The sequence below is a fragment of the Nitratidesulfovibrio sp. 1201_IL3209 genome, assembly GCF_036763125.1.
Lineage (GTDB): Bacteria > Desulfobacterota > Desulfovibrionia > Desulfovibrionales > Desulfovibrionaceae > Cupidesulfovibrio.
Genome location: NZ_JBAIYT010000003.1, coordinates 1 through 57,039, shown reverse-complemented (window position 1 = coordinate 57,039; position 57,039 = coordinate 1). Strand labels below are relative to the sequence as shown.

General features: G+C 68.6%; 48 protein-coding genes and 1 pseudogene (1 of these 49 only partly in view). 17 read left to right on the top strand and 32 right to left on the bottom strand.

Going from position 1 to position 57,039, the window contains the following annotated elements; all coding sequences use genetic code 11:
- The 3 genes from V6B97_RS03050 to V6B97_RS03040 form a co-directional block, all read left to right on the top strand.
- Nucleotides 1-653: the 3' portion of a sulfite exporter TauE/SafE family protein gene (locus V6B97_RS03050; RefSeq protein ID WP_333505020.1), read on the top strand. It extends 595 nt beyond the left edge of the window; 653 of the gene's 1,248 nt are visible here — the last part of the coding sequence; its start codon lies beyond the left edge, outside the window; its stop codon occupies nt 651-653.
- 1 nt (nt 654) lies between these two features.
- Entirely contained in the window at nt 655-1,374 is a 720-nt protein-coding gene (locus tag V6B97_RS03045) for a hypothetical protein (RefSeq protein WP_333505019.1), read from the top strand.
- A 343-nt stretch (nt 1,375-1,717) separates the two neighbouring features.
- Entirely contained in the window at nt 1,718-2,434 is a 717-nt protein-coding gene (locus V6B97_RS03040) for a superoxide dismutase (RefSeq protein WP_333505018.1), read from the top strand.
- Between the two features lie 395 nt (nt 2,435-2,829).
- Here the strand turns inward: V6B97_RS03040 and V6B97_RS03035 are convergent, their stop codons facing one another.
- The 5 genes from V6B97_RS03035 to V6B97_RS03015 all read right to left on the bottom strand — a co-directional run bounded on the left by V6B97_RS03035 (nt 2,830) and on the right by V6B97_RS03015 (nt 11,564).
- Nucleotides 2,830-5,583: a PEP/pyruvate-binding domain-containing protein gene (locus V6B97_RS03035; protein WP_333505017.1), complete on the bottom strand. Its 2,754-nt coding sequence runs from the start codon at nt 5,581-5,583 to the stop codon at nt 2,830-2,832.
- A gap of 54 nt (nt 5,584-5,637) precedes the next feature.
- Nucleotides 5,638-5,997, bottom strand: coding sequence for a response regulator (locus V6B97_RS03030; protein WP_333505016.1), 360 nt, complete (start codon nt 5,995-5,997; stop codon nt 5,638-5,640).
- Nucleotides 5,998-6,186: 189 nt separating this feature from the next.
- Nucleotides 6,187-7,887: a sensor histidine kinase gene (locus V6B97_RS03025; protein ID WP_333505015.1), complete on the bottom strand. Its 1,701-nt coding sequence runs from the start codon at nt 7,885-7,887 to the stop codon at nt 6,187-6,189.
- Nucleotides 7,888-8,262: 375 nt separating this feature from the next.
- Nucleotides 8,263-10,998: a PEP/pyruvate-binding domain-containing protein gene (locus V6B97_RS03020; RefSeq protein WP_333505014.1), complete on the bottom strand. Its 2,736-nt coding sequence runs from the start codon at nt 10,996-10,998 to the stop codon at nt 8,263-8,265.
- Nucleotides 10,999-11,096: 98 nt separating this feature from the next.
- Nucleotides 11,097-11,564 (bottom strand): response regulator, encoded by a 468-nt coding sequence (locus V6B97_RS03015; protein WP_333505013.1) that lies wholly within the window; start codon nt 11,562-11,564, stop codon nt 11,097-11,099.
- A gap of 256 nt (nt 11,565-11,820) precedes the next feature.
- Here V6B97_RS03015 and V6B97_RS03010 point away from each other — a divergent pair, with 256 nt between their 5' ends.
- The 3 genes from V6B97_RS03010 to V6B97_RS03000 all read left to right on the top strand — a co-directional run bounded on the left by V6B97_RS03010 (nt 11,821) and on the right by V6B97_RS03000 (nt 15,430).
- On the top strand, nt 11,821-12,939 hold the full coding sequence (locus tag V6B97_RS03010; protein ID WP_333505012.1) for a sensor histidine kinase: 1,119 nt from the start codon (nt 11,821-11,823) through the stop codon (nt 12,937-12,939).
- Nucleotides 12,924-14,390, top strand: coding sequence for a sigma-54-dependent transcriptional regulator (locus V6B97_RS03005; protein WP_333505011.1), 1,467 nt, complete (start codon nt 12,924-12,926; stop codon nt 14,388-14,390). Before V6B97_RS03010 ends, V6B97_RS03005 begins: the two co-directional genes overlap by 16 nt.
- 314 nt (nt 14,391-14,704) lie before the next feature.
- Nucleotides 14,705-15,430 carry a GntR family transcriptional regulator gene (locus V6B97_RS03000; protein WP_333505010.1) on the top strand — a complete coding sequence of 242 codons (726 nt, stop codon included), beginning with the start codon at nt 14,705-14,707 and terminating at the stop codon, nt 15,428-15,430.
- 148 nt (nt 15,431-15,578) lie between these two features.
- Here the strand turns inward: V6B97_RS03000 and V6B97_RS02995 are convergent, their stop codons facing one another.
- The 21 genes from V6B97_RS02995 to fliR form a co-directional block, all read right to left on the bottom strand.
- Nucleotides 15,579-16,655: an Ldh family oxidoreductase gene (locus V6B97_RS02995; protein ID WP_333505009.1), complete on the bottom strand. Its 1,077-nt coding sequence runs from the start codon at nt 16,653-16,655 to the stop codon at nt 15,579-15,581.
- Nucleotides 16,656-16,687: 32 nt separating this feature from the next.
- Nucleotides 16,688-18,721, bottom strand: a complete 2,034-nt coding sequence (locus V6B97_RS02990; RefSeq protein WP_333505008.1) for a methyl-accepting chemotaxis protein — start codon at nt 18,719-18,721, stop codon at nt 16,688-16,690.
- A 364-nt stretch (nt 18,722-19,085) separates the two neighbouring features.
- Nucleotides 19,086-20,336, bottom strand: coding sequence for a nickel-dependent lactate racemase (gene larA / locus V6B97_RS02985; protein ID WP_333505007.1), 1,251 nt, complete (start codon nt 20,334-20,336; stop codon nt 19,086-19,088).
- 121 nt (nt 20,337-20,457) lie between these two features.
- Complete coding sequence (locus V6B97_RS02980) at nt 20,458-20,919, bottom strand: tripartite tricarboxylate transporter TctB family protein (protein WP_333505006.1); 462 nt, start codon at nt 20,917-20,919, stop codon at nt 20,458-20,460.
- Nucleotides 20,912-22,456, bottom strand: coding sequence for a tripartite tricarboxylate transporter permease (locus V6B97_RS02975; RefSeq protein WP_333505123.1), 1,545 nt, complete (start codon nt 22,454-22,456; stop codon nt 20,912-20,914). The genes V6B97_RS02980 and V6B97_RS02975 overlap by 8 nt, the downstream gene beginning before the upstream one ends.
- A gap of 64 nt (nt 22,457-22,520) precedes the next feature.
- Nucleotides 22,521-23,483, bottom strand: coding sequence for a tripartite tricarboxylate transporter substrate binding protein (locus V6B97_RS02970; protein ID WP_333505005.1), 963 nt, complete (start codon nt 23,481-23,483; stop codon nt 22,521-22,523).
- A 327-nt stretch (nt 23,484-23,810) separates the two neighbouring features.
- Nucleotides 23,811-24,974, bottom strand: coding sequence for a UxaA family hydrolase (locus V6B97_RS02965; protein ID WP_333505003.1), 1,164 nt, complete (start codon nt 24,972-24,974; stop codon nt 23,811-23,813).
- Between the two features lie 4 nt (nt 24,975-24,978).
- A complete protein-coding gene (locus V6B97_RS02960; protein ID WP_333505004.1) occupies nt 24,979-25,263 on the bottom strand; it encodes a UxaA family hydrolase in 285 nt (94 codons plus the stop codon).
- Between the two features lie 887 nt (nt 25,264-26,150).
- Nucleotides 26,151-27,314 carry a UxaA family hydrolase gene (locus V6B97_RS02955; protein WP_333505003.1) on the bottom strand — a complete coding sequence of 388 codons (1,164 nt, stop codon included), beginning with the start codon at nt 27,312-27,314 and terminating at the stop codon, nt 26,151-26,153.
- A 4-nt stretch (nt 27,315-27,318) separates the two neighbouring features.
- On the bottom strand, nt 27,319-27,603 hold the full coding sequence (locus V6B97_RS02950) for a UxaA family hydrolase (RefSeq protein WP_333505002.1): 285 nt from the start codon (nt 27,601-27,603) through the stop codon (nt 27,319-27,321).
- A 305-nt stretch (nt 27,604-27,908) separates the two neighbouring features.
- Complete coding sequence (locus V6B97_RS02945; RefSeq protein WP_333505001.1) at nt 27,909-28,325, bottom strand: hypothetical protein; 417 nt, start codon at nt 28,323-28,325, stop codon at nt 27,909-27,911.
- Nucleotides 28,326-28,379: 54 nt separating this feature from the next.
- The gene (locus V6B97_RS02940; protein ID WP_333505000.1) at nt 28,380-28,706 is read right to left on the bottom strand and encodes a hypothetical protein; all 327 of its coding nucleotides are present in this window, start codon (nt 28,704-28,706) and stop codon (nt 28,380-28,382) included.
- 180 nt (nt 28,707-28,886) lie between these two features.
- Nucleotides 28,887-29,666: a flagellar basal body-associated FliL family protein gene (locus V6B97_RS02935; RefSeq protein WP_333504999.1), complete on the bottom strand. Its 780-nt coding sequence runs from the start codon at nt 29,664-29,666 to the stop codon at nt 28,887-28,889.
- Between the two features lie 251 nt (nt 29,667-29,917).
- On the bottom strand, nt 29,918-30,298 hold the full coding sequence (locus tag V6B97_RS02930; protein WP_035067496.1) for a chemotaxis response regulator CheY: 381 nt from the start codon (nt 30,296-30,298) through the stop codon (nt 29,918-29,920).
- 31 nt (nt 30,299-30,329) lie between these two features.
- On the bottom strand, nt 30,330-31,127 hold the full coding sequence (locus tag V6B97_RS02925; protein WP_333504998.1) for a FliA/WhiG family RNA polymerase sigma factor: 798 nt from the start codon (nt 31,125-31,127) through the stop codon (nt 30,330-30,332).
- Complete coding sequence (locus tag V6B97_RS02920; protein WP_333504997.1) at nt 31,081-31,896, bottom strand: MinD/ParA family protein; 816 nt, start codon at nt 31,894-31,896, stop codon at nt 31,081-31,083. Before V6B97_RS02920 ends, V6B97_RS02925 begins: the two co-directional genes overlap by 47 nt.
- Nucleotides 31,893-33,182, bottom strand: coding sequence for a flagellar biosynthesis protein FlhF (locus V6B97_RS02915; RefSeq protein ID WP_333504996.1), 1,290 nt, complete (start codon nt 33,180-33,182; stop codon nt 31,893-31,895). The genes V6B97_RS02920 and V6B97_RS02915 overlap by 4 nt, the downstream gene beginning before the upstream one ends.
- Nucleotides 33,182-33,346, bottom strand: coding sequence for a hypothetical protein (locus V6B97_RS02910; RefSeq protein ID WP_333504995.1), 165 nt, complete (start codon nt 33,344-33,346; stop codon nt 33,182-33,184). Before V6B97_RS02910 ends, V6B97_RS02915 begins: the two co-directional genes overlap by 1 nt.
- A gap of 107 nt (nt 33,347-33,453) precedes the next feature.
- Nucleotides 33,454-35,562 (bottom strand): flagellar biosynthesis protein FlhA, encoded by a 2,109-nt coding sequence (flhA, locus tag V6B97_RS02905; protein ID WP_333504994.1) that lies wholly within the window; start codon nt 35,560-35,562, stop codon nt 33,454-33,456.
- 56 nt (nt 35,563-35,618) lie between these two features.
- The gene (flhB, locus tag V6B97_RS02900) at nt 35,619-36,689 is read right to left on the bottom strand and encodes a flagellar biosynthesis protein FlhB (RefSeq protein WP_333504993.1); all 1,071 of its coding nucleotides are present in this window, start codon (nt 36,687-36,689) and stop codon (nt 35,619-35,621) included.
- A gap of 23 nt (nt 36,690-36,712) precedes the next feature.
- The gene (gene fliR, locus V6B97_RS02895; protein ID WP_333504992.1) at nt 36,713-37,507 is read right to left on the bottom strand and encodes a flagellar biosynthetic protein FliR; all 795 of its coding nucleotides are present in this window, start codon (nt 37,505-37,507) and stop codon (nt 36,713-36,715) included.
- A 215-nt stretch (nt 37,508-37,722) separates the two neighbouring features.
- On the opposite strand from fliR, the gene V6B97_RS02890 reads away from it, so the two are divergent.
- From V6B97_RS02890 to V6B97_RS02870, 5 genes are all read left to right on the top strand, one after another.
- Nucleotides 37,723-39,642 (top strand): SulP family inorganic anion transporter, encoded by a 1,920-nt coding sequence (locus V6B97_RS02890; RefSeq protein WP_333504991.1) that lies wholly within the window; start codon nt 37,723-37,725, stop codon nt 39,640-39,642.
- Nucleotides 39,639-40,721, top strand: a complete 1,083-nt coding sequence (locus V6B97_RS02885; RefSeq protein WP_333504990.1) for a hypothetical protein — start codon at nt 39,639-39,641, stop codon at nt 40,719-40,721. Before V6B97_RS02890 ends, V6B97_RS02885 begins: the two co-directional genes overlap by 4 nt.
- A gap of 158 nt (nt 40,722-40,879) precedes the next feature.
- Nucleotides 40,880-41,953: a tRNA dihydrouridine synthase gene (locus V6B97_RS02880; protein WP_333504989.1), complete on the top strand. Its 1,074-nt coding sequence runs from the start codon at nt 40,880-40,882 to the stop codon at nt 41,951-41,953.
- Nucleotides 41,950-42,795 carry a 4-hydroxy-3-methylbut-2-enyl diphosphate reductase gene (gene ispH / locus V6B97_RS02875; RefSeq protein ID WP_333504988.1) on the top strand — a complete coding sequence of 282 codons (846 nt, stop codon included), beginning with the start codon at nt 41,950-41,952 and terminating at the stop codon, nt 42,793-42,795. The genes V6B97_RS02880 and ispH overlap by 4 nt, the downstream gene beginning before the upstream one ends.
- 77 nt (nt 42,796-42,872) lie before the next feature.
- Nucleotides 42,873-43,823, top strand: a complete 951-nt coding sequence (locus V6B97_RS02870; RefSeq protein ID WP_333504987.1) for a chemotaxis protein — start codon at nt 42,873-42,875, stop codon at nt 43,821-43,823.
- Between the two features lie 157 nt (nt 43,824-43,980).
- Here the strand turns inward: V6B97_RS02870 and V6B97_RS02865 are convergent, their stop codons facing one another.
- From V6B97_RS02865 to V6B97_RS02855, 3 genes are all read right to left on the bottom strand, one after another.
- Nucleotides 43,981-44,349, bottom strand: coding sequence for a pyridoxamine 5'-phosphate oxidase family protein (locus tag V6B97_RS02865; RefSeq protein WP_333504986.1), 369 nt, complete (start codon nt 44,347-44,349; stop codon nt 43,981-43,983).
- A 178-nt stretch (nt 44,350-44,527) separates the two neighbouring features.
- The gene (locus tag V6B97_RS02860) at nt 44,528-45,571 is read right to left on the bottom strand and encodes an RluA family pseudouridine synthase (protein ID WP_333504985.1); all 1,044 of its coding nucleotides are present in this window, start codon (nt 45,569-45,571) and stop codon (nt 44,528-44,530) included.
- Between the two features lie 142 nt (nt 45,572-45,713).
- The gene (locus V6B97_RS02855) at nt 45,714-47,378 is read right to left on the bottom strand and encodes a VCBS repeat-containing protein (protein ID WP_333504984.1); all 1,665 of its coding nucleotides are present in this window, start codon (nt 47,376-47,378) and stop codon (nt 45,714-45,716) included.
- A 323-nt stretch (nt 47,379-47,701) separates the two neighbouring features.
- On the opposite strand from V6B97_RS02855, the gene V6B97_RS02850 reads away from it, so the two are divergent.
- A complete protein-coding gene (locus V6B97_RS02850; protein WP_333504983.1) occupies nt 47,702-49,042 on the top strand; it encodes an RsmB/NOP family class I SAM-dependent RNA methyltransferase in 1,341 nt (446 codons plus the stop codon).
- 117 nt (nt 49,043-49,159) lie between these two features.
- On the opposite strand, the gene V6B97_RS02845 is transcribed toward V6B97_RS02850, so the two are convergent.
- Nucleotides 49,160-50,167, bottom strand: coding sequence for a 3'(2'),5'-bisphosphate nucleotidase CysQ family protein (locus tag V6B97_RS02845; RefSeq protein WP_333504982.1), 1,008 nt, complete (start codon nt 50,165-50,167; stop codon nt 49,160-49,162).
- 51 nt (nt 50,168-50,218) lie between these two features.
- Between V6B97_RS02845 and V6B97_RS02840 the strand changes: the two genes are divergently transcribed.
- Nucleotides 50,219-50,917 (top strand): C40 family peptidase, encoded by a 699-nt coding sequence (locus V6B97_RS02840; RefSeq protein ID WP_333504981.1) that lies wholly within the window; start codon nt 50,219-50,221, stop codon nt 50,915-50,917.
- A gap of 89 nt (nt 50,918-51,006) precedes the next feature.
- Here V6B97_RS02840 and V6B97_RS02835 read toward each other — a convergent pair whose 3' ends face one another.
- A complete protein-coding gene (locus V6B97_RS02835) occupies nt 51,007-51,294 on the bottom strand; it encodes an HU family DNA-binding protein (RefSeq protein ID WP_007525258.1) in 288 nt (95 codons plus the stop codon).
- A 267-nt stretch (nt 51,295-51,561) separates the two neighbouring features.
- Here V6B97_RS02835 and V6B97_RS02830 point away from each other — a divergent pair, with 267 nt between their 5' ends.
- The 4 genes and pseudogenes from V6B97_RS02830 to V6B97_RS02815 all read left to right on the top strand — a co-directional run bounded on the left by V6B97_RS02830 (nt 51,562) and on the right by V6B97_RS02815 (nt 56,911).
- On the top strand, nt 51,562-52,278 hold the full coding sequence (locus V6B97_RS02830) for a MerR family transcriptional regulator (RefSeq protein ID WP_333504980.1): 717 nt from the start codon (nt 51,562-51,564) through the stop codon (nt 52,276-52,278).
- A gap of 418 nt (nt 52,279-52,696) precedes the next feature.
- Nucleotides 52,697-55,153, top strand: a complete 2,457-nt coding sequence (locus V6B97_RS02825; RefSeq protein ID WP_333504979.1) for a vitamin B12-dependent ribonucleotide reductase — start codon at nt 52,697-52,699, stop codon at nt 55,151-55,153.
- 10 nt (nt 55,154-55,163) lie between these two features.
- Nucleotides 55,164-55,853, top strand: a pseudogene (gene ftsE, locus V6B97_RS02820) (cell division ATP-binding protein FtsE); the annotation flags it as partial.
- Between the two features lie 161 nt (nt 55,854-56,014).
- Nucleotides 56,015-56,911: a cell division protein FtsX gene (locus tag V6B97_RS02815; RefSeq protein ID WP_333504977.1), complete on the top strand. Its 897-nt coding sequence runs from the start codon at nt 56,015-56,017 to the stop codon at nt 56,909-56,911.
- A gap of 10 nt (nt 56,912-56,921) precedes the next feature.
- On the opposite strand, the gene V6B97_RS17390 is transcribed toward V6B97_RS02815, so the two are convergent.
- The gene (locus tag V6B97_RS17390; RefSeq protein ID WP_442935459.1) at nt 56,922-57,038 is read right to left on the bottom strand and encodes an integrase core domain-containing protein; all 117 of its coding nucleotides are present in this window, start codon (nt 57,036-57,038) and stop codon (nt 56,922-56,924) included.
- Between the last annotated feature and the right edge of the window lies 1 nt (nt 57,039).

Here is a 57,039-nt window from a genome sequence, read left to right as displayed (position 1 = left end):
GCAAGGCCGGCGGCGGCGGCGACGCCCACGGCGGCAGCAGCGGCGCCACGGGCCTGTCCGTCAAGTTGCAGGCCATGAACATGCCGCCCATGATCACCTTCGACGAAGACCTCGTGCCCGGCGGCCGCCGCATTTCCGGCTGGATCGTCGCCGCGGGCGGCATGGTGGTGGGCATCCTGGCCGCCATCATGGGCGTGGGCGGCGGCTTCGTCACCTTCCCCATGTTCGTGTACATCTTCGGCGTGTCGTCCATGACCACCGTGGGCACCGACATCCTGCAGATCATCTTCACCGCCGGTCTCGGCGCCATCGCCCAGTACGCCATCTACGGCTACGTGTTCTACACCCTGGCCATGGGCATGCTCATCGGCTCGCTGCTGGGCATCCAGGTCGGCGCGCTGACCACCAAGGTGGTCAAGGGCATTCACATCCGCGGCTTCTACGCCATCTCGATCATCGCGGGCTTCATCAACCGCGCCGCCACCCTGCCCAAGAAACTGGTGGAACTGGAAGTGATCTCCCTGTCCAAGGACCTGGTGGGCAACATCGAATTCGTGGGCAACATCATCTTCTGGGTGGTGGTGGCCTTCTTCGGCGTCTGGGTGTTCGGCAAGTTCTTCGCCAACATCGGCAAGCTGAGAGCGGAGGCGTAACATGCTTATCCACAGCAAGAGCAGTTTCATGAAGGGCCTTCTGCTGATGGCCTCCTTCTGCGCGGTCTTCTTCATGATCTTCATGCCGCTCTTTCCCGGTGACGGCGGCAAGGCCCTGAACGGCCTGGAATACTCGGACGACCTGTTCAACAAGCTGTCCAAGGGCTCGTCCTACTTCATCCCCGAAACCCAGAAGCGCGTCGAACCGCTGAAGGGCAAGGTCGTCGAAGTGGCCTACCCCTCCAAGAAGGCTGACGACGCCGCCAAGGTGTTCGCCGCCGTGGGCGTGACCGCCACCGCCGAAGGCTCCACCCTGAAGGTGCAGGGCGACCTGGGCGCGCTGCTCGCCGCCGCCGTGGCCGACTCCGACGCCATGTACAAGAACGACGGCAAGGCCGTTTCCGCACGCTACGCGGGCATGGACCACATGACGGTCATGGAGGCCTGGTGGGAAGGGCTGAACCCCATGATCAAGGCGCTGCAGAAGAACAAGATGGTGGAAGAAGCCGGCGTCGTGGACTCCGTGCTGAAGCGCGCCGTGGAAACCGGCTACAACTTCTACGGCATCCCGGCCGCCAAGGTCATGGACAAGCTGGGCGTGATGATCGGCCTGCTGGTCTTCTATGTGCTGTATACCGTGTGGTACGGCTTCGCCATCTTCGAACTGTTCGACGGCATCGGCCTGACCATGAAGAAGTCCAAGATCAAGCAGGAAGCATAGCGCGCGCCGCCCCGGCGCCGCAGGCTTCCGCCTGACGGCATGACCACCACGGCCCCTTCGCCACCCGGCGGAGGGGCCGTTTCTTTTCCGCGTTCGCGCGGGAAAAGATTCTTCGCGGCATCCACCTGTTGCGGGATGGGCGATTCATGGTATGGTGGCCGTACTCGCCCGCATTTCCGGCCCGGCCGGATTCTCCGCTCTTTCCACGCGCGCATGCGGGCTTCGGCATCCGGTCCCCACGGGGCCGCCACGCGCCCCGTTTCGCCGCACCGCCTCCTCCGGCATTTCCCGGTCACCTCCGGAGAGCCCGGCGCGGTCCACCTTCATCCGCAAGGAGAACGCCATGCCGTCCAATTTCACCCGTCGCTGTTTCATGTCCCTGTGCGCCTCGGCCACCCTGGTGGCCGCAGGCACCCGCCTGCTCGGTCCCTCGGTGGCCCACGCCGCCGACGCCCCCGACGCCTTCCCCATGCCGCCGCTGCCCTACCCCGAAAACGGGCTGGAACCCGCCATCAGCGCGCGCACCATCTCGTTCCACTACGGCAAGCATACCGCCGCCTACTACGCCAACATGAACAAGGCCGTGGCAGGCACCCCGCTGGCCTCCATGAAGCTGGAGGAAGTGGTCAAGTCCGTGGCAGGCGACCCGGCCAAGGCCGGGCTGTTCAACAACGCCGCCCAGTCCTGGAACCACACCTTCTACTGGGCGGGCATGAAGCCCGGCGGCGGCGGCACGCCCCCCGCCAAGGTGGCCGACGCCCTGTCCGCCGCCTTCGGCTCCGTGGACGCCTGCGTGGCCCAGCTTTCCGACGCCGCCAAGACCCAGTTCGCCAGCGGCTGGGCCTGGCTGGTCAAGGGCCGCGAAAACGGCAAGGACGTGCTCAAGGTGCTGAAGACCGGCAACGCCGACAACCCCATGACCCAGGGCTATACCCCCATCCTCACCATCGACGTGTGGGAACACGCCTACTATCTGGACTACCAGAACAAGCGCCCCGACTACGTCCAGGCCTTCTTCGACAAGCTGGTGAACTGGGACGAGGTGGCCAAGCGGTTGTAGATGACCGGCTGTTCCAAGATTTTTTAAGAATGAATCGGGGAGGGGACCTTTTGCGGCAGCCGTTAGGTGAGCGCGAAGCGCGAACCTTACGGATGGCGACCGCAAGCGAAAAAAGGTCTCCCTCCCCGAACCCCACCCCCCCAAACTTTTTGTTAGGGGGGATCTTTTTTATACGCGATGCCCCTACGTAGCCATGGCGTAACATAAGCACCCAACTGGAACTCCAAGGCCCTACCCAATTGAAAAGTTTTGGAAGATAGGGGTCCGGGGAAAGAAACCTTTTCACGCGTTGCGGACTCCATCCGTAAGGTTCGCGCTTCGCGCTCACCTAACGGCTGCCGCAAAAGGTTTCTTTCCCCGGTTACTTCTTTCATCAAACTCTTCAGTAGATGAGACTACCCCGCAACAGGCGCAATCCTCGCCATGTCGGCGGCGATGCGGTCGCGGATGGGGCCGAACACGCGTTCGTTGTGGGCCACCATGTCGATCTGGCGGGTGTGGATGAGCAGGTAGCCCACGCCGCGCACCAGGGTGAGGATGCGTTCCTTGGGCAGTCCTTCGAGGGAGGCGAACAGGGCGTCGTCCTTGACGTCGGCGCGGAAGCCGCGCGCTTCCAGCACTTCGCCCACGAAGCGGGCGCGCAGGGTGCGGCGTTCGGAACTGGCGGCGCCGCCCTTGAACTGGAAGGTCACGTAGTTCTCGTGCGGGTTGTCGGCGGCCATGGCTTCCACGGTGCAGAAGTGGTAGCCGAAGCGCGCCTGAAGATTGCAGTAGTCGCGCGAGATCATGAGAAAGTTACGGTTGGCCAGGGTGGTGGCGGCGGTGGGTTCCAGGTCCGGGTTCACGGTGGATTCCATCATGACGGACAGGAACCCGCGCGCGTCGGTGGCGGGCGGCCCGGCCCAGGGCACGGCGGTCATGCCGTCCCACAGGGCCAGCATGGGGGCGGAGGCGATGTCGGCCAGGTCCACCACGGGGCCGGGCACGGGCTTGCGGAAGCCGCCGTCGATGTCCAGCAGCCAGTACTGCAATTTGGTGCCGTTGACCCGCAGCTGCTTGCCCAGGCGCTGGGCACCGGGACCGGTGCCCATGGAACCGATGGGATCGGACGCGCCGAACAACACCTCCACGGACTTTTCGTGGCAGAAGCGGGTGATGTCGTGCAGGGTGCGGCAGTGGGCCGGGGCGAATTGCGGCGATTCCGGGTCCAGCAGGTGCAGCGGCAGGACGAGCCGCGCGGCCGCGGCCAGCGCGGAGTGCACGGGGCTGCCCTCCATGAGGTTGCGGCGCGGGGCGTGGCCCAGAAGTTCCTCGATGCGGCCGGGGTGCACGCGGCGGTTGTCCGCGTCCACGGTGACGATGCCCGCGTGCTCCAGAAGTTCGGCGGCGCGGGGCAGGCCGAACAGGGCGGGCACGCCGTATTCGCGGGCCACGCTGGCCAGATGCCCGGCGGCGCCGCCCGCCTCGGCCACCACGGCCGAGGCGCGGGACAGCAGCGGCGCCCAGCGCGGCAGGGCCCGCTCGATGACCAGCACCCCGCCGTCGGGGAAAGACAACAAATCCATGTCCTTGCGCACCACGTGGGCCAGGCCCGCGCCCGCGCCGGGGCTGACCGGGGTGCCGCCCAGCAGGAGCACCGGCGGACCGGATTCGGCGCAGCCGTAGCCGCCTTGCAGGGGGCCGGGCTCGGCCGCCGCGCCATCGCCAGCGCCGCCCGCGCCGTCCACGCTCTTGCCCGGCGCGCATTCGCCCTCGGGCAGTTCGTCGTGGCGCGCCTCGCGCAGGGGGCGGCTTTGCAGGATGGTCAGCACGCCCTCGGGGCACACCGCCCATTCGATGTCCTGCGGCTCGCCGTAGAACACCTCGAACCCGGCGGCCAGAGAGGCGATTTCCAGGGCGCGGGCGTCGTCGATGCACGGGGCGTCCACCATGTCGGCGGGCATGTCCTCCAGCCGCACGCCCTCGATGGGGTCGCGCACGAAGCGCTGGGGCTTGGCCGCGATCTGCCGCTGCGCCACCTGCATGGGCACCTCGCGCGAGACCACGAACACGTCGGGGCTGAAACTGCCGTCCACCACGGCCTTGGGCAGGCCGGGCACGGCGTTGATGACCACGGTGTTGTCGCGCAGGTCCAGCGGGTTGCGGCTGTAGGCAACGCCCCCCGCCACCGCGTCCACCATGACCAGGCAGCCCACGCACATGGGCACGTCCTCGTCGGGGATGCCGCGCGCCAGGCGGTAGGTCATGGCGGTGACGCCGTACTTGCTGGCCACGATGTCCTTGAAGGTGTCCAGCACGTCCTCGGGCGGCACGTTGAGTTCGGAGCGGTACTGCCCGGCAAAGGAGGCGTCCAGCGAATCCTCGCCCACGGCGCTGGAGCGCACGGCGAAGCGCACCTCCGCACCCGCGCAGGCGCTGGTGCCGGGATGGGGGGAATGCAGCGGCCCGGCCAGGCGTTCCACCTGCGCGGTGATGGCCGCGGCCAGGTCGTCGGGCACGGGCGCGGCCAGGATGAGCTGCTGGATGGACGCGGACAGGGCGAACACCTCGTCCAGGCGGGTGGCGTCGGCGGCCTGGATGCGCCGGTCGATCTCCTCCTGCAGGCCGCCCGCCTCCATGAAGCGCTGGTAGCCGCTGGCCGTGACCACGAAGCCGTCGGGCACGGTGATGCCGAGGCGGCGGCGGATTTCGCCCAGGTTGGCCATCTTGCCGCCGGTCTGGTCGGCCAGGTCCACGCCGGTGGCGGCAATGGGCAGCACCAGCGGCCCGCCGCCCGCGCGCACGTGGGGGGCCACCACGGCCTCGATGCCGGTGCGGATCTCGTCGAACTTCGTTTCCAGTTCGGGCCAGCGGTTGTCGGACAGCGCGTTGAGGTGCCGCACGATCTGGAACACGCTGGCGCACGCGCGGGTGCAGGCCCCGCGCACGTAGGTCATGCCGAAGGGGCGCACCCCGCGCAGGGCCTCCTCCATATCGGCCATGATCTCGAGGGCGCTCTTGTTGGCGGACAGCAGCAGACGGAAGCGCGAGCAGCGCTCGCGGTACAGCGCGCGCAGCCGTTCGGTTTCGGCGTCGGACACGCCGCCGTCCCGCGCAGGTGCGTCCTGCCGCCGGAACAACGTGCCGAGTTTGTGGAAAAAGCCGCCCATGTGCTATCCGCTGTCGTGTCCGTCGTGGTGTCCGCCGCCGTGTCCACGCCCCGTTCAGGCGTGGCGCACGGCCTCGCCCAGCTTGAAGATCAGTTCGTTGATGGCCACGGGCTTCAGCATGTAGTCGAACGCGCCCAGTTCCATGCCCGTCAGCGCCGCGCCCAGGCTGGCATGCCCGGTCAGCAGCACCACCGGCACCTCGGGCCGCAGGGCCTTGATACGCCGCAACGTCTCCAGCCCGTCCATGCCCGGCATCTTCACGTCCAGCACCACGGCGTCGTAGACGCCCTGCTCCACGCGCGCCACCGCGTCCGCGCCGTTGTCCGCCGTGTCCACCTCCATGCCGCGCCGCGCAAGCCGCTTGTGCATGAGGTCCAGGAATTCCGTCTCGTCATCCACGATGAGAATCTTCATGTCGTGGCCCTTTTTCGAAGATTTTCGGGGGAAGGGACCCTTTGAAAAGGGTCCCCTTCCCCCGGCCCCCATCCCCCCAAACTTTTCATTCGGGGTGGGGGAGGGGCCGAGGGCACCGTACCCCTCCATAGCAGGGGTGCAGGGGGCGAAGCTCCCTGCCCGCCGGAGGCGTACAAGAAACAGCTGCCGTTACCGCAAGTTGAGCAGGGTATCCTGCGTGAAGGCGGGCGGCGCGGTGGGCAGGAGCACGGTGAAGGTGGCTCCGTTGCCGGGGGTGCTTTCCGCCACGATGCGGCCGCCGAGTTTTTCCATGATCGAGTAGCAGATGGCCAGGCCGAGGCCGGTGCCTTCGCCTGCCTTCTTGGTGGTGTAGAACGGGTCGAAGATGTGTTCGAGCACGTCGGGGGCGATGCCGCCGCCGGTGTCGGTGACGGCCACGAACACCTCGTGGCCGCTTTCGGTGGCGCCGGTGCGCACGGTGATGGCGCCGCCCTGGCCCACGGCGTCGATGGCGTTGTCCAGCACGTTCAGGATCACCTGCTGCACCTGGGCGGTGTCGGTGGTGATGGCGGGCAGTTCGGCGTCGAAGTCCTTGTGGATGGTGATGGAGCGGTGCAGGGCTTCACTTTCCAGGAACTTCACGGTCTGCTCGGTCAGCACGTTGAGCGGCACGTCTTCCTGCATGGGTTCCATGCGGCGGCCAAAGCCCAGCATGCGGTGGGTGATGCCCTTGGCCCGGTCCACGTGCTGTTCGATCTTGTTGGCGGCTTCCTCGATTTCGGCGTGGTGGGCCATGCGCGCGGCGTCTTCCTCGGACAGCAGGTCGCGGATCCACCCGGCGTTCTCGCGGATGAGCATGAGCGGGTTGTTCACCTCGTGCGCCACGCCGGCGGCCAGCTTGCCGAGGGCGGCCATCTTGCTGGACTGCATGAGCGAGGCGTCGAGCATGGCCTGCCTGCGGTCGGCCTCGATGACCTTGTCCACGATGACCCGGGTGGTGAAGAAGGTGCCCAGGCAGATGACCACGGCCCCGCCCAGCAGGAACAGCACCACGATGAGCTGGGTGTGCACCAGCGGCGAAAGGGGTTCGCGCGGGTCGTCCATGACCACCAGCAGCCAGGGCATGTTCTCGAGCCAGGTCATGCCGGTGACCATGGGGCGGCCTTCGGTGTTGGCGATGGTGTCCACCACCACCCCGCGCTTGGCCCTGTCGGGCATGGTCATGCGCAGGCCGGGCCGGGTCATGATGGCGCCGTTGTTGCGCGAATCGGATTGCAGGGTGCCGTCGGTGCCCAGCAGGAAGGCGTCGCTGTTGGTGCCGGAGTAGGCGCGGTGCAGCATGGCGCTGACCGCGGCGGAATCGATGGTGGCCCGCAATATCCAGGCCCGGCCGTTCTCGCGGCGCATGACCGCGATGATGAAGTGCGGAAAGCGGCGGAACCCGGTGAACACGTCGCTGACGTACTGACCCTTCAGCATCACCTCGTGGAACCACGGCTCGTCGCGGTAGTTGGCCGCCTCCAGCGAGTACGGCCCCACGTAGGCCACGTGTTCGCCCTGGTCGTTGATGACCCCGATGTCCACGTAGGAGCGGGCGTTGGACTGGATGACCCCGAAGATGGTGCCCAGTTGGGCGGGGTCGGACAGTTCGCGGAACGAGTGGGTCCAGGCCAGGCTCTTGATCTGCGAGACGCGTTCGGCCAGGAAGGTGTCCAGCGCGCGGCGCTTGCTTTCGGTCACCGCCTCGATGCCCGAGACCATGCGTTCGTGGTAGGTCTTGGAAAACTGGAGATGGATGAAGAAGCCCAGCGCGAAGAGCGGCACGAGCGAAAAGGCGAGCATGGCGAAGGTGAGCCTGCGCCGCAGCCTGGTGTATCCGCCGATGTCCATCCAGCCTCCGTGGGCGGGCCGCCCCCGCGAAAGGGGCGCCCGGAAAAAGGCCGCCTCGGGCGAGGGGTCTGGGGGCGGGGAAGGGAACCGTCGCCTGACGGCGGGTGATGCCTCGGCCACGGCGCGAAAACGTTGCGCGCGCGGCACATTCGTTTCGGTGGCGGCACGTCGGCACGCCGGGGCGGCAACCCCTCTCCCCCGGCGGCACATTTGTGGAACACGGGCCGCGCGGGGGTCACCCCATGTGCGACAATTACCCGATCATCCAGCATTTTACAATCGCAAGGAGCGTCCGGACCGCGGAACGGGGAAACATCCGTTTCGCGCCCCGCCCGTTTCCGCCCCTCGGCCGGGGCCGCGCCCGGTGACGGCGGATCAGACCGGGGCGGCCGGGTCCACGGCCCGGCGCGGGCGCGCGGCTTCAACAGACGCGGCCTGATCGGCCTCTTCCAGCAGGCGGCGGCAGTCGGCCAGCATGGCCGCGCGCCGCTCGTCCAGTTGCGGGCCGTCGTTCATGATCATGTCCAGCTGGCGGGTGTGGATGGTCATGTACCCGGCCACCAGCAGCATGCGCAGGGCCTGCGCCTCGGGCAGGTTCTCGATGCGGGCCGACAGCGCGTCGCGCCGCACGGTGCAGGCGAAGCCGAATTCCTTCAGCAGCCCGGCCACGAATTCCACCCGGCGCACCCGGCGCTCGATGTTGGCGGCCCCGCCGCGCAACTGGAAGACCACGTAGTTCTCGGGGGTGCGTTCGCCCACCAGCGATTCCACGGCCACGAAATGGAACCCGAAGCGCGAGTGCAGGCTGCAGTAATTGCGCGAAACCATGAAGTAGTTGCGCTCGGTGAAGAACGCGGTCTGGGCCGCCGGGTCCAGATGCGGATTGGCCGTGGCCTCGAACATCACCGAGAGGAAACCCTTGGCGTCCACCGGCGGCGGCCCCTGCCACGGCACGGCGTTCATGCCGCGCCACAGGGCGCGCATGGGCACCGAGGCGATGCGCGCGATGGGCACCAGCGGGCCGTTGACCTCGCCGTCGAAGCCGTCGTCCAGGTTGACCACCCAGAACTGCTTGGGCACGTCGCACTGCAACTGCTTGACCCGCTGCGGCGCGTGGCGCTGCTGCGAGCCGAAGCGGAACATCTCGGCCACGGCCTTTTCGTGGCAGAACCGCCCAAGATCATGGAAGGTGCGGCAGTTGGCCGACTTGAAGTCGGGCGAGTCCGGGTCCAGGGTCAGGGGCAGCATGTGGTGGGCGGCGGCGTCCAGGGCCTGGAGCACCGGGCTGCCGGGCATGAAGTTGCATTCCGGCGGGGCCGATTCGACGAAGGCGTCGACGCGGCCGGGGTAGATCACGCCCACGTCGCCGTGCACGGTGACCACCGCCCCCTGCTCCAGCAGGTCCAGCGGGCTGCCCTGCCGGAACGGCCCGAACACGGCGGGCTTGCCGAATTCGCGGGCCACGGCGGCCAACTGGCTGGAGATGCGGCCCCGCTCGGCCACCACGGCCCCGGCGCGGTCCAGCAGCATGCCCCATTCGGCCAGGTCGCGTTGCACCACCAGCACCGCGCCGTCCGGGAAGGAGCGCACGTCGTCGCGTTCACGCACGATGTGCACCGGCCCGGCCACCACGCCCGGCCCGGCGGTGACCCCGCCGTCCAGCAGGGCCGGGGGCGGACATTCGGTCTGGGCGGCGTCCTCGGCCTCCGATTCCGCGTAGCTTTCCGGCAGGTGCGCGCGCGGCGCGGGCAGCGGCCGGGCATGCAGCAGCGAGACGGAGCCGTCCGGCTCCAGCAGCCAGTCGATCTCCTGGGGCAGGCCGTAGCGCTCCTCCACGGCCAGGGCCAGTTCGGCCACGGCCCGGGCCTCCGTGTCATCCAGAACCGGCAGCACCGGCAGCGCCAGCCCGGCGTCCGCGCCAGTTCCGGAGGCGATGCTGCGCAGCCGCACCGAGCCGCCCGCGCGGCACACGTGGTAGGCGTCCACGTCGTGCGCGCCGTCCTCCACGGCCTCGGACAGGCCGCGCGCGGCGAACACGTGCACCGAGGTGTCGCGGGCGTGCAGGGGGTTGCCGGTGTAGGCGATGCCCCCGGCCACGGGATCTTCCACGGCAAAGCAGCCCACGCACACGCAGGTGCCCGCGTCGCGCAGGCCCCGGTTGCGGCGGTAGGCGATGGCCTGGGGCGAATACTTCAGGGCCAGGGTGGCGCGCAGGGCTTCCAGCACCCGCTGCCGGTCGGGCGGGGCCTCGGGGCCGGAACCTTCTTCGAACAGGGGAATGGACGGCCCCCACAGGGTCATGCCGCCCGCGTCGTCGTCGCCACCTTCCCCCGCGCCAGTGGACCCCTGCGGCCACACCCGGCCGCGCAGCAGCAGGCGCATGTTGCGTCCCCGCGCGCCGGGACGGGCGGCCACGCGGGTCCGCAGGGCGGACAGGGCGTCCATCAGGGCGTCGGCCACCTCGCCGGGCACCTCGGCCGCCAGGATCAGCCCGGCGATGGAGGGCGAAAGGTCCATCAGGTTGTCCGGCCGGATGCCGCCCGATGCCTGCACCCGCCGCCCGATCTCCTCTTGCAGGCCCTGATGGCGGAACAGCCGTTGGCAGGCGGCGGCGGTGACGATGAACCCGTCGGGCACGCTGGATGTACCCCCGCCGCCGCGCGGGGCCAGGGCGTCCCGCAGCCCCCCCAGGCGGGTCAGGGCCGGGTCGGCAAGGTCGGGCTGGGCAAGGTCCGGATGGCCGAATGGCAGGGCAAGGGGGCCGTCCATGGTGGCCGGACGGCCGTAGACGATGGCCGAGACCTCGGCCTGGATGGCGTCGAAGCGGGCGGAAAGCTCGGGGTAGCGGCCGGGGGCCAGTTCATCCAGCTGGCGGATGCACTGGAAGACCTGGGTGGTGATGCGGGTGCACAGCGAGCGCACCGTCTGCATGCCGAAGGGATGGACGCAGCACAGGGCCAGTTCCATCTCGGTCATCACTTCCTGGAGCTTGGCCCAGGCGTTGAGCACCAGCTTGAAGCGGTGATGGCGCGCCGCGAAGGCCTCTTCGGCGGCGGCGCGTTCCTCGTCCCGCCGCTTGCGGCGGAAGGGCAGCCAGCAGAACAGCCCCATGGCGTTTTCCCGGGTCGGAGTATGGTTTGGACGGACCCTGCGGCCGCGCGGCCCTCAGGGGGTGTTTCCAGATCAGGTTTCTTGCCCGGAAACGATCCCTACGCCCCGCCGCGCCCCCGCGCCGCCGCCCTGCGGTCGAGCTGGCCCTGGGTGTAGGCGTCCTCTATCTTGAACAGCAGTTCGTCGAAATCCGTGGGCTTCATCAGGTAGCCGAAGGCGCCCAGGCGCATGCCCTCCACCGCCACCTCCATGTCGGCGTGGCCGGAGAGCATGATCACCTCCACCCCCGGAAATTCGGTGCGGATGCGCTCCAGCGCGCGCATGCCGCCCATGCCGGGCATCTTCACGTCCATGACCACCACGTCGGCCCCCTGGCGGGCCAGGTGTTCCAGCGCTTCTTCGCCGCTGGCCGCCCGCGCGGCCGGAAAGCCGCGCTTGCCCAGGCGCAGGGCCAGCATTTCGGTGCTTTCGGGCTCGTCGTCCACCAGCAGGATGCGCGGCAGGGATCTGCCGGTGCCGGATTGGGCGTCACCGGATGCAGCGTCTGATGTCGGCGTGTCGGTCATGGGGCCTCCCGGCGTCAGGGTGGCGGGTCCTGGCCTCCGTGTATTGTGGAGGGGGCAGGGGGCTGGTCCGCCCTGCCTTCCTACCGCTCTTTGGCATGGGCCACAAGGTGGCTGGACACACGACAGCGGCCCTCTCTCCCCGGCAGACCACGCCCCGGCCCGTCTCGTTGTTCCCGCGCGCGAATTGGGCTAGAACCGCCCCTGACCCACTGACACAACGGACACCACAACCTCACATTCGGCCCACGGATTCGCCATGGTGAACTGGAGACTGCCCAGGGTGGTGCGCTTCCGCCCCAGCCTGCGCGTACGCATCGGCCTGCTGCTGGCCGCGCTGGCGGCCACGTCCATGGCCGCCGCCGCGCTGCCGCTGCTCATGGCCAGCGGGCGGCTGTCGCTGCCCACGCCCTTCGGCACCTGGACGGCGGACCCGGCCACCGACGCCCTGGGGCTGATGCTGCTGGTCCTGTTCCTGGCCGGGCTGCTGGCCGTGGTGGTGTTCCGCCAGGTGCTGGGGCCCATCCGCCGCCTGGCCCTGGAAGGGCTGGAAGACGCCGAAGCCTACGGCAACGAGGTGGAAGTGCTGGACCGCCGCCTGCGCCACCTGCTGGACACCATGCACCGCACCCAGGTGCAGTTGGAGGAAAGCCACGAAACCCTGCGCCAGACCGAAAAGCTGGCCCTGGTGGGCAAGCTGGCGGCCGGGGTGGCCCATTCCATCCGCAACCCGCTGACCTCGGTGAAGCTGCGCCTGTTCGCGCTGGAACGCAGCCTGAAGCTGGGGCCGGACCAGCAGGACCAGCGGGAGGACTTCGAGGTCATCGCCGCCGAAATCCGCCACCTGGACGCCATCGTCACCAACTTTCTGGAATTCTCGCGCCGCCCGCGCCTGCGCATGCAGCCGGTGAGCCCGTCCGACGTGGTGGACATGACCCTGCAACTGCTCAAGCACCGCATAGAGTCGTTCAACGTGGCGGTTTCCGTGCACCGGGCCGAACGCCTGCCCGAGGTGGACGGCGACGCGGAGCAGCTCAAGGAAGCGCTGGTCAACCTCATCCTGAACGCGTGCGAGGCCATGGGCTACGACGGCACGCTGGACATCACGGAAGAAAAGGGCATCATCAATCCGCTGGGCCGGGCCGTGGTCATCCGCATCGCGGACAGCGGCCCCGGCGTGCCCCAGCACATCCGCGAGGAAGTGTTCCAGCCGTTCTTCAGCACCAAGGAAGAAGGCACCGGCCTCGGCCTGCCCATCGCCCGGCGCATCTTCGAGGAGCACGGCGGCTGGCTGCACCTGCACTCGGCGCACGGCAAGGGGGCCACCTTCGTCATCGTGCTGCCCGCCCGCAAGGACGACTCATGGCTAAGATCCTGATCGTCGACGACGAACTGCAACTGCGCCAGAGCTTCCAGCGCCTGCTGGCCGGCGAGGGGCACGACGTGCGCGCCGCATCCACCGGCGAGCAGGGGCTGAAGCTGGTGCGCGAGGAGTTGCCCGACCTCGTGATCATGGACGTGCGCATGCCGGGCATGGACGGCCTGACCGCCCTGCGCGCCATGCGCGAGATAGACGCCCGCCTGCCGGTGGTCATCATGACCGCCTATTCCACCACCGAGACCGCCATCGAGGCCACCAAGATGGGGGCCTTCGACTACATCCTGAAGCCATTCGAGATTCCGGACATCCTGGCGCTCATCGAGCAGGCCGTGGAGGCGGGCCGCCGCATGCGCGCCCGCGTGGACATGATGGCCGACGGCGCGGACGGCGAAGGCGGCGGGCAGGACCCGCTGGGCGAAGCCCTGGTGGGCACCGGCCGGGCCATGCACCAGGTGTACAAGGCCATCGGCCGGGCCGCGCCCACCGACGCCCTGGTGCTGGTGCGGGGCGAATCGGGCACCGGCAAGGAACTGGTGGCCCGCGCCGTGTACCAGCACAGCCTGCGCGGCCAGAAGCCGTTCCTGGTCATCAACTGCGTGGCCATTCCGGACACGTTGCTGGAAAGCGAGTTGTTCGGCTACGAGAAGGGAGCCTTCACCGGGGCCACCAACCGCCGGGTGGGCAAGATAGAGCAGGCCAACGGCGGCACCGTGTTCCTGGACGAAATAGGCGACATGCCGCTGGGCATCCAGGCCAAGCTGCTGCGCCTGTTGCAGGAAAAGCAGATCGAACGGCTGGGCGGCCGCCAGCCCATACCCGTGGACGTGCGCATCATCGCGGCCACCAACACCGACCTGGAAGCCGCCGTGGCCGACGGGCGCTTCCGCGAGGACCTCTACTACCGGCTGAAGGTGGTCACCCTGTGGCTGCCCCCCCTGCGCGAGCGCAGCGAGGACATCCCCCCGCTGGCCCGGTATTTCCTGGCCCGCTTCTCGCGCGAGATGGACATGCCGAACCCCGGCATCACCCCCGAGGCCCTGGCCTATCTGGAAGCGCAACCGTGGCCGGGCAACGTGCGCGAACTGGGCAACACCATCCAGAAGGCGCTGGTGTTCAGCCGGGGCGGGCCGCTGGGCGAGCCGGACCTGAAGCAGGCCCTGGAGGCCAGCCGGGGCATCCGGCCCGGCAGCGAAGGCCCGGCCTGCGACCTTTCGCTGGCCGCCGACCAGACCATGCAGGAGCTTATCCGCCGCACGCTGAGCGAAAGCGACGGCGACAACGTGTTCGACGCGCTGATGGACCACGTGGGGCGGCTGGTGGTGCGCGAAGCGCTGCACCTTACCGGGGGCAACCGCACCCGTGCCGCGCGCCTGCTGGGGCTTTCGCGCCCCACCCTGCTGGCCAAGATAGAAAAGTACGGGCTGCGCATAGAGACGCAGGTTTCCTGAGCCGGAGGAAGATGCGCCGGGGCCGGACGGAACTGGACGGAACTGGGCAGAACTGGGCAGAACTGGTCTGAACTAGGCTGAACCGGGCTGAACTGGGCTGAATTGGGCACGGCCCGCGAGCCGGGGCCGGAAAACGACGCGGCCCGCTCCGCAGGCGGCGGAACGGGCTGGTTGGGCGCACTCTCAGCCTCTTGTGCTGTGCCCGTTTCTCGGATAGTTGCAGGGCACGGGCCAAGACTGATATCTTATATTTATTGCAAGACCCGCCACCCAACCCGGGGGCCGATCGCTCCCGAGACTACAAACAAAGACACATGCCTGTAAAGCCCGCCTTTCACCCTCTCTACCAGCAGGTCAAGGAATCGCTGATCCGCCGCATCGCCATCGGCGAATGGGCGCCGGGCACCTTCCTGCCCAGCGAACCGGCCCTGGCCGAAGAATACGGCGTCAGCCACGGCACCCTGCGCAAGGCGCTGAACGAGCTGACCGCCGAGCGGCGCGTGGTGCGCTATCAGGGCAAGGGCACGGCCGTGGCCACCTTCGACGCGGACGAGGCGTTGTTCCGCTTCTTCCGCATCGTCAGCTGCGAGGACAGGCGCACCCTGCCCATCTCGGAAGTGTACAGCGCAACCCCGGCCAACGCCGACGCCGAAGAGGCGGCGGCCCTGGACATTCCCGTGGGCGCGCCGGTGTTCCGCATCGAACGCGTGCGCTCGCTGGACGGCGTGCCGCTGCTCAACGAAAGCATCTCGCTGAACTGCGCGCGCATGCCCGGCATCGAGGCCATTCCGCACAACGCGCTGCCCAACACCCTGTACGATTTCTTCCAGAAGCGGTTCAACGTGACCATCGCCAAGGCGGATGAAAGCATCACCGCCGTGGCCGCCGACAGGACCGATTCCCAGCGCCTGGGCGTGTCCGTGGGGCACCCGCTGCTGGCAATCCGCCGCGTGGCCATGGACATCGAGGACAACCCGGTGGAACTGCGCCACACCCGTTGCGTGACCGCCAACTTCCACTACCGCACCAAGCTTTCGTAGCCGCGCGGGCCGCCGCCCGGCGCCGCGTGAAAGGGCCTTCCCGCCGGGGAAGGCCCTTTTGCGTTTCCCCGCGTAGCGGGGGTGCACCGCCGGGATGGACTGTTCACGAGTAACGGGCGTTAGGGGCTGTTTTCAACCCTGAATGGCTCTAGACCATGCCGGCGCGCTGCAACAACTCCTCGTGCAGAGGCCGGGGCACGGGCACCCCTTCGCGCAGGGCGCGGCGCTGCAATTCGAACCGCCGGGCGCCGGGCAGGCGGGTGCCCGGCTGGTCCAGCACGTGGCCCAGCAGGGCGGCGGCCCGTTCGGCGAAATCGGCGCCGAAGGCTTGCGGCGAAAGCAGCACCATGCACTGTCCGGTGCGCGGCGGGCCGCCTTCGGCGTCCAGGAACGACGTGGCCTCGAAGGCGTGGTTGCTGCCGGTGAGCGACGCGGACAGCAGTTCCACCATCAGCGCCAGGGCCGCCCCCTTGGCCCCGCCGAAGGGCAGCAGCATGCCGCCCAGCGCCACGGCCGGGTCGGTGGTGGGCCTGCCGTCGGCGGCCACGGCCCAGCCCTCGGGGATGGGACGGCCCACGCGGGCCGCGTCCACGATGCGCCCGCGCGCCACGGTGCTCAGCGAAAGGTCCAGTACCAGCGGGTCGGGCCTGTCCGCGCCGGAGCCGTCGGGGGAGTCGGGGGAGTCGGGAGCGCCGGTTCCCTCCCCCCTGCCGGGCAGGGCCACCGGCGGGCAGGCGAAGGCCACCGGGTTGGTGCCGAACGAGGCGCGGTTGCCGCCCCACGGGGCCATGGCCGCCGGGGTGTTGGCGAACAGCAGCGCCACCAGCCCCTGCCGGGCCGCCCGTTCCACGTGCAGCCCGCCCACGCCGCAATGGTGCGAGTCGGTCACGCCCATGACCGCGCAGCCCATCCGCTTGGCCAGAGGCACGGCCACGGCCAGCCCGGCGTCGATGGCCGGGTAGGCGAAGCCGCACGCGGCGTCCACGCGCACCACCGCCGGAAACGGCGTTTCCACGCGCGGCACGGCGTCGCCGCGCACCTTGCCCACCGCCGCCTGGTCCACGTACTGCGGCAGGCGCGACATCCCGTGCGAGGGGATGCCCATGCACTCGGCCGCCACCAGCGCGTCGGCCACGCTGGCCGCGGCGTCGGGGCGCACGCCCACCCGTTCCAGCGCGGCGCGGCACAGTGTTGCGAGGTCTTCGGGCCTGACGATGACTGCCATGGTTGCTCCCGGGGCCAAGGCCCCCTGTGTTGTTATGTGCGCAGCCGGTGCAACGCCTGCTCCAGTTGCGCGGCCATTTCCGACAGTTCGCGGATGGCCACGGCCGACTGCTGCATGCCGCCCGCCGTTTCCGCCGCGATGTCGCTGACCGACTGCACGGTGCGTCCGATCTGCTCGCTGGCGGCGGACTGCTGCTCCGCCGCCGTGGCAATGCCGTTGACCTGCGCGGCGGAGTCGCCCACGATGCGCACGATGGCGTCCAGCGCCTGGCCCGATTCGCGGGCGGACCGGGTGGCCTCGCCCACGGCGGCCACGGAGTGCTCCACCGCGTCCACGTTGCGCCGGGCCACGTCCTGGATGCCGCGCACGCTGCCGCCCACTTCCGCCGTGGCCTGCATGGTGCGCTCGGCCAGCTTGCGCACCTCGTCGGCCACCACGGCGAAGCCCCGCCCGGCGTCCCCGGCGCGGGCCGCCTCGATGGCCGCGTTCAGCGCCAGCAGGTTGGTCTGGTCCGCGATGTCGGCGATCATCTCCATGACCTTGCCGATGGCCTCTGCCTTGACGCCCAGTTCCTGCATGTTGCGGCGCACCGCGTCGGAGCCATCCGCCACCTTCTCGATGGCGGCGACGGTGCGGGCCACCACCTGCGCGCCCTCTTCCGCGTTGCGGCGCGAATCGTCGGACCCGCGGCTGGTGGCGGCGGCGCTGGCGGCCACCTCGGCCACGGCCGCGTTCATCTGGGTGATGGCGGCCAGGGTTTCGGCCATGCGCTGCTGCTGCACCTCGGCCCCCGCGCCCACCTGTTCGGCCTGGGCGGCCAGTTCTTCCGCGGCGGCGGCGATGCGCGCGGAAATGGCGTGGGCTTCGTCCGCCACCGAAAGCATGGTCCTGTTGGCCGATTCCACGCCCGTGCGGGCCTCGTCCGCCTGCTGCATGGCCAGGCGGGCCCGCTCCGACTCCTCGCGCGCCCGGCGCGATTCCTCTTCGGCGCTGGCAAGGTGGGCCTTCAGCGATTCCACCATGTCCACGATGTGGCCGTACACGCCCGTGTGCGGGCTGCCGTCGTCAATGGCGTAGTCGCCCTCGGTGACCCGACGGGCGATGTCGGCCAGTTCGCCGGGATCCTTGCCCAACTGGCGCACGGTGCCGCGCGGCAGGGCCACGGCGATGCACGCCCCGATGACCATGGCGGCCAGGGCCACCCCGGCCAGCAGCCAGGTGGCGGTGCGCACCGAGGCGTCGGACGCCGCCGAGGCATGTTGCAGCGCCTCGGACGCGGCGGCCTGGGTGGCGGCCACCACCTGCTGCTGGCGGTCCAGGGCCTCGTACTTGGCCAGCATCTGGCGCGAGAATATGCCGAACAGGCCGGAATAGTTGCCCACGTAGCCCACGAGTTCCTGCACGGCGTCCTGGGACGGCTCATCCGGCTGGGCGTCGCGCGCCGCCTGGAAGGACTTGCGGGCTTCGGTCAGCCTGGCGCGGATGGCCGTGCGCAACTCCTCTGTGGGTGTTTCCAGAAACTGCCCGGTCAGCACGCGCACCTCGGCGAAGGCGGCGGCCCCGGCGTGCAGCATCCGGTACCCCTCCAGACGCCCCGCGTCGGGAGCCGCCTGCAACGCGCCGCCAAGCCTGCCGTCCAGCGCGGCTACGGCCTCCACCACCTTGGCGGCGTTGGCGCCGATGCGCTGTTGCATGGCGATGGCCTCGTTCTGCGAGTTCACCAACTGGGCGAAGGCGGTCTTGAAATTTTCCAGGTTTTCCAGCAGCCCGTTGCCGTCGGCCCGCATCCAGTCATGCGCAAGGCCGACGCCCGCCGCCTCGATGACGGCGCGGGCGTCGTCCAGGCCCTTGTCCGTGGCCGCCGCGTGGGCCTGGTCGCCGCGCAGCATGAAGCGCCCCATGGACGCCTCCGCCGACGAAAGATGGCGCATGGCCGTTTCTATGGACGTGGAATAGTTGCCGTAGGCGACCATTTCGTGCATTCCCCGCCAGCCTATGGCGCCCACGATGGCCGTCAACGACAGCACGGCCATGAATCCGAGATAGAGTTTGGTTTTCAGGAGCATGCCGCCCTCCGGAGCGTGTCTGGTGTTCTGCCTGCCGGCCAGAGGAGCATGCCCGCGCGTTCCGGCGCGGCCCGCTCCTGCTTCGGATACGTTCCCCCCTCGTCTCGCCGCCGTCCCTCCCCGGACACGGCTTCATGCCGCCTCACCCCACCCGGTTGCCGCGTTTCCCCCCGCGGCACCGGGCACGTCCTTGCGGCCGCATGCCCCCCGGCAGCCCGGCCGCCACACCCTTCGGCGCGCGCCCCATCCGCCCCCCTTGCGGAGTGGCGGGCGGGGCATCCGGTGCGTGCCGTCCGCCGCATGGCGGAAGCGCACCGGATGCCCCGCCCGCCGTTCCAGGAGGAGACGGGCACGCTCTCGCCGGTTATTTCCTGTAGAAGAACGACGAGTTGGCGCTTTTCACCACGGCCACGCGCGGGTTCTTCATTCCGGCCAGCCAGCCGTCCACGGTCTGCTGCATGTCGCCGGGCACCAGATGGCATTCGCGCATCCGGTCCGGGTCCAGGTCGGAATGCACCACCACGTCGAAGCGGGTGGTGGACCGCGCGAACAGGAAGCCCTTGTGCGCGCCCATGCGGAACGCCCCGGACTCGAAGTCCTTCTTCAGCGAATGCGCGCAGGGAAAGCGCCGCACGTAGTCGTGGTACACCTCGTCCCCGATGCCCTGGCCGCACTCGGCCACCAGCAGCACCCTGGCCCCCGGCGCGGCGCACTGCACCGCCGTGTTCAGCCCCTTCTGGGCCTGGTACAGGCAGATGTCCTTGGGCGCGCCCCCGCACGAGGCGATGACGATGTCGTACGGCTCGTCGTAGGCCAGCCCGTACACCCCGGCCGTGACCTTGGCCGCGGCGCGCATGACCAGCGGGGGCCAGCCCGCCAGCACCGCCACCGGGCGCTTGGCCGCGTCCAGCACCACGTTGACGGCCAGGGCCACCCCGGCCAGTTCGCCCGCCTCGTCCAGGTCGAGGCGCACGGGGTTGTTCTCTATGGCGCCCACGGTGGCGGCCGGGTCGCGCATCAGGCGGTGGTTGGCCTCGATCATGGCGGCCGAGGCGCAGCCGATGGCCACGCCCTTGGCCCCGCCGGTGAAGCCCACGAACTGGTGCGCGTCCACCATGCCGATGACGATCTTCAGGTCCGCCGCGCCGTAGGCGGCGTTGACCTCCACCGGGGTGCCGCGCGTGGTGGCGCCGAAGCGGGCCAGCGGCGAATGCTCGGCGTCGTGGGCCACCACGCGGCAGCCCCGCAGGTCCTCGGGCAGCACGCGGGCAAGCTGGGCCTCGTCCGCCGGGGGATGCAGGCCGCCGCCCACCACCACCACGACGTCCTGCGGCTTCAGCGCGGGATACGCGGCGAACAGCCTGTCCAGCACCGGCGGCAGCAGCAACCGCACCGGCACGGGGCGCGTTTCGTCGGGCACGGCGATGGCCACGGAGCGCGGGGCCGGGCGGTCCTCCAGCCGGGGGCAGCCCAGCGGGTCGTCCAGGGTTGCATGCAGGGCGGCCAGGGGATCGGCCAACGGCTCCACGGGGTTCGGCTCGAACACGTCCACGTGGATGTCCTCGGGCAGTTCCAGGGGCACGTGGCCGTGCCCGTACTTCAGGTCGATGCGCATGAAACGGAACCTCTTGCGGGTGGTATCGACAACGGAAACGGATGCCCCCCGCCGCACGCAACCCTTCCGGGAATGCGCACGACGGGGGGACGGAGCGAACGGCGCCGTGCGGCAGGTGCGCTTAGAACAGCATGCCTTCCGGAGTGGGAACGCCCAACAGCATCGCGAACCCTATCCAGACGGACAGGCACAGCACCACGGTGAACGCGGCGGAGGCCAGCGCCTTTCTGCGCGTACCGCGACTGGCGTCGCCCAGCACCATGGACATGCCGAACAGGTACAGGGCGGAGGCAAGGTAGAAGCCCAGCAGGGGGATGATGGCGACATAGGCGATGGCCCCGGCCGAGATGATGCCCACCCGGCCCACGGCCACGGGTTCGTCGTCCTGCGGCGCGTCCCCGCCCTTGCGGCCCTTCAGCATGCCAAGGCCGCACAGGTAGATGCCGCCAAGCGCCATGAAGATGACGAGCATCCGGGGAAACAGCAGGCTGACACCTTCAAGGTCGCCGCTCTGGGCGTGGAACACGCCGGCCATGACCAGTACGGCGAGACCGGATGCGATGTCGGCAACGCTGCTACGCATGGGTGGAGTCCTCCTTGGGCTGCGGCACGTCGCAACCGCAGTCGCGGCGCTTGCGCTTCCAGTCCAGCAGGAAGGGCGTGGCCAGGGAAAGCAGGGTGAGCAGGATGAGCAGGATGGCGATGGGGCTTTCAAGGAACACGTTGATCACCGATCCGCCCGATGCCTTGGACAGGTGCACGCACTTGCCCAGGTTCTCCTCGATCATGGGGCCAAGGATGATGCCGAGAGCCATGGCCCCGGTGTCCAGCCCCACCCGGCCCGAGAAGTAGCCCAGGAAGCCGAAGACGATGACGATCCACACGTCCAGCATGCTGTTGCGGATGGCGTACGAGCCGATGACCGACAGCACCACGATGGCGATGGCCACGAAGGTCAGGCGGATGCTGAGCAGCCTGGTCATGATGCGGGCCAGCAGCAGGCCGATGGGGATCATCAGCAGGTTCACGGCGAACTGCGACATGATGAAGGTGTAGGCCAGGTCGCCCGTGGCGGTGAACACCTTGAAGCCGGGCTGGATGCCCTTGGCCAGCAGCGCGCCCAGGATGACCGCCGCCACCGCGCTGCCCGGAATGCCCAGGGTCAGCATGGGGATGAGCGAGCCGCCGATGACCGCGTTGTTGGCGCTTTCGCTGGCGGCCACGCCCTCGATCACGCCCTTGCCGTAGCGTTCGGGATTCTTGTCCCAGCGCTTGGACTCGTTGTAGGCGATGATGGAGGCGATCTCGCCGCCCGCGCCGGGCAGCATGCCCACCAGGCCGCCGATGAGCGACGAACGCATCAGGATGACCTTGCAGCGGCCCGCCAGGGCGCGCAGCACTTCGCGGAAGGCCCCCGGAGTGGGCCTGTACTCGGCGATGTACGGCTTGTAGCTGCCGATCAGGTACAGCACCTGCGAGAAGGAGAACAGGCCGATCATGGCCGGGATGACCTCGATGCCCTGCACCAGCGGGTAGTACCCGAAGGTGAAGCGCGGCACGCCGGCGTTGGGATCGATGCCCACGGTGGACACCAGAAGGCCCATGGCGCCCGACAGCAGGCCCTTGACCATGTTGCCCGACGACATGACCGCGATGGTGGACAGGCCGAAGATGCACAGCCAGAAATTCTCCGGGCCGCCGAACTGCAAGGCGACCCGGGCCAGCGGCGCGGCCAGGAACAGCAACAGCACGGTGCCGACGATGCCGCCGAAGGCGGACGAAAGCAGGGAGGTGATCAGGCCGATGTCGGCGCGGCCGGCCTGACACAGGGGCCAGCCGTCGAAGGTGGTGGCCACGGAAGAGGGGGTGCCCGGCGTGCAGATCAGGCAGGCGGAGTTGGCCCCGCCGTAGATGGCCCCCGCGTAGATGGCGCCCAGCATGATCAGGCCGCTGGTGGCGTCCATGGCGAAGGTGGCCGGCACCATGAGGGCGACGCCCATGGTGGCGGTAAGGCCCGGCAGGGCCCCCACGATGATGCCCCCCGTCAGCCCCGCGACCATCAGCAGGATGTTCAGCGGCTCGAACAGGTGCCCGATGGCCGGTCCGATAAATTCCATCATCATGAAGCTCCTTGGTACGGGCCGGGGAGGGATGGCACCCCCTCCCCGGCGGTATCAGGACCGCCTACTTCAGCAGGCCGGCCTTTTGCAGCATGGTTCTGGCGAACTCGTTCTGGGTCCGGACGTACGCCGCAAAGGTGTCGCCATCCATGTACTCGGTGGGCTGGCCCGCCTTCTTCATGTCGGCGATGTATTCGGGGTCGTCGCAGATCTTCTTGAAGGTTTCGCGCAGGTAGTCCAGCTGGGCCTTGTCGATGCCCTTGGGGGCGACGTAGGCGCGGCGGATGTCGGACACCACGTCGAAGCCCTGTTCGCGCAGGGTGGCCACGTCGGGCAGGAAGTCGTTGCGCTTTTCGCCGGCCAGGCCGAGCACGGTCATTTCCTCCAGGCTGCGCATGACATCGTTCAGGTTGCCGAACATGACGTCGATCTCGCCGCCCAGCAGGGCCGCGTTCTGGTCGGCGGCGCCCTTGTAGAACACTTCGGTGACGGGAAAGTCGAACTTGCCCTTCACGTCGAGGAACATCAGGTGATGGCCGCTGTTGGGGCCCACCAGGCCCACCTTGAGTTTGCCGGGGTTGGCCTTGGCGAACTCGAAGACGTCCTTCACGGACTTGAGCTTGCTGTCGTTACGCACGACCACGGCCTGCGGGTCGTTCACGACCTGGCAGATGTAGGCGTAGCTATCGATGGAGAACATGGCCTTCTGGACCATGGGCTGCAACACCAGGTGCGGAATGTTGATGCCGCCGATGGTATAGCCGTCGGGACGGGCGTTGGCGATCTCGCCGAAGCCGATGGCGCCGCCGGCGCCGGGCTTGTAGACGAACACCCACTGCTGGTCGGAGTACTTGTTCCAGTACTTCTGCATGATGCGGGCCTGCACGTCGCTGGACCCGCCCGCCGTGAAGGCGATGATCATGTTGATGGGCTTGTCGGGATACTTGGCGTAGGCATCGCCGGCAACCGCGAGGCCGAGGACGAGCAGCGCCGCAAGGGCCAGCCGCGCAAGGAAACGCACTTTCATGTAGGGCTCCTTTTTCGGTCTTTGAGTTCAAGGCACCTGTCGATGCTCCCCCTCGGGGGGAGCGAAATTCTGGCAGCGCCCGTACGAACCGGCCCCACGAAAGGCGGGGGTGAGTGGCGGCGGTCCCCATGCATGCATACGCCGCTACGCCGTCCCGCAGGATCACGCCCGTGGCGGTCCCGCCCCTTGCTGGTTCGCTGTCAAGCAATTCTCCCGATCACTACGCGCGCTACCTGTGGTGGTCATGGTCTCGCTGTCCCGCCCCGGCGTGCCACCGACCGGGGCGGGACGCCCCCTCCGCGACCGTCGCGGAGGGGGTGGCGAAGACTAGGCGCTTTCGTACAGACGGGTGAGCACGAACTCGCGGTGGCCCAGCACTTCGGCGGCGGTGTTGCGGCCGTTGGCGGTGCGGATGGCCATTTCCACCAGCTTGTCGCCGGCGCCGTCCATGGTCAGCTCCTTGCGCAGGATGCCGGAGACGTCCACGTCGATGTGCTCGCTCATGGTGCGCACCGTGCGCGGGTTGGCGCACAGCTTCACCACGGGCAGGATCGGGTTGCCGATGACGTTGCCCTGCCCGGTGGGGAACAGGTGCACCACGTACCCGGCGGCCGCGCACAGGGTGACCATTTCCGCCGCGGCGGACGAGGAGTCCATGAACCACAGGCCGGGGCCGGTGGGGGCTTCGGCCTTGTCCAGGCAGCCCACCACGGGGGCCTTGCGGCCGATCTTCTGGATGTTGCCCAGCGCCTTTTCCTCGATGGTGGTCAGGCCGCCCTCGATGTTGCCCTTGGTGGGCTGCGAGTCGGAAAGGTCGCTGGTCTTGTGGTCGTCCACCAGCTTGGCGTAGCGGTCGAAGAAGAACTGGAACTGCTTGCGCACCTCGTCGTTGGCACAGCGCGCAGCCACCAGGTGTTCGCCGCCGGTCAGTTCGGTGGTTTCACCGAACAGCAGGGTGCAGCCCTGGTCGTACAGCTTGTCGAAGGCGTTGCCCACGGTGGGGTTGGAGGCGATGCCCGAGGTGGTGTCCGACTCGCCGCACTTGGTGGACACCCACAGGTCGCTCACCGGGCATTCCACGCGCTGCAACTCGGAGGCCCAGTGCATGAATTCCTTGGCCTTGCGCGAGGCGTTGCAGATGGTGTTGTGGTCGCCGTTCTGCTCGATGGAGAAGCCCGCCACCGGCTTGCCGGTCTTGGCGATGCCTTCCACGATGCGGTTGGTCCACTGCGGCTCGATGCCGATGACCACCACCGCGGCCACGTTGGGGTTGCTGCCCACGCCGATCAGGGTGCGGAAGTGCAGCTCCAGGTCTTCACCGAACTGCAGGCGGCCGTAAGGATGCGGCAGGGCCATGGTGCCCTTGACGTTGTTGGCCACCGCTTCCGACGCGGCGTTGGAAAGGTCGTCCAGGGGCAGGATGATCACGTGGTTGCGCACGCCGACGCGGCCGTTTTCGCGGCGGTAGCCGAAGAAGGTATTCGCGGTCATGTTCCTACCACCTCTTGGTCTTGACGTTGTGGACGTGCAGGTGTTCGCCCTGCTTGATGGGAGCGATGACCTTGCCGATGTCGGTGCCGTACTTGATCACGGTGTCACCCACGGACAGGTCCTTCAGGGCCAGCTTGTGGCCGATGGGAATATCGTTGAGCACCTTGAAGGTGATGGTCTTGTCCTCTGCCATCACCCAGCCGGTCAGGTCCTGGCCGGCCTTGACGCCTTCGACAACCACGACGCCGACGGAATCGCCGTCTTCGTGCACCAGAAATTGGATCGACATGGAGTTCCTCCTTGGGGAGCGTTGTTGGAAACATGCGTATGATGTCTTATGCAAGACTGTCAACGTGAAACTTGAACCTTTTTGCCCAAGCCGGGCGACTTCACGCCAACATGGCACAACACTTCATGTTTTTTATGTCTCCCCCGGCCCTCTCTCCGACAGGTTGGGGGTGGCGCTCCATATCGTATTTTTCAATACGCTGATATTCTTCATATTACCAAAAGTGATTGTGTGCTCGGTGAAATAAAGAACGATGCGGTACCCTCGAATATCGTGCCAACTGGTTAAACAATCAATATTGGGTGCTTGCAGTGAGCCGGTTCTGCCGGGCCGGGTGACCGCTGCGGCCCATGTGCTTTTTCTCCCATACGCCGTTGCCGTCCGGGAAATGCACATCGACCTATCCGGACGATTACCATCCACATGAACAGTCTGCACCACCAAATTTACGCCGCCTGTCACAATGGTACATCGGTATTGCGGCGTATTGATTGCCATATCGAGAGCGCGGCCCTCTTTTGGGGCGGGTGTTTTTTGCGCGCACGCAAAAACGGGACGCGGACCCGTTTCCGGGTCCGCGTCCGCAAGGGGCGCCGCGCGTCAGGCGGTGCGCGCGGCGATGGGGAGGATGGTATGCAGAGAACAAGGGGTGGCCCCCTGCGCCCCCATGCATCAGTCGGGGATCGAGGCGGATGCGCGGTGAGAGCACCGGCCGGAGTTCGGCCGGAACCCGGCGCGGGGCCGTGAGATATCAGGGTGGCGGCACACGGACGCGGGACATGCCGGCATGGGCTTGCGCTCCCCGTCGGCCGGCGGCGTCCGCGTGCCGCCCAATTGGCGTCCCCATGGCGGCGGTGCGCAGCCGCCATGGGGACACGCTTCTGAGACTAGGCGCTTTCGTACAGGCGGGTGAGCACGAACTCGCGGTGGCCCAGCACTTCGGCGGCGGTGTTACGGCCGTTGGCAGTGCGGATGGCCATTTCCACCAGCTTGTCGCCGGCGCCGTCCATGGTCAGTTCCTTGCGCAGGATGCCGGAGACGTCCACGTCGATGTGCTCGCTCATGGTGCGCACCGTGCGCGGGTTGGCGCACAGCTTCACCACGGGCAGGATCGGGTTGCCGATGACGTTGCCCTGCCCGGTGGGGAACAGGTGCACCACGTACCCGGCGGCCGCGCACAGGGTGACCATTTCCGCCGCGGCGGACGAGGAATCCATGAACCACAGGCCGGGGCCGGTGGGGGCTTCGGCCTTGTCCAGGCAGCCCACCACGGGGGCCTTGCGGCCGATCTTCTGGATGTTGCCCAGCGCCTTTTCCTCGATGGTGGTCAGGCCGCCCTCGATGTTGCCCTTGGTGGGCTGCGAGTCGGAAAGGTCGCTGGTCTTGTGGTCGTCCACCAGCTTGGCGTAGCGGTCGAAGAAGAACTGGAACTGCTTGCGCACTTCGTCGTTGGCACAGCGCGCAGCCACCAGGTGTTCGCCGCCGGTCAGTTCGGTGGTTTCACCGAACAGCAGGGTGCAGCCCTGATCGTACAGCTTGTCGAAGGCGTTGCCCACGGTGGGGTTGGAGGCGATGCCCGAGGTGGTGTCCGACTCGCCGCACTTGGTGGACACCCACAGGTCGCTGACGGGGCATTCCACGCGCTGCAACTCGGAGGCCCAGTGCATGAATTCCTTGGCCTTGCGCGAGGCGTTGCAGATGGTGTTGTGGTCGCCGTTCTGCTCGATGGAGAAGCCCGCCACCGGCTTGCCGGTCTTGGCGATGCCTTCCACGATGCGGTTGGTCCACTGCGGCTCGATGCCGATGACCACCACCGCGGCCACGTTGGGGTTGCTGCCCACGCCGATCAGGGTGCGGAAGTGCAGTTCCAGGTCTTCACCGAACTGCAGGCGGCCATAGGGGTGCGGCAGGGCCATGGTGCCCTTGACGTTGTTGGCCACCGCTTCCGACGCGGCGTTGGAAAGGTCGTCCAGGGGCAGGATGATCACGTGGTTGCGCACGCCGACGCGGCCGTTTTCGCGGCGGTAGCCGAAGAAGGTATTCGCGGTCATGTTCCTACCACCTCTTGGTCTTGACGTTGTGGACGTGCAGGTGTTCGCCCTGCTTGATGGGAGCGACGGCCTTGCCGATGTCGGTGCCGTACTTGATCACGGTGTCACCCGCGGACAGGGCCTTCAGGGCCAGCTTGTGACCGATGGGAATATCGTTGAGCACCTTGAAGGTGATGGTCTTGTCCTCTGCCATCACCCAGCCGGTCAGATCCTGGCCGGCCTTGACGCCTTCGACAACCACGACGCCGACGGAATCGCCGTCTTCGTGCACCAGAAATTGGATCGACATGGAGTTCCTCCTTGGGGAGCGTTGTTGGAAACATGTGTATGATGTCTTATGCAAGACTGTCAATGCGAAAAAGGACTCCCCTTCGTCTTTCCTTCGGTTTTACGTAGTACTATGCTGGTATTGCAGCGTTATTTTAAAATTTACCCGCCGTGCCTACAAAACAGGGCGCCCCGCCGTATTCCGGCGGAGCGCCCTGCACTGGCGCTGCGGCATGCGGCATGGCGCCGGGAAGGCAACGCCCCGGCATGGCCCAAGGCCGGAACGGACGGCGACAGGCAGCGACAGACAACAGCCGGGGCTTCCCCCTACCCGGCCTGGGCCAGGATCAGTTCCACCTCGTCCACCGAAAGTCCGGTGGACCGGGCGATCTGTTCCAGGCTGCGGCCCTTGCGGTGGCCGTTCAGGATCACCTCGCGCAGGAACTGCGGCGAACGGCTGATGCCCTCGGCCTGCTCCAGCAGGCGGCGCAGGGCGTCCGCCCTTTCCTCCAGCCGCCGGTCCAGATGACGCAACTGCTCCTGCCGCTGGGCAAAGGTGGCCACCAGTTCCTGTTCCAGTTCGGCGTTCTGGCGCAGCCGGTCCAGCAGTTGCGCCTGGTTGGCCTGCAGGCGGTTGAGCAACGCCTCGGACCTGCGCAGCCGCAGGAAGAACACCAGCAGCACGCCAAGCAGCGCCACTTCCACCACGCTGACGAGAATGATGATCCACAGGGATATGGTCATGAAGGTTCCGGTTGGGGTTGCCGCCGCATGGCCCGGTCGCGGAGGGGCGTGCGGTCAGACCTTGATGTTCAGGATGTTGCCGGACCACGGATCGTCGTCGGAGTCGGGAGTGTCGTCGTCCTCCTGCGCGGTGCGGGCCTTGCGCCGGGCCAGCAGCAGGGCGCGGCGGCGCTGGCGGTTGCGCTCGCGCTCGTCCACCACCGCGGCCTTATCGCTTTCGCCGGTCTTCTGGACCTGCGAACGGTCGTGCTGCAACGCCTGGGCGGCGGCCTGCTGGGCGGCCGCCTGGGCCATTTCCGGGTGGGCCTGCGCCTCGTGGACCACGCGTTCGGCGTGGCCCATCTGGGCGATGACGACGGGAAGCGTCGGGTCTACGGACACGGCGGATCCTCCATCGCCGCACGGGTTCCCGCACGACGCCCCTGCGCGGGGTGGCGGCGGCTGACGACGAAACCCGCTGCCGGGGCGGGTCGGCTGTCGGCGGGGGCGGCGGGCTGGCGCGCCGGGCCGGATCGATTGGGCCGGAGCCCGAAGGCGCGCTGGGGCTGCGTTCTCGCAGCCCTATTTCACCAGATAGTTCTCTATGAGCAAATCCTCCAGCTTACCGATGCTGAGGTACTCGTTCATGATGGCCAGGATGTCCTTCTTCAGCGTTTCGGCGTTGGCCGCGTCGGTGAGGAAGGTCAGCGACTTGTTCTTCAGATAGTAGTACACGGCGTCGCGGATGGTAACCTTCTTGGCCTGCGCCTCGAACACCAGCTTCTGGTTTTCGGTGGGCGCCGAGAATTTGACGACCAGAAAGCGGATGTTGCCCTTGGCGTCCTTCTGCTCCACCCAGAACGGCTCCCAGGTCAGGATGGTCTGGACGGGTCCGGCCGGTTCCGGCGGCGGCGCGGCCTGCTGGGGCACCACGATCTTCTGGACCTCGGGGGCGGGCGGAGGCGGAGCCTCCTTCTTGCGCAGCAGGAACCACGCCCCGCCGCCCACCAGCAGCAGCGCCAGCGCGACGACAACGGCGATCACCAGCTTCTTGTTGGCCAGCAGCCCGGAAAGGTCGAGGCTGAATTTCTTCTTTTGGGGGGCGTCGCCTTCGGGCGACAGGGAAAGGGACTGGGCGGCGGGTGGCAGCGGGGGCGGCGCCTTTTCCTCTTCCGGCAGCAGGAAGGGGGCGTCCTCCAGGTCCAGTTCGACCTTGTCCTCCACCGGGGGGCCCAGCGAACCGGCATCCAGTTGCCCGGCGTCCAGTTCCGCCTTGCCCGCCTCGTCGGGCAACAGGCCGCCGCCCCCCAACGCATCGGGGGTATCGGGAACGGCTGCGGTGACGATGGGCATGAGGAGCATGGTCTGGTCCCTCGCACGGCCCGCGCGCGGGCGCCGGGATATCGGGCGTCCGGATCAGGCCCGGCCGGGGATCGCCGGCATGGAAAGACGCCGTGGCGGCATGCGCCGGAAGGCTCCGGAAGGTTGCGGGGCTGCCGGCGCGACGTGCGGCCCCATGCGCGGGGCGGCGTGCGCGCCGTCCGTGCGGTCCGGCACGGCAAACGGGCGCAAGCCCGCCGGATGACGGTCCCGCGCCCGGAAGGAACGGCGGCCTACGGGAAGATCTTGTCGATCTTCTGCTTCATGGTCTCGGCGGTGAAGGGCTTGACGATGTAGTTGGACACCCTGGCCTGCACCGCTTCGATGACGTTTTCCTGCTGGGCCTCGGCCGTCACCATCAGGAACGGCATGTCCGCGAATTCCTCGCTGGCGCGCACCTTGCGCAGCAGTTCGATGCCGGTCATCTTGGGCATGTTCCAGTCGGAAATGACGAACTCGATGCGGTCCTTGTTCAGGATTTCCCACGCGGTGGTGCCGTCGTCGGCCTCGACCACGTTGGTGAACCCCAGCTGGCGCAGGATGTTCTTGATGATGCGACGCATGGTGGAGAAGTCGTCCACCACGAGGACACGCATATTGGTGTCGTAGGGCATTGTGCGTACTCCTGGCCAACGGACGCCGCAGTCAGACGGTGCCGTGTTCTCCGTAGTGGTTCCTGAATTCCTTGCGCAGCCTGTTGAGCGCCTGGGAGTGCAGTTGCGAGACGCGCCCCTCGGTGATGCCCATGACCTCGGCTGTTTCGCGCATGTTCAGTTCGTCGCTATAATACAACGACAATACCAGCTTCTCCCGGGGTGTCAATTCGTCGATCAGCGCCGCCACCCGCTCTATGAGTTCCTGCGTCGCCGTGGTCTGGAACGGTTCGCCATCGCCCTGCACGGCCGCATCGGGCGCCAGCGAGTCCTGTATTGCGTCCAGCGAAAGACACAACTGGTTCTGCAACGCCTCAAGACCCAGCCGTACATCCTTCTGGTCCAGTCCCGTGGCGTCCTGCAATTCGGCTTCGGTGGGATGGCGTCCCTTTTCGTGCTCGATGCGCTGGATGGCCTCGTCCAGTTGCCGCACCCGCTGCCGCAGGCTGCGCGGAAACCAGTCCAGCCGCCGCAGCTCGTCCAGCATGGCGCCCCGGATGCGGCTTTCGGCGTAGGTTTCGAAGCGGATGCCGAGCTGCGGCCGGAACTTGCCCAGCGCCTCCATGAGGCCCAGGGTGCCCGCGCTGATCAGCTCGTTCAGCTCCACGTTGCGGGGCAGCTTGGCCTTCAGGCGCAAGGCCAGGAACCGCACCTTGGGCGCGTAGTGCCGGACTATCCGTTCCTGGTCGGCGCGCGGGAAGTCGCCCCAGGCGACGGCTCCCGATTCCAGCGCCTCCCAGGGGCTAGTGCCGGAAGAGGAGCTTCTTCCAGAAAAACTTGATGTTTCCATCGAGGCTCGCCGCCACGTCCCACGTTTGTACCGTCCGGGCCACCTCGCGCACCGCCGCGCAGGCCGCGCTGTCCGGGGCCATGACGCAGAAGGGGCGCTGGTTCACCACCGCCCTGCGCACCGCCGGGTCGCGCGGGACGAAGCCCGCGAGGTCCAGCGACACCCCGGAAAGGAAATGATCGCACGCCTTGTACAGCCGGGTGAACATGTCGCGCGCGGTCTGCGCGTCGGGCACCATGTTCACCAGCACCTTGAAATGCTCCACCCCGTGGTTGAGCTTCATCACCTTGATCAGGGCGTAGGCGTCGGTGAGCGACGTGGGCTCGGGGGTGAGCACCACCAACCGTTCCTGCGCCGCCAGGTTGAAATACAGCACGTTGTCGTTGATGCCCGCGCCGGTGTCCACGATCAGGTAGTCCACCGCGCCTTCCAGCGCGTCCATGGCCTCCAGCAGTTCCAGCTTCTGGCCGGTGGTGAGCGAAAGCATCTCGCTCATGCCCGACGATGCGGGCAGGATGCGGAAGCCGTAGGGCGTGTCGCAGAGGATTTCCGAAAGGCTGACGCCTTCGTGGAACAGGTGGAACAGGTTCAGCCGGGGGGTCAGGCCCAGCACCACGTCCACGTTGGCAAGGCCCAGATCCGCGTCCAGCAGGACCACGCGCTTGCCCTCCTGCGCGAGGCAGCAGGCCAGGTTGGCGGCGATGTTGGTCTTGCCGACGCCACCCTTGCCTGAAGTGACGGAGAATACCAGAGGGAGATCGGGGCTCATGCGATGCAAGCTCCAGTGGGTGCGTGCGGTGCCGGGCGCGCCGTGCGCGGCTGCCCGTGGATGCCGTGTGCCGTCGGGGCCGCCTGCGCCGCCGTCCGAGGTTCGGCCTGACGGGCCTCCGCCTGACGGGGTTCGGGCCGGGGCGCAACCTGTTCCGGGGCCTCGCCGGGCAGTTGCCGCTTGAACAGCAGGCGCCACAACGCCGCATCGCTCGCGGCAACCAGCGAATTGCGCATGCCGGGACCGTAGGAAAGGGCCGACACGGGCAGGCCGCAGGCCGCCGCCACGTTCACCAATGCCCCGAAGGTACAGGCTTCGTCCAGCTTCGTCCAGACAAGGCTGCCCGCCCCCTGGAAGGCATAGCGCGCCAGCAGCGCGGACATCTGGGCCGGGCCGTGATGCGGCGGCAGCACCAGATGCACCGCGACGCCCGTGCCCGCCCCCGCTCCCGCCCCCGCTCCCGCCCCCGCTCCCGAAAGTCCCAGGGTCGTCAGCTGGCGGGCCAGGCTGCCGTCGCGCGCCACGCCCGGCAGGTCCACCAGGATGCGCCCGGCGTCCGGGCATTCGCGCAGGATGGCCGCGAATTCGGCGGCGCTGGAAGCCTCGCGGTACACCAGGCCGGAAAGCTCGGCGTAGTGCTTCAGCAGAAGGCGGCCGTGGCCGCGCCCGCAGTCGGCGTTGACCAGCACGATCTTCAGGTCCGGCTTCTCGCGGCGCAGGGCCAGCGCCATGCGCAGCATGGCCGTGGTCTTGCCCGCGCCGAACGGCCCGGCGAACACGTGGGCCCGCTGCGGCCATGCCGCAAGGCCCCAGCCCCGCACGGGCACGATGTCGGCCAGCGCATCCAGCACCGAGGCCCCGGCATCGGCCGCCAGCCTGCGGTGCAGGGTCATGGCCACGCCGTCGTCCACGCCTTCGCGCGTCAGGTATTCCAGGGCCACACGCTGGCGGGGGGTCAGCTCTTCCATGCGCAGGGCGGGCTTCATCAGGGCGAACAGGTGTTCCTTCATCTGGCCCCATTCGCGGTGCCATTCCTCCCAGCCGGGGGGAACGGAACCGCCAGGGCCGCCGGAGCCGCCGGAGCCAAAAGAAGAGCCCGCCGGGCCGCCCGCGCCAGCCGCGCCGGGCGCGGCCGCGTGCTCGACGCCCACGGACATCTCGTGCCACGCGCGGCCGCCCTCGCGGCATTCGCGCGAGGACAGGATGACCGCGTCCGGGCCCAGTTCCGCCTTGACCTTCGCCAGCACCGCCGTCGCGTTCCGGCCTGTGTACGTCTTGATCTGCATCAGAGCATTTCGACCTTGAAGTTGTACCGTTGCAGAAAAATGCTCTCAGCGCGGACGGCGCCGCCCGCCTCGCGGATCTGGCGAAACCCCGTTTCGCCGCTGCCGCCGGGGGTTTTCCCCTCTTTGGGGCTGTTGTCGCCATGAGGGTTTTTGTTCTCTGCCAAGGAAGAATGGTTTTTTGTGGAGGGCGTATACTCTTATCGTATTCAACCGGAATAAAAAACCATTCTGACGAAGGCAGAGGGCAAAAGGGCCATGGCGTCAATAGCCCCTACTCGAAGGCCACGCTCCCCACGGATTGCAACCGGATGTCCGAAGGAATCTCGGCCTGCGAAATCACGGCCACGTTGGGAAGGAAGCGCATCAGCAACTGGGCCAGGTGCGGCCTGGACACGGGCGAGGCCAGGATCACCGGCTGCCCGTCGGTGTTCACGGCCCGCTCCACCGCGCCGTTGACGCGCTGGATGAGCCGCTGGGCGATGCCGGGGTTGAGCGCCAGGTAGTTGCCGCCGTCGGTCTGGCGGATGGCTTCCTGCACGGTCTTCTCCACGGCCTGGTCCAGGGTGACGATGGGCAGGCCGCCCTCGCTGTCCATGTACGGCTTGACGATGGACCGGGCCAGCCGTTCGCGCACGTACTCGGTCAGGGTGTCGGCGTTCTTCACCGCCGGGCCGTAGTCGGCCAGGGTTTCCGCGATGGTCAGCAGGTCGCGGATGGAAACGTTCTCGCGCACCAGGTTCTGGAGCACCTTCTGCACCGTGCCCAGGGGCAGGATGCCGGGCACCAGTTCCTCCACGGCTTTGGGCGCGTGCTTGGCCAGGTTGTCCAGCAGGCCCTGCACTTCCTGGCGGCCCAGGAAGTCGCCCAGGTGGCGCTTGAACACCTCGGTGAGGTGGGTGGCGATGACCGTGGAGGGATCGACCACGGTGTAGCCCGCCAGCATGGCCTCTTCCTTCTGCGATTCGGGTATCCACAGGGCGGGCAGGTTGAAGGCCGGCTCGCGCGTCTCGATGCCCCGGATGCGGTGCTTGGCGTTGCCCGGGTCCATGGCCAGGTAGTGGTCCACGAGGATCTCGGCCGAGGCCACCTGGTTGCCCTTGACCAGCACGCAGTACTGGCCGGGCTTCAGTTGCAGGTTGTCGCGCAGGTGCAGCGAGGGCACCACCACGCCCATGTCCAGGGCGAACTGGCGGCGGATGGAGCGGATACGCGAGAGCAGGTTGCCGTTCTGGTCCTCGTCCACCAGGGGGATCAGGCCGTAGCCCACTTCCAGTTCCAGGGTGTCCAGGGGCAGCAGGGTCTGCACCTCTTCGGGGGTATCCAGCGAATCGCCCTTCTTCTTGCCCTTGGCGCCCTTGCCGTCCTTGGCGTCGGCGGCGTCCTCGGCCTGCCTGCCGCCCACCAGGCGCGACACGCCGTACAGCCCCGCGCCGAAGGTGAGGAACGGCAGCGTGGGCATGCCGGGCACCAGGGCGAACAGCACGAGCACCCCGGACACCAGGTTGAGCGCGCGCGAGTTGTACGACAGCTGGCCCACGAATTCCTCGCCCATCTTCGCTTCCGACGCCGCGCGCGACACGATGATGCCCGCCGCCGTGGATACGATGATGGAGGGAATGGTGGCCACCAGGCCGTCGCCGATGGTCAGCAGGGTGTAGGTGGTCAGCGCGTCGCGCCACTCCATGTCCTTCTGGAACACGCCGAGCAGTATCCCGCCGATGACGTTGATCAGCGTGATGAACATGCCCGCGTTCACGTCCCCCTGCACGAACTTGCCTGCGCCGTCCATGGCGCCGTAGAAGTCGGCTTCCTTGCGGATGTTGGTGCGGCGGGCGGTGGCTTCCTCCTCGTCGATGAGCCCGGCGTTCAGGTCGGCCTCGATGGCCATCTGCTTGCCGGGCATGGCGTCCAGGGTGAAGCGCGCGGCCACTTCGGCGATGCGCGTGGTGCCCGCGGTGATGACGATCTTGTTCAGGATGAACAGGATCATGAAAATGACCGCGCCGATGACGTAGTTGCCGCCCACCACGAACTCGCCGAAAGCCTGGATGACCTTGCCCGCCGCGTCGGTGCCTTCGTCGCCGTGCAGCAGGATGAGGCGGGTGGAGGCCACGTTGAGCGCCAGGCGCAGCAGGGTGGTGACCAGCAGCAGCGACGGGAAGATGGAGAATTCCAGCGGCGAGAGCATGAACATGGAGGTGACCAGGATCACCAGCGACAGCGAAATGCTGAGCGAAAGCAGCATGTCCAGGAAGAACGTGGGCAGCGGCACCAGCATCACGAACAGGATCGTGACGACGCCGCCCGCCAGCAGGATGTCGCCCTGCTTGGCGAAGCGCTGGTAGTCTATCTTGGGTGCGTATCCCGGTTTGGCAGCCATGTTCTTGACACCTGTCGGAGGTTGCGCGGTCTTGCTTCAGGTTCGCCGGCGGGGCCTTACGATGCCCGTCCCGCCTTGAATTTCCACAGGCTGGCCAGCACGGTGGCCACGGCCTGGAACAGTTCGGCGGGAATCATGTCGCCGACCTCCACCGCCTTATACAAAGCCTGTGCCAGCGGCTTGTTCTCGCGGATGGGCACGCCGTGTTCGCGGGCCACTTCCTTGATCTTCCGGGCCAGGTTGTCCGCGCCCTTGGCCAGCACGATGGGCGCCGGGGCCTCGGTGGCGTCGTAGCGCAGGGCGATGGCGAAGTGGGTGGGGTTGGTGATGACCACGTCGGCCTTGGGCACGTCCTGCAACATGCGCCTGGCCATCATCTGCATCATCTTGCGGCGCTGCTGCGAACGGACCACGGGGTCGCCCTCGGCCTGCTTGCGCTCGTCCTTGGTCTCGTCCTTGGTCATCTTCAGGTTTTCCTCATAGCTCCAGCGGGTGTACCAGAAGTCCGCCACGGCTATGATGGACATGGGCACCAGCGCGTAGCGCACCATGTCCCACCCGGTCTTGAGCATGTACGCGCTGACCCCCTGGGCGTCGGCGTAGTACAGCGGCAAAAAGTTGTGCATCTCGCGCCGGATGATGAGGTACGGCGCGACCCCGATGAACACCGCCTGCAACAGGCTCTTGCCGAGCCGCATGAAGGTGTCGGGCGAGAAGAACATGCGCTTCAGCGCGGCAAGGATGTTGAAGCGCGACCAGTTGAACTTGAAGACTTCGGTGGTCCACAGCTTGCCCACCTGAAGGCGCAGCACCAGCCAGGCCGTGAACCCGATGAACAGCATGATGGGCAGCAGCATGACCGCCAGTTCCCCGGCGATCCACATGAGCAGGTCGATGACGTTCTGCTGGTTGGGATGGAACCCGAAGGCGTTGCCCAGGAAATGCCGGAAGATGGCCTGCATGTCCTTGGCCAGGAAGTCGATGTAGAACAGAAGGCCCACCGAGCCCGCCAGAATGGTCAGGGTCTTGGTGAGTTCCTGCGACTTGGGGACGTTGCCCTTGCCGCGCGCCTTCTTGCGACGTTTCGGCGTCGCTTTTTCCGTCTTGCTCGGGTCGCGCTGCGCCATGGCAGCCCTCCGTCAGGGTTCGGTCAGCGGTCCACCAGCGGGCTGGCCGCCCGCAACAGGTGCAGCATCATGGGGTCCATGCCCACGATGAACTCGCGGATCTTGTCGGCCATGATGGTGAACAGCATGCCGATGAAGAAGAAGCCCACGGCGATCTTGAGCGGAAAGCCGATCATCAGCAGGTTCATCTGCGGGGCCGCGCGGGCCATGAGCGCCAGCGCCAGTTCCACCAGGAACAGCGAGACCAGCACCGGCGCGGCGATCTTGACGGCCAGCACGAACATGGAGCCGGACAGGGCCAGTATTTCCTTCACCAGCGAGGGGCCGAGCAGAAGGCCGCCGGGGGGCACCAGTTCGAAGGTGCGCACGAAGGCCCGCAGCATGTACAGGTGGCCGTCCAGCGCCAGGAAGGTGAGCATGGCCACCATGTACAGGAAGTGCGAGGTGATGCTGACGTTGGCCCCGGTCAGCGGGTCGGCCAGGGTGATCATGGTGAAGCCCATCTGGGTGGCCAGCATCTGGCCGCCGGTCTGGATGCCCGCGAACAGGAAGTGCACGGTCATGCCCAGCATCAGGCCCAGGATCAGTTCCCCGGCCAGCAGCACGATGAGCGAAAAGGGATGCGCGGGCATCTGCCCGCCCGGCAGGGACACGTGCGGCCACAGGGCCAGGGTGAACACCAGGCACAGCGCCGCCTTGACCTGCACCGGGGCCGCCTCGCCCCCGAAGAAGGGCAGCAGGAACAGCACCAGGCTCACCCGCATGAAGGTGAGCAGGAAGCTGAGCATGGAGGCGGCGTCAAAGGCAAAGATGTCCATGGGCGCGGCAAAGCAAGATGCGGGCCATGGGCCGGGCTCCCGGGCCGGGGCCTGATCGGGGGACATGATCGGTGAGGCCATCGACGGAAACCCGTCGCCCCTTCCCCTTTTCTGTTGTCCCGCGCTGGACACAAGGCCCCTTCGGAGGCATCCTGTGGGCATGCCCGGCACCCCATGCGCTCCGGCCGGGTGCCTCCACGCCAAACGGTGAGACCATGCCAGACACGCCAGACAAAGACGCCAGACACGGGAAACAGGAGGCACCGGCCGGGCAGGCCAAGCCGGACGGCCCGGCCACCCCCCCTCCGCCGCCACCCCCTTCCGGCCCCGCCTGTCCCGTGCCCCCGCGCGGCCTGGGCGACAGGATGCTGTGCGCCGCCCTGCCCTTCGTGGAAAGCCTGCGCGGCTACAACGTCCAGATGCTGCGGGCCGACCTGCTGGCCGCGCTGACCGTGGCCGTGGTGGCCCTGCCGCAGTCCATGGCCTATGCGGTCATTGCCGGGGTGCATCCCAGGTACGGATTGTACGCGGCCATCGTGCCGGTGATCGTGGCCGCGCTGTGGGGGGCCTCGCGCTACCTCATCGCGGGCCCCACCAACGCCATCTCCATGCTGCTCTTCGCCACCATGGCGGAAACCGTGGTCAACGGCGTGCCCCTGTCCGGCCTGCCGGAAGAAACGCGCATGGCCTACGTGTTCGGCGTGGCCATCCTGGCCGGGCTGCTCCAGGTGGTCATGGGGCTGGCCCGGCTGGGCGAACTGGTGCACTTCATCTCCCATTCGGTGATGGTGGGCTTCACGGCCGGGGCGGCCGTGCTCATCGCCGTGGGGCAGATCAAGAACCTGCTGGGCGTGAGCATCGGCAATGCGCCCACGTTCCTCGGACTGGTCCTTTCCACCCTGCGCCACCTGCCCCAGACCAACCCGTGGGCGCTGGGCACGGGACTGTTCGCCATGGCCGTGGCCCTGGGCGTGGCGCGGACGCACCGCCGCCTGCCCGCCGCGTTCCTGGCCGTGGTGGCGTCGGGCGTGGCCGCGTGGGCGCTGGACCTTGGCGCGCACGGGGTGAAGGTGGTGGGGGCCATCCCGGCCGGGCTGCCGCCCTTCTCGCTGCCGCCCGCGCCCGACGCGCAGGTGATGCGCGACCTGTTCATGCCCGCCCTGGCCATCGCCCTGCTGGGCGTGGTGGAGGCGCTGTCCATCGCCAAGACCCTGGCGGGCGCGCGGGGCGAGCAGGTGGACGGCAGCCGCGAATTCGTGGCCCAGGGGCTGGCCAACATCTCCGCCGGGTTCTTTTCCGGCATTCCGGGCAGCGGTTCGTTCACCCGCAGCGCCGTCAACTTCGTGGCCGGGGCGCGCACCCGCTTCGCCGGGGCGCTTTCCGGCGTGATCACCCTGGTGGCGGTGCTGCTGCTGGCCCCGCTGGCCGCGTACATTCCCATCGCCGCGCTGGCGGGCATCCTGATGATCATCGCCTGGGGCATGATCGACAAGCACGGCATCGTCCTTGCGCTGCGGGCCACCCGGGCCGACCGCATGGTGCTGCTGGCCACCTTTGCCGCCACCCTGCTGCTGGACCTGGAAAAGGCCGTGTTCGTGGGCGTGCTGCTGTCGCTGGTGCTGTTCCTGCGCAAGGTGTCGCACCCGCTGGTGACGCGCATGGACACCTGCGACAGCCCGGAGTTGCAGGGGCTGCCCGCCGGGCCGTGCTGCCCCAACCTGGCCGTGTACTCCATAGAGGGCACGCTGTTCTTCGGGGCCGTGGACGAACTGGAGCAGCGGCTGTACGAGTACGAGGACTTCGGCCACCGGGCGGTGATCCTGCACCTGCGCCAGGTGCACTGGGTGGACGCCACGGGGGTGCACGCCTTCCAGCAGTTCTTGCGCAAGTGCCAGCGGCGCGGCGTGGCCCTGGTGCTGAGCGGGGTGAAACCCGCCGTGCGCGCGGTGTTCGAGCGTTCCGGGCTGGTGCCGCAGCTGGGCGCGGACAACATGGCGGAAACCCTGTCCGACGCCCTGGCCCTGTGTTACCGCCGCTACCTCAAGGGCGCGGTGTGCGACGCCTGCAAGGCGTCCAACCAGGGCCGCTGCCGCCGCGAGCATCAGGCGGAGGACGCCGGGGACGGCAGGGCATGAGCGAGCGCATCCGCCACGCGCCGGGTTCCGGAAGCGCCGGGCCGTCCGGGGGCTTCGGCGAGCGGCACGACCCGGAGCGCTCGGACCGCGCGGCGCGCTTCCGGCGCGCCCACCGGCCCGGCGACACGGTGCGCGGCACGTTCCTGCGCCCGGCGGCGCAGTCGTCCGCCTTCGCCGCGCCGGGTGCCAGCACGGGCGGGCTGGGCTGGGCCGACATCGAAGGGCAGACCCTGCTGGCCTCCATGCCCGTCTTTCCCCAGCCCGGCACGGAACTGCTGTTCCGGGTGGAGCGGACGGAGCCGGACATCGTGCTGCGCCTGCTGGCCGAAGGCGACGGCGCGGCCGTGCCGCCCCCCTCGCCCGCCCGGCTGGCGGCGGACTACGCCACCGCGCGCGACCGGCTGGACGCCCGGCTGGCCAAGGCCCTGTTTCCGGCGTGGGGCGCATCCACCGCTCCGAATCCACCGCCTACCGCCGCCGCGCGCCATGCAGCCCTGGCCGCGCACGTGGCCGAAGACGCGGAAACCGCCGCCCTGTTCCTGGCCTGCCAGCGTGCCCGGCTGGCCCTGCTGCCGGTGCTGCGCGCGGCGCACCCCGGCGTGACCCTGCTGCACCTGCCGTGGCTGTGCCCCACGGCCCGCGCCCTGGACTGCGCGGTGCTGCCGCCGCAGCCGGAGTCCACGGGCGGCGGGCTGACCCGGATCCTGCTGGGCGGGATGCCCGTCCCGCCCGGCCCCGGCGGCGACCCGGACGGCACCCCGGACGGCACCCCGGACGGCGGGGCATCCCCGTCCCCACATTCCCCCGGCCGCTTCCTGCTGCACGGCCTGCTGCGGGCCGCGACGCAGGAGACTCCGGCGCGCCTGGCCTTCCGGGTCATGGCGGAGCATCCCGACACCATCGGCGCGCTGCTGGAACCGCTGCTGCCCATCCTGACCGGCCAGCCGGAGGATACGCCCTCCCCGTCCGTACCCCTTGAAACGGCCCTGCTGTCCACCGGCCCCCTGCCCGCAGGGCCGTCCGACCCGCTGGGCCTGCTGCTGGCCGCGTTGCACGGGGGGTCCGGCCTGCTGGCTTGACGCCGGGGCATCCCGGTATCATTCCCGGCCCTTCCGAACCCCTCCGCATCATCCCCGTTCGGGGGGTGCGGGGGGCGTTGCCCCCCGCCCGCCGGAGGCGTACAAAACCCTTTCCGTTCCCATTCACTCCCAACCGTCCACCCCGACCCGCACGACGCATGACCGACACCGCCTCCGCCGCCTCCCACCTCGCCGCCGCGCCGCCCCTGCGGCCCGACGCCCCGTGGCTGGCCCCCCTGGCCGGGTACTCCGACCTGCCCTTCCGCCTGCTGTGCCGCGAGCACGGCGCGGCCGCCTGCTGCACCGAAATGGTCAGCGCCAAGGGGTTGCTGTACCACAGCCCCGGCACGCGCGACCTGCTGGCCACCACGCAGCAAGATGCCCCCCTTGAAGACGCGCCCCTGATCCTGCAACTGTTCGGGGCCGACGCGGAAATCATGCGCCAGGTCATGCCGGGGCTCATGGAACAGGGCTTCCGCTGGTTCGACCTGAACATGGGATGCTCGGTGCCCAAGGTGGTCAAGACAGGCTGCGGCTCGGCCATGTCGCGCGACATGGACAACGCCCTGGCCGTGGCCCGGGCCATGGTCGAGGTGGCCGGGGAAGGCCGGGTGGGCTTCAAGATGCGGCTCGGCTGGCAGGCGGGCGAGGAGACCTGGCGCGAAATGGCCCTGCGGTTGCAGGACGCGGGCGCGGGGTGGATCACCCTGCACCCCCGCTTCGCCCGACAGGGCTTTGCGGGCGAGGCGCGCTGGAGCGTCCTGCGCGAGCTTGCGGCCGCGCTGTCCATTCCGGTCGTGGCCAGCGGCGACCTGTTCACGGCGGCCGACGCGGTGCGCTGCGTGCGCGAGACGGGCGTGGCCACGGTGATGTTCGCGCGCGGGGCCATGAACAACCCCGCCGTGTTCGACGAATACCGCGTCCTGCTGGCCGGGGGCCAGCCCCCGCCGCCCGACGCGGACCGGCTGAAGGCGCTTATCCGCCGTCACCTGGAACTGGCCCTGGCCCATTCCGGCGAGCGCACCGCCCTGCTCAAGATGCGCACCTTCGTGCCGCGCTACGTGCGCCACATTCCCGGCGTGCGGGCGCTGCGCAACCGGCTGGCCTCGTGCCTGGACCGGGACCTGCTGGAAGAACTGCTGGAAACCCACCTTACCCCGCAGGCGTTCGCCGAAGACGGCGGCAGCGTGGGCACGACCGCAACCGTCCCCCATGGAGACGCCCGGCCATGAAGATCATCCGCGCCCGCACGGCGGGCTTCTGCATGGGGGTCAGCCTGGCCCTGCGCAAGCTGGACCGCGAGGTGACCGAAAACAACGCGCCCATCGCCACGCTGGGCCCCATCATCCACAACCCGCAGGTCATGGCCCACTACGAGGAGCGCGGGGTGCGCTGCCTGCGCGACACCGCGCAGGTGACGCCCGGCCAGCGGGTGGTCATTCGCGCCCACGGCATCCCCGTGGCCGAGGAGGCGGCCCTGAAGGCCACCGGCGCCTCGGTGGTGGACGCCACCTGTCCCAAGGTCAAGCGCGCCCAGTTGGGCATCGCCGAGGAACGCGGCCATGGCGGCACCCTGCTGCTGTTCGGCGAGGCCGACCACCCCGAGGTGCGCGGCCTTTTGTCCTACGCCGGGGAGGGGGCCATGGTCTTCGGCTCGCTGGACGAACTGAAGGGGCTGCCCCTGCGCGACGGCGTGGCCTACTTCCTGGCCGCCCAGACCACCCAGGACCGCGCGGCCTTCGAGGACGTGGTAGCCTGGCTGCGCCAGCGCCTGGGCCGAGAGATTCCCGTGTTGCAGACCATCTGCGACGCCACGCGCAAGCGCCAGCAGGAGGCCGTGGACATCGCCCGGCGGGTGGAGGCCATGGTGGTGGTGGGCGGCTTCGACAGCGGCAACACCCGCCGCCTGGCCGACGTGGCCCGCGCCCAGGGGGTGTTCACCGTGCACGTGGAGACGGTGGACCAGCTGCCTGTGGACGAATTGCGGAAAAAATCGGTCATCGGGCTAACGGCCGCGGCCTCCACGCCGAAAAGTCTTATTGACGCCGTCCAACGATTCCTGGAATCTTTGTAGATACGTTTCCATCGACGCGCCGCATCACGAGAGACGTACCGCATCACAAGAGACGCGCCGCACCAAGAGGGGGGGCCATGTCCCAGACCAACATCCTGCTCGAAGCCGGGACCAACGAACTCGAAATCGTGGAATTCCACCTCGAGGAAAGCTCCACCGACCCCGCCACCCCCAATTACCGGGGCTATTACGGGGTCAACGTGGCCAAGGTGCTGGAAATCATCCGCATGCCCAAGGTCACGGGCCTGCCCGAGGTGCAGCACCCCTCGGTGCTGGGGGCGTTCAACCTGCGCTCGCACATCATCCCGCTGGTGGATCTCAGCCAATGGCTGGGCAAACAGCGCGCGGAAAGCGAGCCGCCCAAGGTCATCGTCACCGAATTCAACAACGTGACCACGGCGTTCATGGTGTCCGGCGTCAACCGCATCCACCGCATCAGCTGGGAAGAGGTGGAGCCGCCCAACCGCTACGTGGCGGCGCTGTCCAACAATTCCATCACCGGCGTGGTCAAGCTGGAAGGGCGGATCATCTTCATCCTGGACCTGGAGAAGATCGTGGCCGACCTGAACCCGCAACTGGGCCTGCGCCTGGACGAGGCCGTGGACTGGTCGGCCAACACCCGCTACCGCGCCCTCATCGCCGACGACTCGGGCCTGATCCGCGAAATGCTGAAGGACCTGATGCAGAAGGCCAACTTCGAGGTGGAGGCCGTGAACAACGGCCGCGAGGCGTGGGAACGCTTGGTCGACATCAAGCGCAAGGCGGAGCAGGACGCGCGCCCCGTCACCGACTACGTGCAGGTGCTGGTTTCGGACATCGAGATGCCCAGCATGGACGGCCACAACCTGTGCAAGCAGGTCAAGGAGGACCCGGCGCTGAAGCAGCTGCCGGTGGTGCTGTTCTCGTCGCTGATCACCGACAAGCTGCGCCACAAGGGCGAATCCGTGGGCGCCGACGACCAGATTTCCAAGCCCGAGGTCACGGCCCTGGCCAAGCGCTGCCTGGCGCTCATCGAGGCCGCCAAGTAGCGGGCGGACGGCCGCGCCACACGACAAGCCACGCAGGGGCGGTCCGCACGCAAGGCGGGCCGCCCCTGTTCGCGACTGCGCCCCGGAGCGGTTGCCGGGGAGCCCCCGAACCGTGGCCGCATGCGGCCGGGGTCCGGACTGGCCCGCCCGGACGGACCTACAGGGTCTGCTCCACCGACGCCACGGTGATCACCAGGGCCGCGCGGGCCCACTTGAACCGGGCGATGGCCTCGAAATCCGGACCGTCGGTGCGAAAGGCCGCCGTGCCCCGGATCAGGAAGCCCGTTCCAGGGCCGTTGCGGCCCGCCACCTTGCGGCTGCCCAGGGTCATCAGCACCCGGGCGTCGCGGGAGACGTTGGCCTCGGTCTTGCGCATGCCGCCCACGGGCACCACGATGCGGGCATCGTCCAGCACCTTCAGGTAACTGTTCCAGGTGTTGACGAGATGCGGCCCGTCCTCGCCCTGGGTGGCGATGGCCACGACCCCTTCGTTCTTCAACACTTCGAACATTGTTTCCGGTATCATTCCGGCTCCCTCCCGTAGGTTGCACGCCACCGGACGCGGCCCGGCGCAGGTTCCACCGGGCATGAGGCAGGCCACAACCGGCATGCGGTCCGCGTGACATGCCTGCCATTGTACCGGAAAACGGGCGGGGGTACAGGTGCAGTTTCAGGAAATCCGGCGAGGCCGATGGCCGACCGGGCTAGGGTAGTTCCCCGGCGTCAACCTTCCACCGCCCGGTCCAGTCCGGCAGGGCCGTGAAGCGTTCGCCGCCGGGCAGGGTCAGGCGCACGGCGTGCAGCAGCATGCCCTGCCCGCCGGGAGGGCCGCCATACTTGCGGTCGCCCATGACGGGATGGCCGCGCCCGGCCAGTTGCACCCGGATCTGGTGGGTGCGCCCGGTGTGCAGGCGCACCAGCAGCAGCGAGGCCGCATCGCCCCGCCGCAGGGGAATGACGGTGCAGGCCGCGAAGCGGCCCATTTCGGCACCAGACGCGTCGCGGGCCGTGTCGGCACCAGACGCAAAGCGGCCCGCCGCCGCGTCCCCCGCGCTCCTCGCCTCCACCCGGCGCACCTTCTCGTGGCCGGGCGCACCCTGCTTCTCCAGCCGGTCGCGCAGGGTTTGCGCCCCCTCGTGGGGCCAGCGCCCGGCCACCCAGGCCAGGTATTCCTTCACCAGCCCTTCGCGCGCGGCAAAGGCGTCGGACAGGGCGCGCAGCCGGGCGTAGCTGGTGGCCACCAGCAGCAGGCCCGAGGTGTCGCGGTCCAGCCGGTGGGCGGGCGTGGGCAGAAAGTCCGCCCCGGCATGGTGCGCGGCCAGCCGGGCGGTGACGCAGTCGTCGTGCCCGGTGCCCGGCTGCACCGCAAGGCCCGCGGGCTTCAGCAGCACCAGCAACCCCTCGGCGCGGCCGACGACGCGAAGGGGGGGAGGGGGGGGAGGAAGGGGAGAGACTACGGGAAGAGGCGGCGCGGCCTTTCCGGCCACGCCGCCGGCCGAACGGCCCGGCTCACGATCCGCCGCTACGGCTGCGCCCCCATTCCCCTCTGCCAGGGCAAAGGGCGGCACCCGCACCACGTCGCCTTCGGCCACCCGGTCGAAGGGCTTGCAGCGCCCCCCGTTGATGCGCACCTGCCCGGTGCGCACCCAGCGCTGGATGGCCGACGGGGGCGCGCCGCAGCGCCGTTGCAGGTACTGCACCAGCTTCTGCCCCGCCTCTGCGGCGGTGACCACGAGCGGTTCGGCCATGGGGTGCGGTTCCGAGGGTTGAAGGTTGCGCCGCCGGGGCAGTTCCGCCCCCCTACGCGAACGCCCGGCGGGTGCATGGCATCCCGCCGGGCGTGGTGATCGCGCAAGGCCCCCGCCGGGGGAGGGCCCGTGCCCGCAAGGGCTACTGCTGTTCGCTCTCGGTCTTGTCCGGGGCCGTGTTGGGGTCGGCCTTGGACAGGTCGAGGGGATAGGCCAGCAGCATGGTCTTGCGGCTTTCCAGGCCCAGGGCGCCGGGGTGGGTGTTCACGCACAGCACGATGTCGGTCACGCCGTCGTTGTTGAAGTCGCCCACGGTGAAGTCGGCCACGGAGCCCTTGATGCGGCGGGTCTTCCATTGCAGGTTCAGGCCCACGCCGTCCCAGTACAGGGCGTGGATTTCGCCCTGCGGGAAGAAGCGGTAGCGCTCGAAGAACTGCGCGGCGGTGGAGATGGGCCGGTTGACCAGCAGTTCCCAGTGCTCGTCGCGGTCCAGGTTCACGGCGTACATGCGCAGCGGCACGAAGTAGATGTTCTTCAGTTGCAAGCGGTCCTTGCCGAGGCCGGGCATGGAGGGTTCCTCGGGAATGCCCTTGGACGAACCGGAATAGTTCTCGTCGGTCTCGGACAGGCGGGCGCCGCGGTCGGTGTGCACGCGCAGCCGTTCGTTCTCGGTCAGGATGACGCACTTGTCGCCTTCGCCCTTCCCGCCGGGCAGGTAGGTGAAGTTGAACACGTTGGCGCCTTCGGGCAGGTCCAGGCGCTTGCCCGTGACCAACTGGTCGCCGGTCTTGAGCATTTCGTACACGCCGGGCTTGAACAGGCGGGGGTTGTCGCCGCGCTGGCCGATGAGCGTGGGAATGTAGTCCGGGGGCAGCTTTTCCACGTTCAGGTAGAAGCGCACCCGGCGCATGACTTCGGTGAACTGGCCGTTCTTCCAGTTGAGGATGAACGATTCCGGCTCGCCGTCGTTGTTGTAGGCGCTGACGACGATTTCCTTCACGCCGTCGCGGTTCCAGTCGATGGTGCGGATGCTCAGGCATTCCACCAGGCCCGGCGAGCGGTATTCGCCCATGGGGATCAGGCGGCCGTTGTCCCAGCGGTAGGCGTAGACCCCGTGGTCGTCCAGCATGAGGATTTCGTTCTTGCCGTCGCCGTCAAGATCGTCCACCACCATGCCGATGGCCGAGTAGTTCAGCGCCTGGCTGCGGATGCGGCTGTCGCCCTCGGGCGCGCCCGCGTAGCGGAACTGCGGGTTCAGGTACACCTGCTGGGGCTGCGTCTCGTTGTGCACCAGCTCGGGGTTCATCTGGTTGACCGCCTTGGGCGCGGCGGCTGCGGGGCCGCCCTCGCCGGGGCGCTTGAACACTTCGGCGTTGATGGAGTCGGCCACGCCCTTCAGGGCGGGGATGAGCCCGGCCACCTTGGCGTTGGCGGACTTGGGCCATTCCTTGCCGTCGCGGTCGCGCACGCGCACGTCCAGGCTGCAATCCTCGCCCACCACGGTCACGCTGCCCCACACGGCATAGTCGGCGCCCAGCGAGGCCTGGGCGGCCTTGGCCTGGGTTTCGGTTTCCGGGGGGGTGACCTTGGCGGAGGCTTCCTTGGAAACGGGATGGAAGTTGTCCTTCCAGTACAGGCGCGAGGTGAGCATCTCGGGGATGGCCCGCTCGAGATACTTGTAGCCGGCGGGACCGTTGACCTTGAACGGCAGCACGGCGAAGCTCTTGGGGGCCGGGGCGGCCATGGCGGTGGCGGCGGAAAGCAGCAGGGCAAGCACGAGCGCCGCCGAGCGCATGAGCAGTTGCATCAGGTTCTCCTTGGTTCAAGGGCGCATCCCCGCGCGCATCCCGGAAGGGGAAGGGGGATTGCCTTGGCGCTGAACGCTCTCATAATATCTCTTGATGGCCGAAGCAACCATAAGGTAGGAGCGGCGCTGTGCCGTACGGCCCGAGCCGGGCCGGGCGCCGGAACCACCCTGGCACGGCGACGTTGCCGGCGTATTGCCGCCCGGTTCCGGGATGTCGCCGGGATGTTGCCGGGGCGTTGCCGCCAGGTCGCTGCCCAGTCGCTGCCCAGTCGCTGCCCAGTCGCTGCCCGGCCGCCGCCCTCCAACATCTTTCCCCACGCCCCATGACCGCACCCGCCGCCCGTTCCTTCCGCATCGTGTGCCCGCCCGCGCAGGTGCCCCTGGTCGAAGACCTGCTCCGCGCGCAGGGCTACGGGTTCGACCCGGAGCCGTTCTCTCCGTGGTGCCGCCGCCTCACGGCGGAACCGCGCCCCCTGGGCGGCAGCCTGGCCGCGTTCTTCGGGCTGATCTACATCCAGGACCGCTCGTCCATGCTGCCGCCGCTGGCGCTGGCCCCGGAGGCCGGGGCCGCCGTGCTGGACATGTGCGCGAGCCCCGGCAGCAAGACCGGGTTCCTGGCCCAGTTGGCGGGGCCGCACGGGCTGGTGGTGGGCAACGAACCCAACCACACCCGTCTGGCCACCCTGCGCCAGAACCTGTTCACCCTGAACCTGGTCAACACGGTGACCTGCTCGCACCCCGGCGAAGCGCTGCCCCTGCCCGACGGTTCATGGACGCGCATCCAACTGGACCCGCCGTGCTCCGGCTGGGGCACGGTGGAACGCAACCCCTCGGTGCTCAAGCTGTGGCAGGGCGACAAGGTCAAGCCGCTCATCGGCATCCAGCGGCTGCTGCTGGCCGAGGCCGCGCGCCTGCTGGCCCCCGGCGGCCGAGTGGTGTTTTCCACCTGCACCACCAACGTGCACGAGAACGAGGCCCAGGTGCTGCACGCCCGCGACGAACTGGGGCTGGAGATCGTACGGCTGGCCCCGCCGCCGGGCTTCGTGTTCGCCGAGCCGGAACTGCCCGGCTGCGAGGGCACCCTGCGGGTGGACCCGGAACGTTCGGGCGCGCAGGGCTTCTTCATCGCCTGCCTGCGCAAGCCCGGCGGAAACGGCGACGCCGGTCCCCTTGCCCCCTGCCCGCCCCTGCCCGACACGGAGCGGGTGCGCGCCGACGCCCTGCCCCCCTCGGCCTGGCCCGACGCCGGGCTGGACCCGGCCCTGCTGCCCGACGGCGTGGTGGCCCCCTTCGGCGACACCGCCTACTTCCTGCCCCGGCCCGCGCTGGAACGGCTGCCCGCCGCATTGCGGTGGCGCGGCTACCCGCTGGGCAAATGGGGCAAGGACGGCATCCGCCCCTCGCCCCGGCTGCGCGCCCTGATCCCCCCGTCACCCCTGACGCCCCTGATGCCTCTGTCGCCCTGTCCCGCCGATGCGGAGCGCCCCGCCGACGGCAACGTGGCCATGCTGCACATGGACGACCCGGCGGACATCGCCGGGCTGCTCACCGGCCGCAGCATCGACGCCCCGCGCAACGCCGCCACCGCCCTGCTCCACTGGCGCGGCCTGCCGCTGGCCCGGCTGCGCGTGAAGGGCGGGCGCGCCCTGTGGGCGGAACGCTGACCGCGCCGGGCAACCGCAACACCGCACTGCGGAAACCGCACCCCACGCCCGCCCCGACAGGCGGCGCGGCAGGCCGGGCGAAATCGCGCACCGGCCATCCGCCGTCATGTTTTCCGGTCAGGCCGGGGCGTCCTGTACGCCATCCGGCCCCATAGCCCCGCCGGAAGGTCCCACAGCCCCGCCGGAAGGTCCCACAGCCCCGCCGGAAGGTCCCACAGCCCCGCCGGAAGGCCCCACCGCAAGGATGAAATCGTTGCGCAAATCGGGCTTGTTGTAGACCAGCGGGGTGCCGTCCAGCAGGGTGACCACGCCGCCCGCCCCTTCCAGCAACGCCTGGCCCGGCGCGGTATCCCACTCCCAGGTGGGGTGCATGCACGGAAAGACGTGCGCCACCCCTTCCGCCACCAGACAGAACTTCAGCGGCCCGCCCGCCTGCATGCGCCGGTGCGGGAACAGCCCGGCCCGCAGCCTGTCCTGCGCCGCCGGGTCGAGGGGCATGGGCACCGGCGCGGGCGCACCGGCCCGGCCGGGGAAGGCCGCAGAGCGGATGTCCGCGTGCGCGGCCAGATAGGCGTCCAGCCGGGGGGTACGGCGCACCCGGCCCTGCATCACCGTGGCGCGTTGCGGAAACGTGCGCGCCACACGCACCGGCTCGGGCGGGGCGCCGTGCTCCACCCGCCACGCGCCGCAGCCGCGCCCGCCGTACCAGGTGACGCCCAGCGCCGGAAAATGCAGGATGCCCGCCGTGGGGCGTCCCCGCTCCACCAGGGCCACGCACACCGCGAAGTCGCCCTCGCCGTTCAGGAAGCCGCGCGTGCCGTCCAGCGGGTCCACCAGCAGGAAGCGCGGCCAGCCCGCGCGCTCGGCATGCGGGGGGATGCGCCCCTCCTCGGACAGCACGGGCAGGTCCGGCCGCAGCCGGGCCAGCCCTTCGGCCAGCACGGCCTGCGAGGCGTCGTCCGCCTCGGTGACCGGGGAATCGTCGGCCTTGCGGCGGATGCGCGGGGCGGCCCCGTCGCACCAGTCCAGGATGACCGCGCCCGCCGCCTCCACCAGCGGCAGCAGGTCCAACAGGGGAAAGACCGCGCCGCGGCCCGCTGCGCCTTCACGATTCCCGTCGGCCATCACCCCTCCGCATGCATGGGCATTTTCAGGATTTCGTGCTACAGGGCGGCCATGCGCACCGCACACTCCGTCGGCCCGGATCGATGCGCGGACCGGCGCGCGCACCGCACCGACCCCGCCACCGCCGTTCCGCAACGCACCGGAACGCGCGGCGCAACGCATTGCGCCCGCCGCCCCGGCCTCGCCCATGCCGCCGCCCAAGCCGCCCGTACCACGGTACGGCGGACCGCGCTGACCGTCCTGCTGCTGTCCGTTGTGGCACTTGCGGGCTGCGCGGGCAAGCAACAGATCGTCATCGACCCTGTGCAGGAATCCGTGGTCCGCCAGCAGGCCCCGTCCGCGCCGTCGCAGGCCCTGGTGCGCACCGCCCGCTCCGCCCTGGGCGTGCCCTACCGCAGCGGCGGGCGCACCCCGGCAGAGGGTTTCGACTGCTCGGGCTTCGTGTGGTGGACCTTCCGCCAGCACGGGGTGGACCTGCCCCGCACCTCCGAGGAGCAGGCCGCCTGCGGCAACCCGGTGCCGCCCGGCGGCGAGCTGCGCCCGGCCGACATCATCGTGTTCCGCACCGGGTCCGGCCCGCTGGGCCTGCACACGGCCATCTACACCGGGGGCGGACAGTTCGTGCACAGCCCCAAGCCCGGCGGCATCGTGCGCGAGGAAAGCCTGACCGTGCACTACTGGCAACGCGCCTTCATCGCCGCGCGGCGCATCCTGCACCCGGCGGAGCAGACCGCCGCCGCCCAGCCCTGAGCGCGCCCGCACGCACGCTTCCCCCGAAACAAAAACGGCCGCACCCCGAAGGATGCGGCCGTTCGCGTCCGGACGCGTACTTGCGAATGCTACTTGTTCAGGCCTTCGACCAGGGTCTTGGCGGCCATGAACTTCACGGCCTTGCGGGCCGGAATGGAAATGCTCTGACCGGTCTGGGGGTTCCGGCCCGTGCGGGCGGCCCGCTCGGTGACCGAGAACGCGCCCACGCCGGGCAGACGCACGCCGGCGCCGTTGGCAACGCCATCGGAGAGCACGCGGCAGAACGCGTCATAGGCCTTTTCGGCGCTCACCTTGGTCACGAACACGTCGGGCAGCGCCTCTTTGAGGGCGGCAACAAATTCAGCCTTGGTCAACATCAGGATGTCCTCCTTGCGCTATGCGGATTTCCCCCCGTAACCAAACCACGGTCAGCATGTCCCACCCTATGCAGTGACCGCGTTTTCTTGTCAATCGTTTCACGCCCCGCAACGCAAGGAAACACGCCATTTTCCTCATCCGTCCCCCCGTTTTGTTGCGCTTGATTCGCATTGCGTATAGAAGACATGATGCACACGGCCCCAGAGCAACAGGCAATGCGCATGCCGTCGGGCAGCGTATCCGCCACAACGCCACGGGAGCACACCATGCCGGACACCGCACCGCGCGATACCGCACAGGTGACGCAGGCCCCCGCCGACGACCTGCTGACCATCGCCGACATCGCCCGCCGCCTTTCCCTGCCGGAATCCACCGCGCGTTACTACTGCAAGCGCTTCGCGGCATTCATGCCCACCGTGGGCGACGGCCGCCGCCGCCGCTACCGGACGGGCACCCTGACCATCATCGAGGCCATCATCGAGGCCATGCACACCGCCCGCACCGCCAGCGCGGTGGAGGCCATCCTGGCCCGGCGCTTTCCCCGCAATGCCGCCGTGCAGCCCGCGCCCGTCCGGGCCGGGGCTGCGGACGGGGTTTCCGCAACAAGCCCTACCGCAACGCCCCCCCAGCCGGTACGGCCGTTGCCCGTGGCCGAAGGCGCATCCGCCGCCCCGCCGGCGCCCGCCGGGAACCTGGAACCGGGCCAGGCGCTGTACGCGCTCATCGAGCACCAGACCCGCGCGCTGGACACCATCGCCGCCGCCCTGTCCACCCTGGCGGCCCGGCAGTCGGCCATGGACCTTCTGGCCGACCTCGCCCGCACCGCCGAGGGCGAGGTGGGCACCATCCGCAAGGATGTGGAAACCCTGCGCCTGCTGCTGGATTCCTCGGAAAAGATCCACCAGCAGGACCTGGACCAGTTGCGCAACTGGCTGGGCCGGGTCATTGCCGACCGGCGGCAGCGCACCCGCGAACAGGTGTAGCCGGGGCGGCGCTCCCTCCCGGCCCGTCCCTGCCAACAGCCCCTTCCGCCACGCCCACGCGGCCCGGCGGCCAACGCCCGTTCCTCGCGCCGCCATAGTCCCCCGCCACCAGCAGTCCGCCCCCCCCCCCGCTCGCGGCTCCACCGTTTTCCCCACCCGGTGATTTCGCGCATCTTTTTTCCGCCCGTTATTCCGCCGCGTTATGCCGTATTACGAAATGACATCAAAACGGCATATCATGCGTCCGCCCTGTGCCCGCGCCACCTTGCCGCCCCCGCGCACTGACTGTGGAAAAATTCTAGACTCTGGATTTTCCCATCCCGGCGGGTTACACCATGGTCTGGTCACAACTGCATCCACGGAAATTTTTTCCGTTCAAATTCAACATATTACAAAATTATCACCGGAAAACAGCCACATGACAGCGCCAGCGAACCCACCCCTGCCCACTCCGCCGTCCATGCCCGATGCCCTGCCCGACGTGGCCCTGAACCCCAACGCCAAGGTCGTGCTGGCCAAGCGGTACTACCGCAAGGGCCCGGACGGACAGCCCTTCGAGGACGCCCGCTCGCTGTTCTGGCGCATCGCCGGGGCCATCGCGGCGGAAGAGGGCAAGTACAGGAAGTCACCCTACAAGGCGGACGCGCTGGCCCGCGAATTCTACGACCTGATGACCGGCTGGAAGTTCCTGCCCAACTCGCCCACCCTGATGAACGCGGGCACCGACCTGGGCCAGCTTTCGGCCTGCTTCGTGCTGCCCGTGGGCGATTCCATCGAGGAAATCTTCGACGCCGTGAAGCACGCCGCCATGATCCACAAGTCCGGCGGCGGCACGGGCTTTTCCTTCTCGCGCCTGCGGCCCAAGGAGGCCCGCGTGGGCTCCACCGGCGGGGTGGCCTCCGGCCCGGTGTCCTTCCTGCGCATCTTCAACACCGCCACCGAGCAGATCAAGCAGGGCGGCACCCGGCGCGGGGCCAACATGGGCATCCTGCGCATCGACCACCCGGACATCATCGAGTTCATCCGCGCCAAGGAGCGCGACGGCGAATTCAACAACTTCAACCTGTCCGTGGGCCTGACCGAGGCCTTCATGAAGGCTGTGGAGGCCGACGAGGAATACGACCTCGTGGCCCCGCACACCGGCCAGGTGCGCGAACGCCTGAAGGCCCGCAAGGTCTTCGAGATGCTGGTGCAGAAGGCGTGGGAAAGCGGCGATCCGGGCATCGTGTTCCTGGACCGCATCAACCGCGACAACCCCACGCCGAAACAGGGCGAGATCGAGTCCACCAACCCCTGCGGCGAACAGCCGCTGCTGCCCTACGAAGCCTGCAACCTGGGGTCCATCAACCTGGCCGCGTTCTTCGTGCCCGGCACCGCCACTGCCAGGGAAGGCGGCCTGCCGCATCCCTCGCCGGAAAAGGCCATCGACTGGGCGGAACTGAAGCGGGTCATCCACCTTGGCGTGCGCTTCCTGGACAACGTCATCGACGCCTCGCGCTTTCCGCTGGAGCGCATCACCGAGACCGTGCACCGCAACCGCAAGATCGGCCTGGGCGTCATGGGCTGGGCCGACCTGCTGTTCCAGCTGGGCGTTCCCTACGACAGCCAGGAGGCCATCGGCCTGGGCGAGCGGGTGATGCAGTTCGTGCAGGACGAGGGCCGCGCCGCCTCCAAGGTGCTGGCCAAGGAGCGCGGACCCTTCCCGGCCTACGAGGAATCGACCTTTGCCGAGCGCGACATGGGCCCCTACCGCAACGCCACGGTGACCACCATCGCGCCCACCGGCACCCTGTCCATCATCGCCGGGTGCTCGTCGGGCATCGAGCCGTTGTTCGCCCTGTGCTTCTCGCGCAACGTCATGGACGGCGAACGCCTGGTGGAGGTGAATCCCCACTTCGAGGCGGCCCTGGTGGCCACCGGCAGCCACAGCAGGAAGCTGATGGAGGCCGTGGCCGAAAAGGGCTCCATCCAGGCCATGGACCACCTGCCCGAAGACCTGCGCCGGGTGTACGTGACCGCCATGGACATCGCCCCGGTGTGGCACCTGCGCATGCAGGCCGCCTTCCAGAAGTACACCGACAACGCCGTGTCCAAGACCGTGAACCTGCCCAACTCGGCCGACATCGACGACATCCGGGCCATCTACTGGATGGCCTACGAGCAGGGCTGCAAGGGCGTCACCGTGTACCGCGACGGCTGCAAGTCCGTGCAGGTGCTGTGCACCGGCGAAGGCGAAAAGAAGGACGACGGCAAGGACGACGACCACAAGAGCGCCGTGCGCCAGCGCCCGGACGTGGTCTACGGGTTCACCCAGAAGGTGCCCACGGGCCTGGGGGCCATGTACCTGACCGTCAACGAGGCCGACGGCAAGCCCTTCGAGGTGTTCGCCACCATCGGCAAGTCCGGCCGGTCCATCACCGCCAAGGCCGAGGCCATCGGCCGCCTGGTGTCGCTGGCCCTGCGCTCCGGCGTGGAGGTGCGCGACATCGTGCAACAGCTCAAGGGCATCGGCGGCGAACACCCGGTGTTCCAGAAGAAGGGCCTGCTGCTGTCCATCCCCGACGCCATCTCGTGGGTGCTGGAAAACCGCTACCTCAAGGGCGAACTGCCCCCCCACGGACCGGTCAACGACCTGGACAAGCAGCGCTGCCCCGACTGCGGCGAGGAACTCGTGTTCCAGGAAGGCTGCTACATCTGCCCCGGCTGCGGGTTTACGAAATGCGGGTTGGGTAAGAGTATCCGGTACCGGGGGAGAGGGGGGGCGGTTTTGGAAAAGCGCCCCTCCTCTCCCCCGTGTTTTCTTGCCCGGCCACGCCGCCCGCGCATTGCCCATTGCCTCTTGCCCCCTTGCAATGTCGCGCGGGCTTTGCTTTGATGCGGCCAGCATGCTCAAGGTCAGCCACCTGTCGCATTCGTTCGGCGCCCACTGGGCGCTGAAGAACGTGTCCTTTTCGCTGGAGAAGGGCGAATTCCTGTTTCTTTCCGGGCCGTCGGGCGCGGGTAAGACCACCCTGCTGCGCCTGCTGCACGGGGCCCTGCCGGTGCAGCGCGGCGCGGTTTCCGTGGCGGGCTTCGACCTGACGCGCCTTTCCGGCCGCACGGTGCCGCTGTTGCGGCGGCAGGTGAGCGTGGTGTTCCAGGATTTCAAGATCCTGCCGGAGCGCAGCGTGTTCGCCAACGTGGCCCTGCCGCTGGAAGTGCGCGGCCTTGCGCCCCAGCACATCGGGCGGCGGGTGCGCGCCGTGGTGCGCGCGCTGGGGCTGGAAAACCGGCTGGACACGCCGTGCGGCGAGCTTTCCGGCGGCGAGCAGCAACGGGTGGCCGTGGCCCGGTCCATCGTGGTCAACCCCCAGGTGCTGCTGGCCGACGAACCCACCGGCAACCTGGACCCGGAACTGTCGCTGCGGCTCATGGACATCTTCATGCAGTTCCACGCCTACGGCACCACCGTGGTGCTGGCCACGCACAGCCCGGAACTGATCCGCCGCCATTCGGACGCGCGCCTGCTGCGGCTGGAGGACGGCATGATCACCCACGCCAACTGGCCGGGGGGCGAGGTGTTCCGCTGCGCCGACGGCGGCCTGCATCTGGGTGACGGTGGCGGCATGGACCCCTGCGGCCTGGACGCGCCGGGCGTTCCGGGCGGTTCCGGCGGCTCTGGCAGGTCGGGCCATTCGGACGACGGCGGCACGGGCAGCGCCCCCGGCGACCGCCGCGGCGGAAGGCTGTCGCTGTGATGCGCACCTTCTTCCGCCTGCTGGGCCGCGGCGTGGCCGACCTGTTCCTGCACCCGTGGGCGCAGTTGCTGTCCATGGCGGCGGTGACCCTGGTGGTCTTTCTGTCCGGGCTGTTCCTGATGGCCCTGGCCACGGTGGACGCCGAACTCAGCGCGTCGCGCGGGGAAACGGTGTACCAGGTGTACTGGCGGCCCGGCACGGACATGGCCCACGTGCGCGGCCAGTGGGAAGAACTGCGCCACATGCCCTGGCTGGCCAGCCTGGAAACCTACAGCCCGGACGAGGCGTTGGAGGCCCTGGCCCGCCGCATGGGCGAAACGGGCGGCGGGCCGCCCAACGGTCTGGATATGGGCTTTCTGTCCGGCAAAAGCCCCTTGCCGCCCACGGCCCTGCTGACCTTTGCCCCGCGCGAGGCCGAGCCGGAAAAATGGGCCGCCGACACCCGGGATTTTCTCACGGCAATGCCCGGTGTCGAGCGCGTGGCCGCATCGCCCCTGCGCGACGAACTGGGCAAGGCATGGCGTTCGGCCAGCCGCTTCGTGATCTGGCCCACCGTGGGCTTTCTGGGCGTGGTGCTGGCGCTGGTGGTGGGCAACACCGTGCGGCTCACCCTGTCCACCCGCCGGGAGGAAATCGAAATCCTCCAACTGGTGGGCGCGCGCAACTGGTACATCCGCCTGCCCCTGGTGGTGGCGGGCGCGTTGCAGGGGCTGCTGGGCGGCGGCCTGGCCTGCCTGCTGCTGTTGCTGATGCACTGGCGCTTCCGCACCGCGCTCAACGTGCCGCCCCTGCTGCTGGAACTGCGCCTGCCCCCGCCGGAACAGGCCGCCCTGCTGCTGGCCGTACCCGTGCTCATGGGCATCCTGGGCAGCTGGATTGCCGTCCGCAGCCGCTAGTTGTAGAGTGTCAACAGGTTGTTCCCCGTTGCGCTAGTCGTTCTGCCGGAGTTCTGCCCCCAAGGGCAGAATGGGGGCGGAGATTGTTGTAACGGTGGAGCCATCGGAAAAGAGCCTTTGTTCGTATG

Coding starts and splice junctions, on each gene's coding strand:
- V6B97_RS03045 (WP_333505019.1), top strand. CDS start 655: ATGCTTATCCACAGCAAGAGCAGTTTCATGAAGGGCCTTCTGCTGATG.
- V6B97_RS03040 (WP_333505018.1), top strand. CDS start 1,718: ATGCCGTCCAATTTCACCCGTCGCTGTTTCATGTCCCTGTGCGCCTCG.
- V6B97_RS03035 (WP_333505017.1), bottom strand. CDS start 5,583: ATGGGCGGCTTTTTCCACAAACTCGGCACGTTGTTCCGGCGGCAGGAC.
- V6B97_RS03030 (WP_333505016.1), bottom strand. CDS start 5,997: ATGAAGATTCTCATCGTGGATGACGAGACGGAATTCCTGGACCTCATG.
- V6B97_RS03025 (WP_333505015.1), bottom strand. CDS start 7,887: ATGGACATCGGCGGATACACCAGGCTGCGGCGCAGGCTCACCTTCGCC.
- V6B97_RS03020 (WP_333505014.1), bottom strand. CDS start 10,998: ATGGGGCTGTTCTGCTGGCTGCCCTTCCGCCGCAAGCGGCGGGACGAG.
- V6B97_RS03015 (WP_333505013.1), bottom strand. CDS start 11,564: ATGACCGACACGCCGACATCAGACGCTGCATCCGGTGACGCCCAATCC.
- V6B97_RS03010 (WP_333505012.1), top strand. CDS start 11,821: ATGGTGAACTGGAGACTGCCCAGGGTGGTGCGCTTCCGCCCCAGCCTG.
- V6B97_RS03005 (WP_333505011.1), top strand. CDS start 12,924: ATGGCTAAGATCCTGATCGTCGACGACGAACTGCAACTGCGCCAGAGC.
- V6B97_RS03000 (WP_333505010.1), top strand. CDS start 14,705: ATGCCTGTAAAGCCCGCCTTTCACCCTCTCTACCAGCAGGTCAAGGAA.
- V6B97_RS02995 (WP_333505009.1), bottom strand. CDS start 16,655: ATGGCAGTCATCGTCAGGCCCGAAGACCTCGCAACACTGTGCCGCGCC.
- V6B97_RS02990 (WP_333505008.1), bottom strand. CDS start 18,721: ATGCTCCTGAAAACCAAACTCTATCTCGGATTCATGGCCGTGCTGTCG.
- larA (WP_333505007.1), bottom strand. CDS start 20,336: ATGCGCATCGACCTGAAGTACGGGCACGGCCACGTGCCCCTGGAACTG.
- V6B97_RS02980 (WP_333505006.1), bottom strand. CDS start 20,919: ATGCGTAGCAGCGTTGCCGACATCGCATCCGGTCTCGCCGTACTGGTC.
- V6B97_RS02975 (WP_333505123.1), bottom strand. CDS start 22,456: ATGATGGAATTTATCGGACCGGCCATCGGGCACCTGTTCGAGCCGCTG.
- V6B97_RS02970 (WP_333505005.1), bottom strand. CDS start 23,483: ATGAAAGTGCGTTTCCTTGCGCGGCTGGCCCTTGCGGCGCTGCTCGTC.
- V6B97_RS02965 (WP_333505003.1), bottom strand. CDS start 24,974: ATGACCGCGAATACCTTCTTCGGCTACCGCCGCGAAAACGGCCGCGTC.
- V6B97_RS02960 (WP_333505004.1), bottom strand. CDS start 25,263: ATGTCGATCCAATTTCTGGTGCACGAAGACGGCGATTCCGTCGGCGTC.
- V6B97_RS02955 (WP_333505003.1), bottom strand. CDS start 27,314: ATGACCGCGAATACCTTCTTCGGCTACCGCCGCGAAAACGGCCGCGTC.
- V6B97_RS02950 (WP_333505002.1), bottom strand. CDS start 27,603: ATGTCGATCCAATTTCTGGTGCACGAAGACGGCGATTCCGTCGGCGTC.
- V6B97_RS02945 (WP_333505001.1), bottom strand. CDS start 28,325: ATGACCATATCCCTGTGGATCATCATTCTCGTCAGCGTGGTGGAAGTG.
- V6B97_RS02935 (WP_333504999.1), bottom strand. CDS start 29,666: ATGCTCCTCATGCCCATCGTCACCGCAGCCGTTCCCGATACCCCCGAT.
- V6B97_RS02930 (WP_035067496.1), bottom strand. CDS start 30,298: ATGCCCTACGACACCAATATGCGTGTCCTCGTGGTGGACGACTTCTCC.
- V6B97_RS02925 (WP_333504998.1), bottom strand. CDS start 31,127: ATGGAAACATCAAGTTTTTCTGGAAGAAGCTCCTCTTCCGGCACTAGC.
- V6B97_RS02920 (WP_333504997.1), bottom strand. CDS start 31,896: ATGAGCCCCGATCTCCCTCTGGTATTCTCCGTCACTTCAGGCAAGGGT.
- V6B97_RS02915 (WP_333504996.1), bottom strand. CDS start 33,182: ATGCAGATCAAGACGTACACAGGCCGGAACGCGACGGCGGTGCTGGCG.
- flhA (WP_333504994.1), bottom strand. CDS start 35,562: ATGGCTGCCAAACCGGGATACGCACCCAAGATAGACTACCAGCGCTTC.
- flhB (WP_333504993.1), bottom strand. CDS start 36,689: ATGGCGCAGCGCGACCCGAGCAAGACGGAAAAAGCGACGCCGAAACGT.
- fliR (WP_333504992.1), bottom strand. CDS start 37,507: ATGGACATCTTTGCCTTTGACGCCGCCTCCATGCTCAGCTTCCTGCTC.
- V6B97_RS02890 (WP_333504991.1), top strand. CDS start 37,723: ATGCCAGACACGCCAGACAAAGACGCCAGACACGGGAAACAGGAGGCA.
- V6B97_RS02885 (WP_333504990.1), top strand. CDS start 39,639: ATGAGCGAGCGCATCCGCCACGCGCCGGGTTCCGGAAGCGCCGGGCCG.
- V6B97_RS02880 (WP_333504989.1), top strand. CDS start 40,880: ATGACCGACACCGCCTCCGCCGCCTCCCACCTCGCCGCCGCGCCGCCC.
- ispH (WP_333504988.1), top strand. CDS start 41,950: ATGAAGATCATCCGCGCCCGCACGGCGGGCTTCTGCATGGGGGTCAGC.
- V6B97_RS02870 (WP_333504987.1), top strand. CDS start 42,873: ATGTCCCAGACCAACATCCTGCTCGAAGCCGGGACCAACGAACTCGAA.
- V6B97_RS02865 (WP_333504986.1), bottom strand. CDS start 44,349: ATGATACCGGAAACAATGTTCGAAGTGTTGAAGAACGAAGGGGTCGTG.
- V6B97_RS02860 (WP_333504985.1), bottom strand. CDS start 45,571: ATGGCCGAACCGCTCGTGGTCACCGCCGCAGAGGCGGGGCAGAAGCTG.
- V6B97_RS02855 (WP_333504984.1), bottom strand. CDS start 47,378: ATGCAACTGCTCATGCGCTCGGCGGCGCTCGTGCTTGCCCTGCTGCTT.
- V6B97_RS02850 (WP_333504983.1), top strand. CDS start 47,702: ATGACCGCACCCGCCGCCCGTTCCTTCCGCATCGTGTGCCCGCCCGCG.
- V6B97_RS02845 (WP_333504982.1), bottom strand. CDS start 50,167: ATGGCCGACGGGAATCGTGAAGGCGCAGCGGGCCGCGGCGCGGTCTTT.
- V6B97_RS02840 (WP_333504981.1), top strand. CDS start 50,219: ATGCGCACCGCACACTCCGTCGGCCCGGATCGATGCGCGGACCGGCGC.
- V6B97_RS02835 (WP_007525258.1), bottom strand. CDS start 51,294: ATGTTGACCAAGGCTGAATTTGTTGCCGCCCTCAAAGAGGCGCTGCCC.
- V6B97_RS02830 (WP_333504980.1), top strand. CDS start 51,562: ATGCCGGACACCGCACCGCGCGATACCGCACAGGTGACGCAGGCCCCC.
- V6B97_RS02825 (WP_333504979.1), top strand. CDS start 52,697: ATGACAGCGCCAGCGAACCCACCCCTGCCCACTCCGCCGTCCATGCCC.
- V6B97_RS02815 (WP_333504977.1), top strand. CDS start 56,015: ATGCGCACCTTCTTCCGCCTGCTGGGCCGCGGCGTGGCCGACCTGTTC.